We start from the raw sequence: 57,671 nt of genomic DNA, 5'->3' as shown, positions 1-57,671 counted from the left end.
CGCCATCGACGAGGCGTACGGCGGCTAGCCGATCAGCGGGATCTGGTGAAACGGGAGGGGCGGCGGAGACGAATCTCCGCCGCCCGTTCGCGTTGTCCCGCGGATCAGCGCGCGGCGTCTTTCCCGGACGCGGCCGGGGCCGGGTGCAGCGCCGCGGGCTCGGCGGGCTTCCCGGCGGGGCGGGGGAGCCGGGCGGGATCGTAGAGCAGCTCGGGGAACTCGAAGAGAAGCACGCCTTCGTCCGTCACCGTGGAGGTGATCCACCGGCTGTGCTCCATGGAGCGCAGCGTGGCGAGCGTGGCGTCCTCCGCCCATCCCAGCGGCCTGGCGACCTGCGCGGCGGTCAGGCGCCCGCCCTGCGCGAGCGCCAGCCGCAGCACCGCGATCTCGTGCTCGGCGGCCACGGCGCGGTCCATCCGCTCCATCTCCTTGCGCACACCCCACAGCAGCGACCATCCCACCACCGCGGACCACAGGCCGACGTAGGCCGCAAAGGGCCAGTCGCTGTGCTGGTTCACCAGCGGGATGATCGCCAGCGACGCGACGGCGAGCAGAACGCACGCGGCCACCGCCTTGATGACGCGGAGAACCGCCGCCAGCGGGCTCGTGACAGGATCCATGATCGATCAGCGAACGCGCGCGCGCCGGCCGGGGTCGTAGATCAGCTCGGGAAAGTCGTACACCATGATCCCGTCATCGGTGGTGGTGGTGGTGACGCGCACGCCGTCTTCCAGCGCGCGCAGCACGCCCTGCGCGGTCCTGAGCGTCCAGCCGAGCTTCGCGGCGACCTCCGTCACGGTCAACCGGCCGTCCTCCGCCTCCGCCAGCTTCAGCACGGCCAGCTGCCGCTGGACCCTTGCCGCCTCCGCGTTCTTTCGTGCGCCGCGCTTCACCAGCCACCGGATCGCCAGCCCCACGCCGCCCGACGCAATCCCGAAGAACGCCAGCCACCCGGCTTCGGAGCGCCCATTCAGCGAGGCGAGCCCGAAGAGGAACGCGATGAAGAACAGGATGCCGGCGACGGTTCGCAGGAGCGCTGCGTGGACGGGTGTCATCAAGAGGCGGATTACGGGGATGCGGCCGCGGCGGAAGCAAGTTGGTCGGAGCATGCGGTCCGCGCCAGAGGATCGTAGCGGGCGGCCTCAGGGCAGGCGCGTGCGGCGGCCGGGGTCGTGGATGAGCTCGGGAAAATCGTACAGCATGATCCCGTCGTCCGTGATGGTGGTGGTCACACGCTTTCCGTCTTCCAGCGACCGCATGGTCTCCTGCGCCACGTCCAGCGTCCAGCCCAGCCGGGCGGCGACCTCCGTCACCGTCAGCTGGCCGTCCTCCGCTTCGGCCAGCTTGAGGACCGCCAGCTGGCGGTGGACCTTTTCCGCCCCCTCGTTCTCCTCCGCGTCGCGCCGGGTCCCGCGCAGGATCGCCCACCCCACGCCGCCGAACACCAGGGCCGAGAACAGCCACATCCCGGCGTCGTATCCTCCGCCCATCCAGGCGAGCGTGAACAGAAAGGCAAAGAAGAAGAGGGTGTACGCGAATGCCTTTCGCATCGTGGCGCGCGGCTTTGCCATGAGATGATCCGGGTCGGAGACGCCGACGAACGACGGAGAAGTTGATCGCATTCCGTGAAAGACGCCAGAAGAATGTTTCTGGAGCCGGCCCCGTGCGCGTGAAGTTGAAGCCCCGCCGGGCGAGCTCCGCGAGCGCAGGGCGGGGCTTATGGCCTTTCCAGCCGCGGGCTTCAGCCCGTGGCGGCCCGGCGGCGTGAGGATGTTGCCCATACCGATGCCGCGGCCGCCGGAATGTGGCACGATTCCGGATTGGGCACGTGCCGCCCGCCGCGGAGCGAATGATGCCCGTTGCGATTCCAATCCCTAACGTGCCGTCCGCCCGCTGAGCGAATGAATTCGCCGCTGGAAGATCGCAAAGTCCGCCTTCGCGGACTCGGCGGCCCGGCCATCAGGGCGTCCCAAGCACCTGCCCGTCCGCAACCGGCGATCCCCTGCATTCAGATCCGTCGGCACTCCGCTCACACCGCTCATCCAGGCAGATGAAAGCCGCACCCTTGCCCCCGCATCCGACGTGCTTTATCTTTCCAGCCGGATGAACGGATAAATGAGCGCCTCCGCCCCCGCGATCTTCGACCGCATGTCGGCCCTGGCCGACGCGACCCGCAGCCGGCTGCTGCTTCTGCTGGAGCGGCACGAGCTGACGGTGGGCGAGCTGTGCCAGGTGCTGCAGCTTCCGCAATCCACCGTAAGCCGCCACCTGAAGCTGCTGGGCGACGAGGGGTGGGTGAGCGCGCGGGCCGAGGGCACCAGCCGCCGCTACCGGATGCCCGCCGACCGCATGGACGCCGGCGCGCGGCAGCTCTGGCAGCTGGTGCGCACCGAGGTGGCGGCGCTGCCGGGGACGGCGCAGGACGCCGAGCGGCTGCGGACGGTGCTGGCGCAGCGCTCCACGCGGTCCCGCGAGTTCTTCAGCAGCGCCGCGGGCGAGTGGGACCGGCTTCGCGCCGAGCTGTTTGGCCGCCGCGCGGACCTGGTCGGCCTGCTGGGGCTGATGGACGAAGCGTGGACCGTGGGCGACCTGGGGTGCGGCACGGGGCAGATCGCGCAGTCGCTGGCCCCGTTCGTCCGCCGCGTGATCGCCGTCGACAGCTCGCCGGCCATGCTGGAGGCGGCCCGCGCGCGGCTGGAGGGGTGCGACAACGTGGAGACGCGCGAGGGCGAGCTGGAAGCGCTCCCCATCGCCGACGGCGAGCTGGACGCGGCGGTGGCGTTCCTGGTGCTGCACTACGTGGCCGAGCCGGGCGAGGCGCTGGCCCAGGCCGCGCGGGCGCTGCGCCCCGGCGGTCGGCTGCTGATCGTCGACATGATGCCGCACGACCGCGAGGAGTACCGCCAGGCCATGGGCCACGTGTGGCAGGGCTTCGAGGCCGCGCGGATGGAGGGGTGGATGGCGGAGGCCGGGCTGGGCGCGTTTCGCTACGTCCCCCTGCCCCCTGACCCCGCCGCCAAGGGCCCCGGCCTGTTCGCCGCCAGCGCGCGGCGGATGTAGCGGAAGGCGGAGGCCCTCACCCGCGGCCTGAGAGCCGCACCCTCTCCCGCAACCGGGAGAGGGGATAAAGGGCACCGGACGCGGTGCGCTGCGGCGGGTGTGGCGCGGGATGGTGGGCGGCCCCCCACCCCAGCCCTCCCCCGCAAACTGCGCGGGGGAGGGTGACGCGAGACAACGCGTCTGGAGCGATCGAATTCTCCCCTCTCCGCGAGGAACGAGCGGGGAGGGGCCGGGGGAGGGGCCCACCTCCGAGGCGCGCACGGTCCGCCGGTTTGCGCACCGCATGCGGCCAGTCCGCGAAGGCGGACTTCGTGTGCTCGTTGCAGCGAATTCATTCGCCCGTACCGTGCCTGTCCACGGGCCGTGTTCGATCGACCGAGAGTCCACACGCGCCGGCGCCGGCGCCGGTGCCGGCTATTCCCTATTCCCTGTTCCCTATTCCCTGGAGTCGACATGTCCGCAGTCGCCGAGCTGACCCACCCGTTCGCCGCCGCCGCCGAGGCGGGCCGCGAGCCCTTCAAGGTGCGCGACCTTTCCCTGGCCGAGTTCGGCCGCAAGGAGATCCGCCTTGCCGAGCACGAGATGCCCGGCCTGATGGCCCTTCGTGACGAGTACAAGGGCCGGTATCCCCTTGCCGGCGCCAAGATCATGGGCTCGCTGCACATGACCGTGCAGACCGCCGTGCTCATCGAGACGCTGGTGGAGCTGGGCGCCGACGTGCGCTGGGTTTCGTGCAACATCTTCAGCACGCAGGACCACGCCGCCGCCGCCGTGGCCGTGGGCAAGCACGGCACCGTGGACGATCCGCAGGGCGTGCCGGTGTTCGCCTGGAAGGGCGAGACGCTGGAGGAGTACTGGTGGTGCACCGAGCAGGCGCTCATCTGGCCCGACGGCAGCGGCCCCAACCTGCTGCTGGACGACGGCGGCGACGCCACCCTGCTGGTGCACAAGGGCGTGGAGTACGAGAAGACGGGCGTCATCCCCGCCTTCGACGCCGAGAACGACGCCGAGGAGTGGGGGATCATCCTCGACACCCTGCGCAGCACCATCGCCCAGGCGCCGGGCCGCTGGACGCGCATCGCCGCCGACATCCGCGGCGTGAGCGAAGAGACGACGACCGGCGTGCACCGCCTGTACGAGATGATGAACGCCGGGACGCTGCTGTTCCCCGCGATCAACGTCAACGACAGCGTTACCAAGAGCAAGTTCGACAACCTGTACGGCTGCCGCCACTCCCTTACCGACGGCATCCTGCGCGCGAGCGACGTGATGCTGGCCGGCAAGGTGGCCGTCATCTGCGGCTACGGCGACGTGGGCAAGGGGTGCGCGCAGGCGCTCAAGGGCCAGGGCGCGCGCATCATCATCACCGAGATCGACCCCATCTGCGCCCTGCAGGCCGCGATGGAAGGGTACCAGGTGACCACGCTGGACGAGGTGGTGTCGACGGCGGACATCTTCATCACCGCCACCGGCAACAAGGACATCATCACCACCGACCACATGGCCCGGATGAAGGACAAGGCCATCGTGGGCAACATCGGCCACTTCGACAACGAGATCGACATGGCCGGTCTCAAGAAGCAGGGGATCGAGCGGATCAACATCAAGCCGCAGTACGACGAGTTCGTGTTCCCCGACGGCCACAGCGTGATGGTCCTGGCCGAGGGGCGCCTGCTGAACCTGGGCTGCGCCACGGGCCACCCGTCGTTCGTGATGTCGGCCTCGTTCACCAACCAGGTGATGGCCCAGATCGAGCTGCACACCAACAACGAGCAGTACGAGCGCAAGGTGTACGTGCTCCCCAAGAAGCTGGACGAGAAGGTGGCGCGCCTGCACCTGGACAAGCTGGGCGTCAAGCTCACCCAGCTGTCGCCCAAGCAGGCCGAGTACATCGGCGTGCCGGTGGAAGGCCCCTACAAGCCCGACCACTACCGGTACTAGTCGATACGGCGGTACGAGGGTACGAACGGAGGCGCGGGGATTGTCCCCGCGCCTCCGTGCGTTTCATCCCGAATCCAGTAAAACAACACCTTTTGGGGTACAGAGGAACAGAGTCAGACAGAGGAATCACGATGATGTTTCAGCTCGCTTTCTCTGTCTGACTCTGTTCCTCTGTACGATCATTCTTTTTCAGGATCCGGCTCAGCGGAGGTGGGCTTCGAAGAACCGCATGGTGTCTTCGAGCAGGTATTCGGCGTACGAGCGCTCGAGGTTGTGGCCCTGGCCGGGGAGCATGAGCATCTCGAAGTGGCGGTTGGCGCGGATCAGCGCGTCGGCCATGCGCATGGTGGCGGAGAGCGGGGCACTGACGTCGCTGGTGCCGTGGGCAATCCGCAGCGCGCCGCGCAGGTTGGCGGCCAGCGGCTCGTTCTCGGCCCGCGCGTACACCGTGGAGTCGGCGCCCGGAAGCCCCAGGTTGGGCTCGTTGATCACCGCTTCCTCCCAGGGCGAGCCGGGCGCGAACGCGTACCCGGCGCGGTAGAACTCGGGGGCGGTGAGCATTGCCCGCAGCGCGTAGTACCCGCCCCACGAGGCGCCGTAGATCCCCACCCGGCCCAGGTCCATCCAGGGGCGGGTCGCGGCCGCCTGGCGGATGGCGGCGGCCTGGTCGCGGATCTCCGTGGCGCCGATCCGCCCGTACGTCGCGTCGTGGAACGCCTTGCCCCGCCCCGGCGTGCCCCGCGCGTCGACCATCACCACCACGTAGCCCAGCTGCGCCATCGCGTTGGCCTCGTCATCCATCCCGCTTCCCGGGGTACAGAAGCACCCCGCGTATCCCCAGGGGACCACCGCCAGGAACGGCCCTCCGTAGATGAAGTTGATCACCGGGTAGCGCCGCGACGGGTCGAAGTCGTAGGGCTTGAAGACGACGCCGTGGATGCGGGTCGCCCCATCGTCCGCCAGGGCCGTGAACCCTTCCGGCGGCCGGTACCCGGTCCGGAGCAGCGCGCCCGCGTCCGCCTGCAGGTAGGTGAAGCGGCGTTCCCCGCCGGCCGCGGCCAGCTCGGACGCGGGCGCGCGCTCGCGGGAGGAATGCACGTCGGCGAACCAGGCGCCCGTGGGGGAGACGCTGGCGCCGTGGACACCCGGCGCTTCCGTCAGCCGCCGGGCCGCCCCGCCGGCCAGCGGCGCGCGGTACAGGTGCCGGTCGTAGGGCGAATCGCCGTCCTCGGAAGCCACGAAGAACACCTCCCGCGGCGTGGCGCGCGGCACCTCGTGCACCACCAGCCGTCCGCGGGTCACCTGCCGCACGAGCCGGCCATCCCACCCGTAGAGATAGAGGTTGCGCCAGCCGTCGCGCTCGGACGCCCAGAGAAAGCCGTCCGGAAGCGGCGTGAGCTGGCTGCGCCAGCCGGCGTCGTCGAAGTTCAGGTCCGCGACGAAGGTCGCGCGGTTCTCCTCCCGCAGCACCGTCCGCATCGCCCCGGTCGCGGGGCTGAACGCCCTCAGCTCCAGCACCTTGCCGTCGCGCGAGCGGTGGAGGAGGAGCGCCTCGCTCCCGTCCGGCCGCCACCCTACCGCGTTGGAGTACCCCTCCTCCAGCGCGGGAAGCTGCCTCACCTCTCCGGTGGCCGCCTCCACCAGGTACGCCTCGGTGCGGGCGAGCGGCATTCCCACCTTGCTGTAGGGCGCGGTCGTGACGGACTCGACGGGCGTGCGGTAGTCGACGATGGGGATGCGGTGCACGCCGCGCTGGTCCACGCGCAGCGCCAGGAGGAACCGGGAGTCGGGCGACCAGGCCTGCTCCGGAAGCATCCACTCGTAGTCCTTTTCCCCCGCGCGCTCGGCGATCGTCCCCTCCGGCCCGGAGACGACCCATCCTCCCCCCCGCGCGAACGCCACCCGCCGCCGATCGGGCGAAAGCCTGCCGAGCCTCAGGGCCATCACCGCCGGATCCGTGGAGTCGGCCGCGGCCACGCGGCGGTCGGCGAAGCCCAGCGAGAAGGGGCGCCCGCCCAGCCGGAAGTACACCCCCTCCTGGTCCGGCCGCAGCGCGAAGTTGATCCCCCCGCCCGGGCCGGGGAGCTCGATCTCACGCCCCAGCAGGCTCACCAGCTGCGCCCGGAGGTCGGCGCCCGGCAGCACCGGGTCCTGGGTGCGCGCGCGTGCGTCCACGATGACGAAGGTCCCCGCGTGGGGTCCGGAGGTGGACCAGCGGACGATGCGTGCTCCGTCGCGGAACCACTCGGGAGCGCCCAGCTCGCCCGGGGAGACGGCGTAGCCGGTGCGGGGGCGCTGCATGCCGCCATCCTGGATGAAGCGCCAGGGCGCGGCCACGGCCTGGGCGTACGCGAGCCGCGCCTCGAACCCCGCTCCGGGGGGCGGAGGCTCCACGGGAGCGGGAGAGGACGCCGGCTGCTGCGCCCAGGACCGGGTGCTCGCCGCCAGCAGCAGCGCGAGAAGAGCCTTCGCCCCTGGGCGGATCGTGGAGAGGAGTCGCATGGGGTCACCGGGTGCAAGAGGGAGGAGAGCGGATCGCGCGGCTACATCACCGGGCCGGCGCGCGTGATTCCGCTGCGCAGGATCTCCGTGACGACGGCAAGGCCGCGCTCCAGCTTTTCGCGGGACGGGGGCGCGGCCAGTGAAAGGCGGACCGCGTTGGGGACGTTTCCGGGACGCGCGGCGAACAGGTGCGCCGGGCCGATGAGCACGCCGCGCGAAGCGGCTTCGGCCACCACCTCCAGCGCCGGCAGGTGGTCGGGAAGGGGAAGCCAGGCGAAGTACGCCCCCTCCCGCGGCTGGTAGCCGTGCGGCCGGAGCACCTGCGCCGCCCGCGCCTCCCGCGCCCGCGCCTCCGCCAGGCGCCAGGCGAGGATCGATTCGGCCGTGCCCTGCTCGATCCACCGGGTCGCGACCTCGGCCATCAGCGGCGACACGGACCAGACCGTCGCGGCCACCCCGACGTCGAGCGGCGCGCAGACGGAGGGCGGGGTATGGACGTAGCCGATCCGGAGCGCCGGGACGGTAGCCTTGGAAAGGGTGCTGACGTAGCAGGTCCGCTCGGGCGCGAGCGCCGCCAGCGGAGGAGGCGCGCCGGGCACCAGCGGGGCCAGCGCGCCGTTCTCGATGATGGTGATGCCGTACTCGCGGCAGACCGCCGCAATGGCGTCGCGGCGGGCGAGCGGAGTTACCGTGGCCGTGGGGTTGTGGTGCGTGGGCGTGCAGTACAGGACGCGGGCGCCGGTCTCGTGCGCCGCCCGCGCGAGCGCCTCCGGCACCAGCCCTTGCGCGTCGAGGGAGACCGGGTGGACGGGGATGCGCAGCCATCGCGCCGCCGCGATCAATCCGGGGTAGGTGAGCTCCTCCACCAGCACCCCCTCCGGCCCGGCCAGCTGCGCAAGGAGGAGCGCGGTGCCGTGCTGTGCACCGCCGCAGAGCGTGACCTCCTCCGCGGGTACGTCCACGCCGTGGAGCGCGAGCCATCGCGCGCCGGCGCTGCGCTGGGGCAGGGTCCCGCCGGCGTGCTGGTACCCGCTGAGCGCGACCAGGTCGGCGCGCGATCCCAGGTCGGCGAGCGCGGCGCCCAGGGCACGGTGCCCGGGGTCGCCGGGATGCATGGGGACCGCGGTGGGGCCCAGGTCGATGCGGTCCCGGTCCACCATGGGCGAGTACGAGTCCAGGTCCGTAAGGTCGCGGACAAAGGTTCCGCGCCCCACCTGGCCCTCCACCAGGCCGCGCCGCTCCGCCTCGTCGTACGCCCGCGTCACGGTGCCGAGCGAAGCGCCGACCCGGCGCGCCAGCTCCCGCTGCGTCGGCAGCCGCTCGCCGGGCGAGAGCGCACCCGTGCTGATCGCGTTCGCCAGCTCGTCTACGATCGCCAGGTAGAGCGGCCCCTCACCGGCGGTCAGGACGGGGCTCCAGGGTGCGTGGCTCATGGGATGCAGGGATCACGACGTTTGTATCGATAGGCTTTCACAATTGTACTATGACAATTGTAGGTGCGCAAGTGAGTGCCTCTTCGCTGCACGCGGAAGGCGCAGTCCCTCGTTTGCGACCCCGTGAGACGATGCCTGGCGTAGCTACGGATAGCGGCGTAAATGGTTGTCATGATTTCACTTGAATGGCACGTTGGTTGCTCCTGCGCGGCGGCCCGCGCTCCGGGCGGCGGAGCGCTCCGGAAGCTCTATCTCCATGCAGGAGGCCATCATGCCGACCCGCCGTGCCTTCGCCCATGCGGTCCTCGCGGCCGCCCTGCTCGCGGCCTGCGACGACCGCGGCATCACCGACCCACAGATCGCCGCGCCGGTGCAGGAGCCCGGTGCCGGCCCGCGTTTTTCGGGGAGCGTGGCGCCGGACCCCGAGCCGCGGCTGTACGCCAACGGCTCACGCTCGCTGGGCTGGGCGCCGCGGCGCTCGTTTACCACGGCCGAGCGGGTGAACGCGGACTCCATCAAGGCGTACCTGCGCATCGACGACGACGAGTGGCCGATGTACAACGCGTTCTACGACGGCGTGGTCGACGACTCGCTCAAGGCGTGGGCGCTGGACACGCGGCTGAACCTGAACCCCAACTTCGTCGCGGCGCTGCTGGTGATCGAAAGCGGCCTGAACCCGCACACCTTCGAGCCCGGCGGGTTCACCTACGGCTACGCGCAGATGGGGCCCACCTCCGACCAGGGTCTCATCGAGCACATCGACAACCACCCTGCCTTCCAGTGGATGAAGCGGCAGGTGCACCCCGACTCCGCCGCCATCAACGGGTACTCCCGCTCCCCGGCCGCGCCCACGGACTCGGCGGGGCTGGCGCAGTGGTACTTCAGCGACCCGCTCAAGACCACGCGGGCCATGGTGTACCACCTGAAGCACCTGGAAAACCTGTGGAAGGGCACCCACAAGGTGCCGTGGGGCAACGGCAACCACTCGTGGTGGCGCGACTCGGGAAGCCGGAACGCGGCGTACCCGGCGGACACGTCGTACGCGGCGCTGGCGGCGCGCATCTACGGCCGCGCGCCCACCGACGGCGAGATGTTCGACCTGGTGGCCGCCAGCTACAACCGCGGCTACCCGTGGGTCGAGAAGCAGCTCATCCAGTACGGCAGCGGCTGGGCGCAGCGCCTGCGGACCCTGGCCACCACCGGCCCCTGCCTCTCGCCGCCCGAGGAGCGCGACGATGTGGCCAAGGAGCGCGAAGCCGCCTGCTACCTGGACCGCGCGCGCCACTACACCATCCTTTTCCAGAACGCCGTCGTCTCCGTCAGCAGCGGCCACGAGGTGCTGGACAACTTCGACCAGGACGCCACGCTGCGCTGGAGCACCTACCAGGGGACCGGCTCCACCCTTACGCGCTCCGTGCCCGCCGCGTCCCAGGCGTACCTGGGCACCGCCGTGGACGAAGGGCTGGGGCTGCAGGTGAACTACTCCATCGGCTCCGGAAGCTACGGCGGGGTGGGGCGCTGGTACTCCGCGGCGCAGAACTGGAAGACGCGCACGGGGATCGGCGCCACGGAGGGGATCGGCTTCTGGTACTACGGCAACGGCCGCGACCTGAACGGCGGGGCGGGCGTGGTGGTGAAGGTGGAGCTGCAGGACAACGCCAGCACCGATCCGGCGCTGCAGGGGATCGATACCGCGGAGCGCTGGGTGTACAACTTCCGCGACAACTTCGTGGGGTGGCGCTACATCGACGTGCCGTGGAGCGCGTTCGCGCGCGGAAGCTGGCAGCCGCACGCGGCCACGCCCAACGACGGGCTCACGCTGACCTCGGTGTGGGGGATCAGCATCTCCCCCCAGACCAGCACCCGCTGGTTCCGCCTGGACCAGTTCCGGCTCACGCAGGACCGGCCCTGGACGACGTGAGGGACCCGCACGCGGGCACATCGGCGTGAGGCGTGGAACGGCGCGGGATGATCTCTCGCGCCGTTCCCCCATCCTTTCATCTTCATACCGGGTCCCCAGAAGAACCGCGAAAGTACAGAGGGACAGAGAACAGCCAGAGGAGCAGAGGAAGATTGGTTGTCCTCTGTTCCTCTGGCTTTTGTCTGTTCCTCTGTACCCCCGCTTTTTGTGGAAAAGCCCGCGCTGACGGGAGCGCCGCGGAAACGCGAAGGGGCAGCCCGCGATGCAGGCTGCCCCTCCTCGTGCGTCACCCGGCGAACGGGATCAGTCGCGGTCCCACCACACCCGGTGGTTCAGCGACGCCCCGCCCTGCCGGGTCACGGCGGCCGTGAGGTTGGCGCCGTTCAGCGACTGCTCGCTGACGGGGTAGGGAAGCCGCACCGGGATGCGCCGCTCGTTCAGCGCGTCGCGGCCGGGCGTGAGCGCCGGGCCGTCCAGGCGGCGCCACTCGGCAAAGGCCTCGGGGCCGTTGCCGTACAGCGCGATCCACTTCTGCAGCGCAATGCTCTGCAGCCCCGCGTACTGCACCCGCGGCTGCGCCAGGTACGCGTTGATGGAGTCGGCCGCGATGTCGTTGAACGCGTCGCCGCCGATGTTGAACTGCGTCATGTGCGCCCGGATGGCCGCCCGGTACAGCGCCGCCGGGTCGCCGGTGATCCAGCCGCGCTCCGCCGCCTCGGCCTGCAGGAACAGCACCTCGGCGTAGGTCATCACGTACGACGGCGCGTCGGCCCGCGCAAACCACTCGCCGATGCGCGAGATGGAGTTGAGCGGCTGGTCGCGCGTGTCGCCCGGCAGCTCGCCCCGGTAGGTGCCCGCGCTGGTGGGCTTGGCGTAAAAGCGCAGCCGCGGGTCGTTCAGGCGCGACAGCGAGTCCACCATGGTGCTGCTGATGGCGTGGTCGATGCGCGGGATGTTCTCGTACTCGTAGATGGGGTGCCCGTTGGTGCCGTTGGCCAGGTACCACAGCACCGCGCTGTGCGCGTTGCTGGTGAACACCCCGTCCGCCAGCGCGTCGGCGAACTCGGCCGCCGCCGCGGCGGGCGACGCGTCCGAAAGGCGCATGGCCATCCGCAGCCGCAGCGAGTTGGCGAAGCGGCGCCACTTCTCCGGGTCGCCCCCGTACAGGATGTCGGCCGCGCCCATCCGCGCCCCCGTGGGGGTGAGCAGCGCCGCCGCGTCGCGCAGCTCCTGCTGCATGCCGGCGTAGATGGCCTGCTGCGGGTCGTACACCACGGCGTTGCCGGCGCCGGGCTGGCGAATGCGCAGCGCCTCGGAGTAGCCCACGTCGCCCCACAGGTCCGTCACCACCTGGAAGGTCCAGGCGCGCATGATCATCCCCATGGCCTGCACGTTGGGGCGGTTCTCGGCGCGCCCCTTCTCGACCACCTCGGTAAGGTCCTGCAGCGGCCCCGCATAAAAGCCCGTCCAGTGCGTCTGCGAGTTGCCGTCGCTGATCTCGTAGCGGTCCTGCTCGCTGAACCGGCTTTCGGCGTAGTGCTGCACGAACAGGCCGGTCAGGTCCATGTTCAGCGCCTCGCCCGTGGTGCGGCCCACCGCCGCCTCGACGGCGTTGGTGAACAGGTACTCGGCCGCGGCCACCTCGGGCTGGTTGGGGTTCTGGTTCAGCTCCGTAAGGCCGCTCTCGCACGCGGCGGCCCCCGACGCCAGCGCGGCGACCAGCGCCGCGCGGCCAACAATGCGAAGATGGTTCATCGGGTTGTCCTCCTCAGGGCGTTACGGAAATGTTGAACCCGATGCTTCGCGCCGAGGGCAGCTGCCCGTACTCGAAGCCCTGCACGTTGCTGGCGTTGAACGCGGTTTCGGGGTCGATGTGGGGAACGTCCGTCCACAGCCTGAGGTTGCGGCCCACCAGCGCCACGCTCAGCCCGCTGACGCCCATGCGGCGGGTGAACCCGGCGGGAACGTCGTAGCCCAGGCGCACCTCGCGCAGCTTCACGAAGGTGGCGTCGTACACCCACTGCTCGCTGATGTTGGTAAGGCTCTTGTGGTACGCCTGCGCCGTCACCCGGATGTCGTTGGGCACCGTGTCGCCGGCCACCACCTTCACCCCCTCCACGATCATCCCGCCGCCGTCGGCCAGGGCGTGCGCCGTCTCGCGCCCCTGCAGCGTCTCGTACAGCACGCCCGAGCGGCGGCCGTACACGTTGGTCAGCGAAAAGATGTTGCCGCCGAAGCGCCCGTCCAGCGACGCGCTCAGCGAGGCGCCGCGGTACGAAAGGCGGCTGCTCAGCCCGCCCGTCCAGTCGGGGTCGTACTTGCCCAGCCGCTCGATGGGGCCGTTGGCCAGCGGCAGGCCGCTGGTGGCGCTCACCACGATGCGCCCCTGGCTGTCGCGCACGTACTTGCGGCCGTACATCACGCCGTACGGGTCGCCCGGCCGCGCCTGCACGCTCACCGTGTAGTACGAGCCGATGGTCAGCGAGTTCAGCCCCTCGTACAGCTCGTCGACGTTGCTGCGGTTGCGGGTGTAGTTGGCGTTCACCTCCCACTCCAGCCCGTTGGCCAGCCGCAGGGGGGTGGTCGTCAGCAGCAGCTCCACGCCGCGGTTGCTGATCTGCCCCGCGTTCAGCATGCGCTCGGTCACGCCCGTCAGGGGTGTCACCTGCACCGGGACGATCTGGTTGCGGGTCACCTTGTCGTAGTAGGTGACCTCAAGCCCCAGCCGGTCCTCGGGCCCGCGCAGCTCCGCGCCCACCTCCCACGAGCGCGTGCGCTCGGGCTTCAGGAAGGGGTTGCGCAGCCGGTTGCTGCCGGTGAGGCGCGGGTTGTTGTTGAAGAACTCGTCCGTGACGTACGGGTCGATCAGGTTGTACGGATCGGTGTCGTTGCCCACCTCCGACCACGCCGCCCGCAGCTTGCCGTACGTAAGGAACGGCACGTCGGCCAGCTGGGTGAAGATCAGGTTGCCCGCGACCGACGGGTAGAAGTACGAGCGGTTCCCCGCCGGCAGGGTCGACGACCAGTCGTTGCGGCCGGTGGCCTCGATGAACAGGGTCTCGCGCCATCCCACCTGGGCCGAGCCGTACAGGCTGTTCACCCGCTGGCGGCTGCGGCGGTCGGAGAGGGTGGGGTCCACCGCCCGGTTGTCCATGTTGAACAGCCCCGGCACCACCAGCGAGTCCACGAACACGCCCTTCACCCGGCCGGTGTTGTCGCGGCGGTTGCCGCCGAAGTTGGCCCCGAAGTCGAAGTCGCCGCGGGCCGGCAGGTTGGCCGTGAACAGGAAGTCGCTGTTGGTCTCCTGCTCGAAGATCGTCGTCTCCCCGTACGCGCCCGACCCGCTGCGGCCAATGGTGCCCGCCTGGTAGGTGCGAACGCGGTTTTCCTCGTACCAGTCGCTGCCGGAGCGCACCTGGCCCGTCAGCCACGGGGTGAACTCGTAGCGCAGGCTGGCGCTGCCGATCACCCGGTCGCGGGTGTCGCCGTTGCCGTTGACCAGCGTGGTCCAGTACGGGTTGTTGTTCCAGGCGTTGTTCCAGTTGAACTGCGACCCGTCCTCGTTGCGGAGGCGGCTGCGCAGGACGTTGGTGTCCACCTGGCGGCCGAACCACATGAACTGCCACATCACGTTGTCTTCGCCGTACCCCTGGGCGGGGCGGTTCTCGGCGTCGCTGTTGATGTACTGCACCGACGCGTCGGCGTTCAGCCGCCGCCCCAGCCGGCTGGAGCCGTTGAGCCCCGCCGTGGTGCGCCGCAGCCCGAAGCCGGGGATCATCCCCTCCTGGTCCAGGTGCGCCAGCGACAGCCGCACGTTCATCCCGTCGCGGCTTCCGGCGAACGACGCGCTGGTGTTGGCCGTGCGCCCCGTCTCGAAGAAGTTGCGCACGTTGTCGGGGTGCGAGACCCACGGCGCCGGCTGGCCGTTGCTGTTGAACTGGGGGATCATGAGCCCCGCGTCCAGCCGCGGGCCCCAGCTCTCGTCCGTGTCGTCGAACGTCCCCTCGCCCCGGCCGTCCACGTACGAGTACTGGCCGTTGAAGCCCTGCCCGTACTTGTTCTGGTAGCGGGGCAGGCGCAGCGGCGTCTCGAAGGTCACCAGGCTGCTGGCGCTTACGCTGGCTTCCTGGCCGCGCCCGCTCTTGGTGGTGATGATGATGGCGCCGTTGGCCGCGCGCGAGCCGTACAGCGCCGCCGCGTTGGGCCCCTTGAGCACCGTGATGGACTCGATGTCGTTGGGGTTCAGGTCCTGGATGATGTTGCCGTAGTCGATGGCGTTGTAGCCCGTGCACCCGGCGCAGGTCCCCGGGTTGTATCCCGGCGCCGAGTTGCTGACCGGCACGCCGTCCAGCACGAACAGCGGCTGGTTGTTGCTGGTGAGCGAGTTGGCGCCGCGAATGACGATGCGCGAGCTGCCGCCCGGCACGTTGCTGTTGGTGATGGTGACGCCCGACACCTTGCCCGAAAGCGCCGTCACCAGGTTGGTCTCGCCGCCCTGGGCCAGCGCCGGGCCGCTCACCTCCTGCACCGAGGTGCTGATCTCGCGGCGCTCGCGGGTAATGCCCAGCGCCGTCACCACCAGCTCGTCCAGCATCACCCCGGCCGCGCCCAGCGAAAAGTTCGCCGTGGCCGTGCCGCCGGCCTGCACCGACACCTGCTCCTGCTGCGTGGTGTAGCCCAGCCGCTGCGCCCGCACGGTGCGGGTGCCGGCGGGTACGTTCCGCAGCTCGTACCGGCCGTCCGCGCCGGTCACGTCGCCCAGCGTGGTGCCGTCGACGCTCACCCGCACGCCCGCCAGCGGGCTCCGGTTCTGGGCATCGCTCACCGTGCCCTGGATGGTTCCCGACCCCTGCGCCGCCGCGGGCCGTGCGGCCGCGGTGAGCAGGGCCAGGAACGCGAGCAGCCAACCGAGTTTGCGCATCGCGTGCTCCTTGGGATGGGTTCGGGCCGGGACGACGAACGGCGGACGGTGGTCGCCGGACGGATGGGCGCCAAAGGCTTGCAGAGGGTTCTGCGCCCCGGTCCCGTGCCTACGGGGTGCCGCGCGGAACGGCTCGGACGTGTTCAGCAGGACAAAGAGAAGACGAAGGTGCCGCACCGCGCGGAAAAAAACTTGGAGTGGGCGCAGTTTACAGCGCTCCCGCGGCCCCGGCAAGAGCGATCGTCGCAATCCCCGCCCGCCGCTCGTCCCGCCTTGCCGCCGCGCCCGATATACCGAATTCTTTCCCCCGCGGCCCGGCGTGGGCGCCGTCCCGCTTTCTGCCGCGAGAGGAGGTGCGGAAGCAAACAATCTCCACCTCGAGGGAACCTCATACCGCATCCCGCGGTCCATTGCGCACTTGGACTTCTACCGCCGCCTCCGGGGAAAACAACACCTCGATGGGTACAGAGGAACAGAGTCAGACAGAGGAGCGAGGATGATCTTTCAGCTCGCTTCCTCTGTCTGACTCTGTTCCTCTGTACGATCATTCTTTTTCAGGATCCGGATCTACGCTCGCGAGGCGAGCGGTGTGCGCATGGGCGTGCGCTCCACCGCCCGGACCCGCGCCTCGCGCGCGGGGACGGGATCGGGGCGGCCGAAGAGGTAGCCCTGCAGCAGGTTCACGCCCAGCTCCGTCATCACCCGCCACTCCGCCTCCGTCTCCACCCCCTCAGCCAGCACCATCTGCCCGTTCTGCTGGCCCAGGCGCGCCAGCGATTCGCAGACGTCGCGGTGCAGGCCCCCCTCCACCGAGCGCGACACCAGCTCGCGGTCGATCTTGATGAGGTCCGGGTTCAGGTCCGCCAGCAGGGACAGCCCCGAGAATCCGCTTCCCACGTCGTCCAGGGCCACCTTGAAGCCGGTGTTGCGGTAGAACGCCAGCAGGTCGCGCAGGTGCTCGCGGCGGGGCACGTGCTCCGTCTCCACCACCTCGAACACCACGTGGTCCGGCTCGAGCCCGCTCTCGGCCACGGCGCGCACGGTGGTGCGCAGGCAGAACTCCGGGCGGTAGATGGCGGTGGGAAGAAAGTTGATCAGCAGGTGGTGCGGCGGCCCCAGCCCCGCGGCGCCCGCGTTGCGCAGGTGCATCTCGCGGACGTGCCGGTCCAGCAGAAAGGCCAGGTGCTCCTGGCGCGCCCACTCCAGCAGCGTGGCCGGGCTCACCAGCGACCCGTCCACGGCGCGGCCGCGCATCAGGCACTCGTATCCCCACAGCTCCAGCGTGCCGGCCCAGAAGATGGGCTGGTACCAGGTCTCCACCCGCCGCTCCGCCAGCATGGCCGTGAGCTGCGAGCTGTCCACCTGCACCATGTCCGCCAGCCGCTCGGCGTGCAGCAGCGTCACCAGCTGCTCCTCGAGCGGCGCGCCGCGCTGCGCCCACGCCGCCCGCAGCGCGCCGAAGCGCTCCGCGTCCAGCTCCGTGCGCAAAAAGGCCGCGACCTCGGCCACCCCCGACCAGCGCGACCCGCTTCCCACCTCCACGCGCACGGCGCCCAGCGCGGGGTGCACCACCCAGTCCTCGCCGGGGGTCAGCCCCCGCAGCTCGGGGTAGCGCTCCAGCCCCGGCGCCATGACCACCAGGCTGCGCGCGTCGGTCCTGCATTCACAGGGAAGCGAATGGTCCGTCGATGAAAGCGTCATCAGAAAAGCGTAAAGCCAGATGTAGTGCGGATTGCCGCCTTGTGGACGGCGTGACGTCCGAATCGATCCTCGTTTGAGCGGCCGGGAGCGGATGACCTGTGCCCGGAAACAATCGTGCCCAGCCCCCGTCGACTTCCGGGCACTGGGCACTCGGTACTGGGCACTCGGTACTCCGGCACTCGGTACTGCCGTCCTCTAGACCACGCGTCCGGGCTGCGTCCACACGCGCACCTTGTCCAGAAACGCGCGCACGTCCAGCGGCTTGGGCACCATGTCGTCGCAGCCGGCCTGCAGCACGCGCTCGCGGGCGCCCTCCATGGCGGTCAGCGCCACGATGGGCACGCCGCGCAGCCCTTCCGCCGCCCGGATCTCGCGGGTGGCCTGGAACCCGTCCACGTGCGGCATCATCATGTCCATCAGGATCAGGTCCGGCCGCTCGGCCAGCGCCCGCTCCACCGCCTGCCGCCCGTTCGACGCCTCCACCACCCGGTAGCCGAACGCGTCCAGCAGCGTGCGCAGGGCGTCGCGGCTGTCCTCGTGGTCCTCGGCAATCAGCACCAGCGGCGCGCGCACGGACTCTTCCCCGTCCTCCGTCGGCACCACCGGCGAGATGCGCGGAACCCGCGCCTGCCGGGGCCGGTCGGCGAACGAGAACTGCGCGGGTGCCTCTACGGGCAGGTGCGAAACGGACATGCGCTGGCGTGGTGGAGGAACCGCGGCGGGAATACTCGAATTCCGCGGGGCTCTAAAGCAATTCACATGCCCGTTCTGCCGCACCGCCCCTGACAACCCGCGCTCCTTTGGAATCCCGCCGTGTACGGACGGTTGGCGGCGCGGACGCGGCCGGCGTTATCATCCCCCGCCACGCCAACGATCCCGGACCAGGACGCCCCATGCCCCGGATGCAGCTTACCCGCCGCGTGCGGTTCAGCGCCGCGCACCGCTACCACAGCCCCGACTGGAGCGACGAGCACAACCGCCAGGTGTTCGGCCCCTGCGCCAACCCGCACGGCCACGGGCACGACTACCTGCTCGAGGCCACGGTCGAGGGCGAGGTGGACCCCGTCACCGGCTTTTCGGTGGACCTGGGACTGCTGGACGCCGTGCTGCGCGAAGAGGTGGTGCAGCCGCTGGACCACCAGCACCTCAACTACGTGGTCCCCGAGTTCGCCCCCGGCGGGCTGATCCCCACCACCGAGAACATCCTGCTGCTGCTGTGGCGCCGCATTCAGCCGCGGCTGGGCGGCGCCCGGCTGGTGCGGCTGCGGCTGCACGAGAATGCGGATTTCTACGTGGAGTACGAGGGGGAAGGGGATAGGTGACAGGGGACAGGGTACAGGGGACAGCGGGAACGTTCTTCCGCCGGTGACGTGTGTCGGCGGTCCATCTTTTCGCACGATCTCTCTTTTCGATGCCGCGACGCTCCTCATCCGCCAACTCCGCCGACATCCTCTCTCCGCGGGCGCTGAACCGGGCGCTGCTGGGGCGGCAGATGCTGCTGCGGCGCGCGGACGCGTCGGTGGACGAGGCGCTGGAGCGGCTGGTGGGGATGCAGGCACAGGCACCCAATCCGCCGTATCTTGGGCTGTGGACGCGGCTGGACGGGTTTCGCCTGGAGGATCTCGCGGAACGGATCCGCGACCGGCGGGCGGTGCGCATCGCGTTGATGCGCTCCACCATCTTTCTTGTAACGGCGCGAGACTGCCTGGCCCTGCGTCCGGTGCTGGCGGAGGCGCTCAAGGGCTGGGCGACGGGGGTCCACGGCAAGGGGCTGCCGGGGGTGGACCTGGACGCGCTCGCCGTCGCCGGGCGTGCGCTGGCGGAGGAGGCGCCGCGGACGTTCCACGAGCTGGGCGCGCTGCTGGCGGAGCGCTGGCCCAAGGCGGATCCCTCCGCGCTGGGCAACATGGTGCGCAACCTGGTGCCGCTGGTGCAGGTGCCGCCCCGCGGCCTCTGGGGCGAGAGCGGGCCCGCCGCGCACACCACGGCGGAGGCGTGGCTGGGCCGCCCGCTAAACGCGGAGCCCTCCGTGGAGGCGATGGTGCTGCGCTACCTGGCCGCCTTTGGGCCCGCCACGGCGCGCGACGCGCAGCACTGGTCCGGCCTCAAGCGGCTGGGCCCGGTGCTGGACCGGCTGCGGCCCCAGCTGCGCACCTTTCGCAACGAGGGCGGCGCGGAGCTGTTCGACCTTCCCGACGCGCCGCGGCCGGATGCGGACACGCCCGCGCCGGTGCGCTTTCTCCCCGAGTTCGACAACGTGCTGCTTTCCCACGCGGACCGCGCGCGCGTCATCACCGAGGAGCGGCGCAAGCGGGTGTTCACCGTCAACGGCATCATCCGTCCCACCCTCCTGGTCGGCGGCTTCGTGGTGGGGATGTGGAAGATGGAGCGCGAGCGCGGCGCCGCCACGCTCCTCATCCAGCCCTTCGAGCCGCTCTCCGCCCCCGACCGCGCCGCGCTGGAAGACGAGGGCGCCCGCCTGCTTGCCTTTGCCGCGGCGGATGCGGAGCGCCGGGACGTGCGCTTCGAGCGGCCGGCGTAGCGAGAGTCCGGCGCGTTGCGGATCGCGGCGCCATCCGCCACTTTTGCGCTCCGCGGAGCCGTCTCGTGAATCAACCGGAATCCACACGGACCATGATGCTTTCCCCGCACCGACGCTTTCTGCGCGGCATCGTCGTCTGCGCGATGGCGCTGGCCGGCGCCTGCGCGCCCGCCGCGTCCTCCGCCCGCCCCGCGCCGGCGGAGGCAGCCACGCGCCTGGAGCCGCGCGAGTGGACGCCGCAGTCGCCCGCGGCCGAGATCGCCGCCTGGGCGAGCCAGGGATGCCGGCGCGCGGCGGAGGGCAAGGCCGTCTGCATCGAGCGCGCGCTGGTTTCGCTGCTGGGCCAGGCCGGCGTCTCCAAGAGCATGGAAGTGCTCGACACGCTCGCGGTGATGGACGACGAGGTGCGCGGGGACGCCCACCCGCTGGCGCACGGCCTGGGCATCTCGGCTTACCGCGGACCGGCCACGCTGGCGGCCACCTTCGCCTCCTGCCCCGTGTCGCAGATGTCGGGGTGCTACCACGGCGTGGTCCAGGGCTACTTCCTGGACCTCAGCGGGCAGGGGCGCAGCATCGGCACGGCGGAGCTGGACGGGCTGTGCGAGCCGCACCGCGGCCAGCAGTTCATCTTTTTCCAGTGCGGGCACGGGATGGGGCACGGGCTGATGGCCGTGCACGGGAACCACCTGCCCAGCGCGCTGCAGGCGTGCGACCTGGCCAGCAACCAGTTCATCCGCGAAAGCTGCTACGGCGGCGCGTTCATGGAGAACGTGGTCAACTTCACGCACCCGCACCACACCGCCGGCGGCCACGCGCAGACGCAGGGCGGCGGGCACGCCCCGGCGGATGTCCACGCGGCGCACGGCGGCGCGGACGCCTCGGCGGATGCCCACGCGGCGCACGGGGGGGCGGACGCGCACGCGGGGCACGGCGGCGGGCAGGTGATGGCGCACGGCGAGTGGAAGCCGCTGGACCGGGACGATCCCCTGTACCCGTGCAACGTGGTGGACGCCAAATACGGGGACTCGTGCTACGCCATGCAGACGTCGGCGGTGATGTTCTTCAACGGCGGCGACGTGGCCGCCACGGCGCGGACGTGCGACGGCGCGCCCGAGGCGTTCCGCACCCGCTGCTTCATGAGCCTGGGCCGCGACGTCAACTCGTACTCCGGGCAGGACCACGCCCGCTCCATCGAGATGTGCGGGCGCGCCAGCGCCGCCGCCGAGGCGCAGGGCGTGCTGTGGTGCATGCGCGGGCTGGTGGAGACGTTCCTCAACCAGTCCGCCGACCCGCGCGACGGCATCCGCTTCTGCGGCGCGGTGCCGGGGGACGACGTCAAGCAGGACTGCTACCGCGTGGTGGGCGATTTCACCCATTCGCTGGGGCAGGGGCCGGAGGAGCGCGCCCGCCACTGCGCCGCCGCCGATCCGCGCTTTCTCGCCGCCTGCCGCCGCGGCGCCGGTCTGGACCCGCAGGCGAGCGGGAGCGAGTAGCCGCCCGTCCACGGCGGGGCAGGGGGATGAGAACGAGCCGGCGGAGAAATCCGCCGGCTCGCCGCGTTCCGGGTCCGCACGCCCTTCTGGATGGGAAAACACGGTTGTCATTCCGAAGCCCGGCCACCCTGCAATCGGACGATCACACCGCGGGTTGCAGGGCCGAGGAATCTAGCGTCGGCCCGCTGGAGGCCGGACGCGGCAGCCCGCGCAATCGCCGCGGCGGCGCAACAGCCAGACAGGGCCAGTCCGGGGCGCCGCAACGTGCCACGAGGAAGGGAAGCAGATACCTCGCTGAATGGGAAACACGAGTTGTCATTCCGAGGCCCGGCCACGCTGCAGTCCGACGATCACGCCGCAGGTTGCAGGGCCGAGGAATCTACCGTCGGCTTGCTGGAGGCCGGACGCGGCAGCTCGCGCAATCGCCGCGGCGGCGCAACAGCCAGACAGGGCCAGTGCGGGGCGTCGCAACGTGCCACGGGAAAACGGAAGACAGATTCTCGGTCGCGCGCCAGCACCGAGGTAGCAGAGAGGCCGGGGCGGCCCTCCCTCGGAGTGACAGTCCGGGGGGCCGGGGGGGGGCTGACTCCTGAACACCCACTCAGGCCCTCAGAGGGTGTTGCCCAACCTCAAATCCATAACGAAGCGGTGACTTCCTGAGAGGGTGTTGCTAAACCCCCAAAATCACAAAGAAGCGCTGACTTCCTGAGGGAGCGCACCACGTGTAACCTGATTCCACACAACCGCCTGCGCGCGACCGAAGGACCTGCTCTCCGGCGAGGCGGGGCCGGCTTCATCCCGTGGGACCCGCCCCGTCGTTCTGCTGGCGAGGTCCTTCGGCCGGCGCCAGGGTACAGTCTACAAGCGAGTCATGGGGTGGCGCCTTCCTCAGGAAGTCGATCACGCCGGGAGGTTTGGCAACACCCTCCCAGGCGCGTCCATCCACGTCCGCGCGGTTGCGGACGGCCGCGCCCGGAACCAGTTTTGCAGCCGGCCAGGGCCGCCCACGGCCCGGTCTCACCCGTTGCTGAAGTACCATGACGTTTTCTGTGCACCGACGCTCCCTTCGCGCGGCGCTGGCCGCCTGCGCGCTGCTGGTTTCCGCCTGCACGCCGTCCGGCCCGTCCACCGGCCCCGCGCCCGGCCTGTCCGCCGGCCCGGCGCCCGCGTGGACCGCGCAGTCGTCCGCGGGCGAGATCTCGCGCTGGGTGCGGCGCGAGTGCGGACGCGTGTTCACCTCCAGGCAGCCGTGCGTGGAGCGCAACCTGGTGGCGCTCATCGACCAGGCGGGCATCGGCCGCACCATGGAGGTGCTGGACACGCTGGTGGCCGTGGACAGCGACGTGCGCTTCAACGCCCACGCGCTGGCGCACGGGCTGGGCATCGCCGCGTACCGCACCCCCGAGACGCTGGCGGCCACCTTCTCCGCCTGCCCGCCCACCCAGATGTCCGGGTGCTACCACGGCGTGGTCCAGGGCTACTTCCTTGCCCTGGCGCGGCAGGGGATCACCCCCGGCACCGCCCACCTGGACGCCATGTGCGAGCCGCACCGCGCCAGCCCCTTCCTGTTCTTCCAGTGCGCGCACGGCGTGGGGCACGGGCTGATGGCCGTGCACGACAACCACGTCCCCATGTCGCTGGAGGGGTGCGACCTGGCGTCGGACGGGTTCATCCGCGAAAGCTGCTACGGCGGCGTGTTCATGGAGAACATCGTCCACGTCACCCACCCGCACCACACGGCCGAGGGCCACGCCGGCACGCAGGGCGGGCACGGCGCATCGGGGGATGCGGGACACGCCGCGCAGGCGGCCGCGGCGGATCCCCACGCCGTCCACGGCGGCAGCCAGCCCGCCACGGCAAATGCCGGCCACCCGCACGCCGGCCAGCCGGCGGATGCCGGGCACGACCACGCCGCGCCGGCGATGCGGCACGGCGAGTGGGTCGCGCTCAACCGCAACGATCCGCTCTACCCGTGCAACGTCGTCGCGTCGAAGTACCAGGAGTCGTGCTACACCATGCAGAGCTCGGCCATCCTGTTCTTCAACGGCGGCGACGTGCAGGCCACGGCCCGCGCCTGCGACACCGCCCCGGCGGGGATGGTGCAGACCTGCTTCCTCAGCCTGGGGCGCGACGTCACCGCGCTGGCGTCGCAGAACCACGCCCGCTCGCTGGAGCTGTGCGCCCGCGCCGAGGGGCTGGGCGGCGGCCGCGGCGACCTGTGGTGCATGCTGGGCGTGGTGCAGAACCTGGTGAACCTGGCCGCCGACCCGGGCGAGGGAATGCGCTTCTGCCGCGCTGTGGAGAGCGCCGCGCACAAGGGCGACTGCTACCGCGTCGTCGGCGAGGCCATCGCCACGCTGATGGCCGAAGCGGAGCGCCGCGGCCAGTCGTGCCAGGCCGCCGAGCCCGGCTATGCCCCCGCCTGCCTCCGCGGCGCCGGCGTCGAGCCCCGCGGCGGCTCCGACGACGAGTAGTCGGAGCCCCGTGCAGTAAAGAGAGCCGGCGGATGCCCATCCGCCGGCTCTCTTCCGTTATACCAGATCCTGAAAAAGAATAATCGTACAGAGGAACAGAGTCAGACAGAGGAAACGAGATCATGCTTCCACTCGCTTTCTCTGTTTGACTCTGTTCCTCTGTACTCTAAAGGTGTTGTTTTTCCAGATCTGGTTTTACAGCAGCAGGTCGGCGGGAATGCCGAGCAGGTCCCGCAGAGCGCGGATCTGTGTTCGCGAAAGCTCCCGCTTTCCCGCAAAGAACTCGGAGACCCGGCTCTTGCCGCCCATGATCTCCGCCAGGTCGCCGCGCTGCATCCCCTTCTGCCCCAGCACGAAGTCGACGACGTCCTGCGGCGTGGTGGAGAACATCTCGTCGGGGTAGTGCTCTGCCTCGTACGCCTCTACCAGAACGGAAAGAAACTCTAGCAGGTCGTGCTCTTCCGTTCCCGCCAGCGGATCGCTGTCGAGAAGCTCGTCCAGCATTCGAATGGCCTCGCTGTACTCCTCCTCAGTGCGGAGGACGTGCGGCTTCGTAAAATCCAGCACGGCAGTCATTGCCTCATCCTCGTGTTCCTGGATCGCAGTGCCAGCGGCTTCACTGCGCATGCCTACAGCCGCCCCGCTCGCGAGAGCCGGTCATACTCCGCGTGTGTCAGTACATGGCGCACGTACACCCGGCCCATTCCCAGGTCGTACCGCATGTCGACGACGAGCCGGTACTTGTTTCCGCCGACGTCGAACACCGTTGTGTGGCCGCCGAGGAAGTCCACCGAACCGAATGCCTGCTTCACCTGATGGGGGTTCTCGAAGCGCGTCTCTTTCATGATGCTGAACCACGCCCGAAGCGGCGGTTCGGCATCCGCGTGCACTTCCCAGAACTCCACCAGCTTTGCGCGTGAGATCACTCGCATGGGAAACCGGGCTGAAGAGAATATAGCGACGGGTTCCCAATGTGGGAACCCTCCCGTACGCAGGTCAATAGCTGGCGGGAAGTAGGTCCGTGTGTTGGCGCGACCGGATCTCCTTGCCGCGTCGAGGCTGGATAGGATGGAACGTCGCGATCCAGCAAAATTTTCCGACTCTGCACCTGTATCAGTGGTTTCTGGGATCGGTGGATCATGAAAAATGGCGCCGTTGCTGGAAATGTTCAGGATGGCGCATCCGGCACGGGATTGGCGGCGCAGCGCAGGGTATCCAACCGTTTTTCCGCGATTCGCCTTGCCATTCGCCGGGGCGCAGCTTACACTTGGGCGACGCCGGGCCGCCCGCGTTCCTGGATCGGGCGCGGCCCATCCCCCAGCGAAATTCCGGTGAATCCCACGCCCGCACGCAACCGCCTTCGGGGTCCCGTGAGAACAACCGCATCCGTCGTCGCCGCCGCGGCGCTGCTCGCGGCCGCGCCGCTCGCCGCGCAGGACACGCCCGCCCAGCCGGGCCAGGTCCACGTGGTGCGCCCCGGCGAGACGCTGTGGGACATTGCCCGCGCCTGCCTGTCGGACCCGTTCCTGTGGCCGGAGATCTTCCGGCTCAACACGGCCACCGTCGAGGACCCGGCGCGCATCTATCCCTCCGAGCGCCTGGTGCTTCCCGGCTGCGCCGGCCAGGCCGTCGACGAGGGGCCGGCGTTCGGCCCGCCGCAGCAGGGGCCGCGGGGGCCCACGCTGCGCATCGGCCAGATGCAGGAGCGCCCGGCCGTGCTGCAGGGCGACTTCTACCGCGCCTCGTTCGTGGCGCGCCCGCGCGAGGTGCCGCTGGTGGGCCGCATCGAGGAGGCGGAGTACCAGTCGGTGGTCGAGGCCCGCATGGCCCCGCAGTTCAACCTGTACGACCGCGTGTTCGTGCGGGTCGACCCGGCCCGCGTGGCCGTGGGCGACCGGCTGCACTTTCTGCGCGAGGGGCGCGAGATCCGCCGCACGGGCCGCGTGTACCAGCCCACCGGCATCGGCACGGTGGCGGCGATGGACGGGGCCACGGCCACGGTGGTGATCGTGGGGATGTTCGACCAGGTGCGCCCGGGCGACGCCGTCATCCCCGTGGAGGCGTTCCCCATCCTCACCAACGAGCGCCCGACCGCCGTGGACGCCGACCTGCAGGGGCGCGTGCTCGCCTTTCACGACACCAGCCCGCTGCAGCGCACGGAAAGCATCCTGTTCCTGGACATCGGCCGCAGCGCGGGGGTGGGGCTGGGCGACGAGTTCGAGATGTACGACCCGCCCACCGAGCGCCGCTGGGGCACGCGCCCCGAGGTGCCCGTGGCCCGGGTGCAGGTGGTCAAGGTGACGGAGGGGACGGCCTCGGTGCGGGTGACGCACCTGGAGGAGCCCCGCATTGCGGTGGGCCTGCCGGTGCGCCGCGTGGCGCGGATGCCGTGACGCACGGCATGGCGGCGGGCAGGCCCGGTGGTGCGTGCGGCGCCCTTCCCCCGGGAAGGGCGTCTCTGCGTCCGGGAGGTGCCGGGTGGACGTGACGGACGGGCTGCACGTGGCCGCCCTGGCGGCGTACGCCGTGGCCGCCGCGCTGCTGGGCGTGTCGCTGGCCCGCAGCGCGCGGCGGCTTCCCTACGCCGCCACGGCGTGCCTGGCGGTGGGCGTGGCGCTGCACGGCGGGGCGCTGGCGGCGTTCAGCGCCCGCTACGGCGAGCTGCCGCTGGTGGGGCTGGGGCCCTCGCTCTCCGTCCTGGCGCTGCTGGTGGCGCTGGGCTCGCTACTGCTGGCCACGCTGGGGCGCACGGGTCCGCTGGGGCTGGTCCTGGTTCCCGTGGCCGCGGCGCTGGCGGCGATCGCCGAGGTGGCGGGAATGCGGCCGGCGGCGCACGAGGTGGCGTTCCGCGGGCCCTGGTTCGTGCTGCACGTGGTGCTGGCGATGCTGGGATACGCGGGACTGACCGTCGCCTTTGCCGCGGGGTTGATGTACCTGCTGCAGTTCCGCGAGCTCAAGGGAAAGCACTTCGGGGCCGTGTTCCGCTTCTTTCCCCCGCTCGACACGCTGGACCGCATCGGGCGGCGGGCGCTGATGGCGGGGCTTCCGCTCCTGGCGCTGGCGCTGGTGCTGGGGTGGGCGTGGTCCGAGCGGTTCGGGCCGCGGATGCAGCCGGGAAACCCCAAAGTCGTGCTGGGGGTAATCACCCTGGTGGTCTTCGTTGCCGCGCTGGCGGCCCGCGCGGGGAACGGCGCGCCGCGGGCGCGGCGCGGGGCGCTGGTCTCGGTGGTCGGCTTCGCCATCGTGGTCGTGGCGTACGTGGTGATGCGGGCGGCGGAAAGCTCCGGGGCGGGTTTCCTGTGAGCGGCGCCGCGTATCCCCTGATGCTGGACCCCGCCCGGCTGCGCATCCTGGTCGTCGGCGGGGGCGAGGTGGCCACGCGCAAGGTGGCGGGGCTGGCGGAGGCCGGCGGGCGCCCGGAGATCGTCTCCCCGACCGTCACCGACGCGCTGCGGGCGAGCGTGGAGGCGCTGCGGCTGGTCTGGCGTCCGCGCCCGTACCAGCGGGGCGACGTGGCCCGCCACCACCTGGTCTTTGCGGCGACCGACAACGTGGCGGTCAACGCGCGGATCGCGGACGACGCGCGCGCGGCGGGCGCCCTGGTGAGCCGCGCGGACGAGGGTGGGGAGTCCGACTTTCACGTGCCGTCGCACCTGCGGCGGGAGGACGTGACCGTCGCCTTTTCGACGGGCGGCGCGTCGCCGCTGCTGGCGCGGCGGCTGCGCGAGCGGCTGGCGGATACGGTCGTTACGCCGGGGCTGGGGCGCGCGGCGCGCCGGCTGGCGGAGGTCCGCGACGAGGTGCAGGCGCGCTGGGCCGCGGACGAATCGCGGCGGCGCGCCTTCTGGTTCGAGCTGATCACCCCCGAGTTCCTGGACCTGGCGGTCGCGGGACGGGACGAGGACGTGGAGCAGGCCATCCGGCGATGCCTCTCGCAGTCGTAGGCGCAAGCCACCGCACGGCGCCCATCGAGCACCGGGAGCGGTTCGCCCTGGGGCGGGCCGAGGTTCCCGGCGCGCTCCTGGGGCTTGCCGAGGACGGTTCGGAGGCGGTGGTGCTTTCCACCTGCAACCGCACCGAGGTCTACCTGTCCCTGCCGGACGGGTCGGACGGGGTGGAGCACGCCCGCGCCCTGCTGGCCGCCCGCATCGGGCAGGACCCCGCCCAGGCCGCGCGCTACTTCTACGTGCACCGCGACCGGCAGGCCGCCGAGCACCTGTTCCGCGTCTCGTCGGGCCTGGACTCCATGATCCTGGGCGAGCCGCAGATCCAGGGGCAGGTCAAGGAGGCGTACGCCGCCGCGCGCGAGGTGGCGGGCGAAAACGGCCCCGTGGTGGGCCAGGCGCTGCACCGCCTCTTCCAGACCGCGTTCTCCATCGGCGGGCGGGTGCGCAGCGAGACGGGGCTGGGCGTGGGCGCCGCCTCCGTCTCGTCCGCCGCGGTCGACCTCGCCAAGAAGATCTTCGGCTCGCTCAAGGGCCGCCGCGCGCTGGTGCTGGGCGCGGGCGAGATGAGCGAGGTCACGCTGGAGTGCCTGCGCGCCGAGGGCGTGCGGACGGCGATCGTGGCCAACCGCACCTACGACCGCGCCCGCGAGCTGGCCGAGCGGTGGGGCGGCGAGGCCATCCACTGGGAAGATTTCGCCGGCGCGCTGCCGCAGGTGGACATCGTCATCTGCTCCACCGCCGCGCCGCACCCCGTGCTGACGGTGGAGCGGCTGCGCGGCGCGCTGCCGCACGGGCCGCGGCAGCCGCTGTGCATCATCGACATCGCCATTCCGCGCGACGTGGAGCCGGCGGTGGCCGACCAGCCCAACGTCTTCCTGTACAACATCGACGACCTGCAGCAGATGGTGGACGACAACCTGGGGCGCCGCCGCGCGCAGCTTCCCCAGGCCGAGTCCATCGTCGCGCGCGGCGTGGAAGACTTCTGGGCCTGGTACGCCAGCCTGGCCGTCGTCCCGACGATCCGCGCCCTGCGCGACCGCGGCGAGGAGCTGCGCCGCGCCGAGATGGAGCGGGCGCTGCGGCAGCTTTCGCACCTGTCCCCCGAAGACCAGCTGGCCATCGACGCGCTGACGCGCTCGCTGGTCAACAAGGTGCTGCACGCCCCCACCGCCCGCCTGCGCGACGCCGCCGGCAACGGCCGGGGCACGGGCGTGCTCGACACCGTGCGCTACCTGTTCGCGCTGGACCGCGAGCCTCGCGCCGATGGGTCGGGCGAAGGGGGCGACGGGTGATGCGGGTGCCGATGTTCATGCCGACCCTTATCCGGTACGTGCCGTCCGGCCGCGGGAGCGAACGAGGCCCATTGCGGATCTGATTCGGTAATCGCCGGTTGCGGACGCGCAGGTGCTTCGGACGCCGCATGCAGCCGGGCCGCCGAGTCCGCGAAGGCGGACTTTGCGATGTTCCAGCGGCGAATTCATTCGCTCAGCGGGCGGACGGCACGTTACCGGATCAGAATCGCAACGGGGAATTCACCGGGCAGATCCGTAACGACGGAGCGATCGATCCGCCGCGGCCGTCCGATCCGCAGCGGAACGCCTTGAACACCGGGGATGCGGACGGCAGCGTGCCGTCGCCCACTTTCGCACTCCCGCACTTTCGCACTTTCGCACTGCCCTGATGCAGCAGCACACCGGCAACGAGTTCGCCGCCGCCTGGGACATGATCGCCCAGGGCACGCCCTCCACCAAGATCATCATGGGCGTGCTGGCCCTGATGTCGGTGGCGTCGTGGACCCTCATCGCCCTCAAGTTCATCCAGTTCCGCCGGCTGCACCGCGAGGCCGACCAGTTCCTTGACCGCGTGCAGGCGGCGGCGAGCCTGGAAGAGGCGTACACCTGGGTGCGCGGCCTCAATGACTCGCCCTTCACCCGGCTGTTCAAGCGGGGGATGGGCTTCTTTACCGAGTTGCGCCCCGGCGCGGCGCGGCAGGGAAGCGACGTGCGCGGCCTGTCTCCCGCGCAGCTGGAGGTGATGCGGATGGTGCTGGAAAAGGAAGAGGCCGAGGAGCGCGAGGACGCGGCGCGGGGGCTGAGCTGGCTGGCCATCATCGCCACCGCGTCGCCGCTGCTGGGGCTGCTGGGCACGGTGCTGGGGGTGATGAACTCGTTCCTGGGCGTGGCGGCGTCCGGGTCCAGCAGCATCACCGTGGTGGCGCCCGGCGTGGCGGAGGCGCTGGTGGCCACGGGGGGCGGGCTGGTGGTGGCGATCCCCGCGGCCATGTCGTACAACTATCTCACGGCGCGGCTCAACCGGTTCACGGGCGAGCTGGAGGGAATCAGCACCGAGCTGATCGGCGCGCTGGCCCGCGAAGGACGCATCTAGTGCCGCGCCGCCGCAACCGCGCCGAGCTGGGCTACAGCGCCGAGATCAACGTCACCTCGCTGGTCGACGTGGTGCTGACGCTGCTCGTCATCTTCATGATCACCGCGCCGATGATGCAGGGCGGCGTGGAGGTCAAGGTGCCGCGCGCCCGCACCGAGTCCGTGCCTTCCGCCGAGGGGCTGGTGGTGTCCATCGACCGCACCGGGCAGATCTTCGTGGGCTCCGCGCGGGTGCAGTGGGAGCAGTTCGAGACCATGTTCCCGCAGCTGGTCAAGGAAAAGGGCGCGGGCAGCGTGTACCTGCGCGCGGACGAGGCGGTGCCGTACGGCAGCGTGGTGCGCGTGCTGGGGGCGATGAAGGCGGCCGACGTGGCCAGCGTGGGCCTGATCGCCGAACCCGAGCAGGCGGGGAACTGACGATGCACCGGGGAGCCGGGGGCGCGGGCGTTCGGAACGCTGTGGTGGCGTCGCTGCTGCTGCACGCCGCGATCGTCGGGCTCGCCCTCGTCGCCGAGGGCTCGGCGCCCAAGCCGGCGAAAGTGAAAGTCTATGCGGTCGACATCGTCTCCGCCCCGCCGAACATGGCGGGCGCGCCGCCGATGGAGGCGCTCTCCAACCAGGAGCCCGGCCCCGCCGCCGCGCAGCCCGAGCCGGCCGCGCCCTCGGAGCCCGCCGCCCCCGAGCCCGACCCGCCGACGCCGGACCCGGAGCCCGCGCCGCCCCGTGACGAGGCGCCGAAGGAACCTGCGAAGGCTCCCGAGCCTAGAAGGACCCCCGAACGGCCCGCGCAGCGTCCGGCAACGCCGCCGGTCGAGCGCCCGAAGGCCAACACGCCGCCGCGCCCGACGCCGCCGCGCCCGTCCACGCCGGCGGCGACGCCCCCGCGGACGACGCCGGAGAAGGGGACCACCCGCCCGCCGGCGAACCGTCCCGCGGGCGGATCGAGCACGACCAGCGGAACGGGGAGCGGAACCAACCGCACCCGCGGCGACGGGACGAGCACGGCGCCCGCCACGGGGAGCAACCCGCAGCCCAACAGCCCGGGCGGCGAGGGGATCAACATCCATGTGGAAGGCGATCCCTGTCCCGTGGCCGGCTACTGCGAGCGGGTGACGCTGCAGGTGCAGCGCTTCTTCCGCTCGCCGCCGGGCAACGCCGACGCGCGTGGCGAGGTGTGCTTCCGCATTCAGCGCGACGGCTCCGTCACGGACATTCAGCCGCGGCGGATACGCGGCGGCGGCGCGGTGTTCAACTTGGCGATGAGAGAGGCCGCCGAGGCGGCCGGCAGCCGCCGCGCCTTCGGCACGCTTCCGTCCGCCTTCGATCCCGGGCGGTGGAGATGGTGCGTAGAGCTGTCCCCCAGGTAGATCCAAAGAGCAGAGTGAGACGTATCACCCTTCGCGCCCCGCGCGCGCTCGCGTTCCTGCTGGCTGCGTCCGCCCTGGCCTCCGCGCCCGCCGCGGCCCAGGACAGCGTCGTCGTCCGTCTTCGCGCGCAGTACGAAACCCAGCGCTCCCCCGGCTTCGTGGTCCTGCCGATCGCCGGGGGCGCGGGGGCGGAGATTGCGGGCATCCTGCGCCGCGACCTGGAGTTCAGCAACCGCTTCGAGATGGCCGAGGCCACCGGCGCCCGCGCGGGCGCGGCGCTGGACCTGGAGGCGTGGAGCCAGCGCGGCGCCGAGTGGGTGCTGGAGGGCGCGCTCACCGGCACCACGCTGCGCCTTACCCTGCACGACGCCGCGTACGGTACGGTCAAGGGATCGGGCAATTTCACCGTACCGGCGGCGAACGCCCGCGGGTTCCGCATGGCCGTGCACGCCGCCGCCGACGCCGTGGTCCGCTGGGCCACCGGCGAGCCGGGGATGGCCGCGTCGCGCATCGCCTTCGTTACGCAGGGGCGCGGCAGCAAGGAGATCTACCTGGTGGACTCCGACGGCGAGAACGTCACCCGGGTGACCAGCGACGGGTCCATCTCGCTCTCCCCCTCCTGGTCGCCGGACGGCGGGCGGATCGCGTACACCTCGTTCCGCGGCGGCGCGCCCCTGCTGTACGAGCGCGACCTGGGCACCGGCGCGGACCGCGTGCTTTCGGACCGCGCGGGGATCAACATCACCCCCTCGTACGCGCCGGACGGGCGGACCGTGGCGTTCGCGACCACGGTGGGCGGGCACACGGAGATCGCCACCATCGGCCCCGAGGGATTGCGGCAGCAGACGCGGGGGCGCGGGTACGAGAACCTGTCGCCCACCTGGTCGCCGGACGGGCGCCGCTTCGCCTTCGTCAGCGACCGCTTGGGCGAGCCGCAGATCTACGTGATGAGCCCCGGCGGCGAGCCGCGGCTGGTGTCGGCGTACACGTATGGTGGACGCGGCTACAGCACCTCGCCCGACTGGTCGCCCGCCGGGCCGGCCATCGTGTACCACACGCGGGTCAACGGCCGCATGCAGATCGCCGCCGTGAGCGCCGACGGCGGAAGCCCGCGGATGCTCACCAACAGCGGCCACAACGAGGACCCCAGCTGGGCCCCGGACGGCCGCCACGTGGTGTTCGCCTCGGACCGCGACGGCGGCGGCCTGTTCGTGCTCGACACGGTGACGGGCACCATCCGCCCCCTGGTCCGCGGCCGCGGCTTCGGCCTGCCCGACTGGTCGCCCACGCTGGTGCGGGCGCGGTAGGATTAAGGGCCGAGCTCGGACGCTTCCGCGCGACCCGCGGGCGCCCCCTCCGGGCTCGCATTACTCGCCCACCTCCCCCAAAACTGCTGGGGGAGGTTGGGATAGGGCAGGAATCGAAGCTCGGCGAACGGGTCCACACTGCGTCCGCCGGCGCCCCCCACCCCGGCCCTCCCCCGCAAACAGCGCGGGGAGGGTGACGCGCCCGACAGTGTCCGGAGCGCGATCGAATTCTCCTCTCCCCCATGCAGTTTAGGGGGGAGAGGCCGGGAGAGGGGGCCACGTCGGGCGCAGCTCGGTGCCTGCTGCCGAGTCTCGATCCGTCGGCAACACCAACCTCCCCCAGCAGTTTCGGGGGAGGTGGCGAGCCTAAGCGAGCCGGAGGGGGCGCCTGCGGACGCAGCCCGAACCAGGCCGAAGCGCGATCGGATTTCTCCCCTCTCCGCGAGGAACGAGGGGGGAGGGGCCGGGGGAGGGGGCCCCCCGTCGGCGCCAGTTCAATGCATGTCGCCGAGCCGAGCCCGCAGCCCAGGCACGACCCCGTCCGCGCAGGCGGACATCGCGTTGTCCCAGCCGCGAATTCATTCGCCCGCGGGGATGGACGCACGAAGGCCGGAGTTCTGGATTCCCGGAGTTCTGGATGTACCGGAGTTCTGGATCAGCCGGAGTTCTGGATCAGCCGGATTCTGGATCTGCCGGAGTTCTGGATTCCCGGAGTTCTGGATCTGCCGGAGCTCTGGATTGCGGAGCTCTGGATGTACCGGAGTTTTTGAATCTCCAAACGCCACACACCGACTCCCGACCGCCAGGAGAACCGATGAAGCTGCGCCACGCCGTCGTCTGTGCCCTCGTCCCGCTGGCCGCCCTGGGCGCGTGCAAAAAGCGCCCGCAGACCGCGCCCACGCCCGAGGGCGACACGACGATCGTCACCGGCAACGACGGAGCGAACGCCGATAGCATTCGCCTGGCCAACGAGGCCGCCGACCGCGAGCGCGCCGAGCGGGAGCGGGCCGAGCGCGACCGCGCGGAACGCGAGCGGGTGGAGCGCGAAACCTCCGGCGCCCGCGAGGTGCTCACCGAGATCGTCTTCTTCGAGTACGACAGCGACGAGATCGGCGGCGAGGCCGAGGACAAGCTGCGCCTGAAGGCCGCCGTGCTGGCCGCCAACCCCAACGTGCGCCTGCGCATCGAGGGCCACGCCGACCAGCGCGGCAGCACCGAGTACAACCTGGCGCTGGGCCAGCGCCGCGCCGAGGCCGTGCGCGCCTTTTTGGCCAACTACGGCATCGACCCCGACCGCTTCACCACCGTCAGCATGGGCAAGGAGCGCCCGCTGGTGGAGGGCGACGACGAAGAGTCGTGGGCCCGCAACCGCCGCGCGGAGTTCGCCATCGCCGGCGGCCAGGTGACCGTGGTCCCCGAGGAGCTGCGATGATCCGCCGCCTGCTGATCGCCGCCGCGCTCCTGCCGCTGGCGGCCTGCGTGGCCACCAAGCAGGACGTCGAGGAGCTGCGCCTGGACATGGCCGCCCAGCGCGCGCACCAGGACTCCATCTTTCGCGTCCTGGTGGGCCGGACGGAGGCCATGCTGGACTCGCTGAGCGACCAGAACGTGCGCCTGCGCGGCGACTTCGCCAACCGGCTGGTGGCCATCGAGCGGCAGCTGGTGCAGATCCAGGAGCTCAGCGGGCAGAACCAGGCCCAGCTGGCCGGCCTGCGCCAGCAGATCGAGACCAGCGCCGCCGAGGCCCGCCGCGCCCAGGAGGCCGCCGCGGCCGCATCCCGCAACGACGACGCGGCGGGGGGCGGGGACGAGGAGGGCGGCGACCCGCAGGAGCTGTACGACGCCGCGCTGGCGGCGCTGCGGCGCGGCTCCGTGGGCACCGCCCGCTCCGGGTTCGAGGAGTTCCTGCGCGCCAACCCGCAGCACCGGCTGGCGGCGGACGCGCAGTACAACATCGGCCAGAGCTACGAGCAGGGGCGCGAGCCCGCCAGCGCCATCACCGCGTACGGGCGCGTGGTGGAGCTGTATCCCACCTCGTCCCGGGCCCCCGCGGCACTGCTTCGGCAGGGGCGGCTGGAGCTTGGGCGCGGGAATCGCACGGAGGCGCGGGCGCGCTTCAACGCCGTCGTGCAGCGGTACGCGCGCAGCCCCGAGGCGGGCGAGGCGCGCACCGAGCTGCAGCGCATGGGGACGCGGTGAACCGCCGCACCAGTACGGGGTTCTAGGCGCGTGCGCTGCCCCTTCTGCCACCACACCGACGACCGCGTGGTCGACTCGCGCAGCGTGCGCGACGGCCGCGCCGTGCGCCGCCGCCGCGAGTGCCTGCGGTGCGAGCGGCGCTTCACCACGTACGAGTACATCGAGGAGCGGCCGCTGCAGGTGCTCAAGCGCGACGGCGAGCGCGAGCCCTACGACCGGCGCAAGCTGCTGGCGAGCATCCGCACGGCCACGGCCAAGCGCCCCATCAGCCCCACGGAGATCGACGGCATCGTCGAGGACATCGAGCGCGAGCTGGACCGGCGCGAGAGCGGCGAGGCCGAAAGCCAGGACATCGGGCAGATGGTGATGGACCGGCTCAAGACGCGCGACCACATCGCCTACGTGCGCTTTGCGTCGGTGTACCGAAACTTCCAGGACCCCGAGGAGTTCTACCACGAGTTCCGGGACCTGGCCGACCGGCAGGCGCAGCGCGAGATGCGCCACGCGCACTACGAGCTGCCGCTGGACCCGCCCGCCGGCGCCGAAGGGCCGCCGGCCGGCACCGACGAACACGCTTGACGCGGACGGGGGCGGGGAAACCATTCCCCGGCGCCGTCCTTTGAGGGATTTGCAGTGGTGATGAAGAAGCTGGGGAGCAACCCGGGCGAGATGCCCTTTCTGGACCACCTCGAAGAGCTGCGCTGGCGGGCCCTGTGGAGCCTGCTGGCCGTCATCGCGGGCGCCATCGTGGGCTTCATCCTGGTGGACCGGATGGACGCGATGGAACTGCTCATCCGCCCCATCGAGCCGTTCCTGGAAGGGGGCAAGCTCAAGTACCTCAGCCCCACCGACCCCTTCTTCGTCACGCTGAAGCTGTCGCTGATCGCGGGGCTGGTGCTGGCGTCGCCCATCGTCATCTACCAGATCTGGGCGTTCCTGGCCCCGGCGCTCATGCCGTCCGAAAAGCGGGTGATCGTCCCCGCGCTGTACATGGGCGTGGTGCTGTTCATCGGCGGCGTGGTGATGAGCTACAAGATCGTGCTTCCCATGACGCTCAAGTTCACCATGGGGTTCCAGACGGAGTTCCTGGAGCAGTCCATCGTCATCGGGCCGTACATGGCCATGGTGACGCGGCTGCTGCTGGCGTTCGGCATCGTCTTCGAGCTGCCGGTGGTGATCCTGATCCTGTCGGCGCTGGGGCTGGTGACCCCCGAGTTCCTGGCCAGCAAGCGCCGCCATGCCGTCGCGGGCATCACCATCCTGGCCGCCGTGCTGACCCCCGGCGACGTCATCACGGTGACCATCATGATGATGGCGCCGCTGGTGCTGCTGTACGAGCTCAGCATCATCCTTTCCCGCGTCGTCACGCGCCGCCGCCGGGTGGCCGAAGCCGCGGCGGGGGCGCAGGCGTGAGGATGCGATCGATGAAGGACCTTTCACACACGGGCTCCACCGTGCAGTCCAGCGTTCGCGGCCGCGTGCGGGCCGCACTCGTGCTCGCCGCCCTGGCGGCGCTCTTCGCCGTTCCCGCCGCGGCGCAGGTGCGCCCCACGCGCGGCCGGCCGGTGGAGGAGCGCCCGGCGCCCACCCGCCCGCGCCCGCAGGGGACCACGCGCGACACCGTGCCGCGCGACAGCGGCGCGGCGGCGCGCCCCGAGGTGCAGGACAGCGTGTACGACCAGCTGCTGCGGCTCCCCGGCTACCAGCCGGTGGAGTACCAGGGCGACAGCGCGCAGTTCGACAACGCCGAGCGCACCCTGCGCCTGCGCGGCAGCCCCGTGGTCACCCGCGGCACCGACAAGATCGAGGCGGCCGACAGCATCGTGTACCGCGAGCGCAGCGAGTTCATCGAGGTGTACGGCGACCCGCGCGTCACGGGCGAGGGGCAGGACATCGAGGGCGACGTCATCTTCTACGACCTGGGGAACCGCCGGGCCAGCGTGCAGAACGCGCGGACGACGGTGACGGAGGGCGCCACCTGGTTCGTGCAGGGCAACGTCACCACCGAGGAGCAGGGCGAGCGGGTGTACGCCACCGGCGGCACCTTTACCTCCGACGACCGCCCCGAGCCGGCGTACTACTTTCGCGCCGACCGGCTGAAGGTGATCAAGAACCGGGTGCTGGTGGGGCGGCCGGCGTACCTGGTGTTCCGCGGCGTGCCGGTCTTCGTGCTTCCCTTCATCGTGCAGGACCTGGGGCGCGGGCGGCGCAGCGGATTCCTGATCCCCGAGTTCGAGATCAACGACCTGGTGCGCACCGACCAGCGCGGGCGGGGCACGCGCGGCACGGGGCGGCAGATCGGCAACGTGGGGTACTACTGGGCCATCAACGAGTACATGGGCGCGCAGGCGGCGCTCAACTGGCGCAGCCAGTCGTGGATCGGGCTGGACCTGGGGTACCAGTTCAACTGGGCGCGGCGCTTCCTCTCGGGCAGCGCGTCGCTGCAGCGCTTCTGGCGCGACGAGGACGCCGACCAGTTCAACCTGTTCGGCAACGGCAGCTGGAAGCCCAACGAGCGCACCGACATCACCACGGCGCTCAACTACACCAGCAGCACGCAGTTCGAGCGCGACCGCGCGGTGAACCCGTTCCGGCAGACGTCGGACGTGAGCTCCACGCTGTCGTTTACCCGGCGCACGGACTGGGGGAGCATCAGCTCCGGCGGCGAGCTGCGGCAGTCCATCGCCACGGGCGACAACAACCTGCGCACGCGGCTGGCCATCAACCCCGAGACCATCACCCTGTTCGCCACGCGCGAGGGGGCCGAGCCGCGCTGGTACAACGACGCGTCGCTCACCCTGAACCTGGACGGCAACGCCGACCGCGTGTCGCCGGGCGACGCGCTGCGGCGGCGCGAGCAGGGGCAGCAGAACGCGGACGCGGCGCTCACCGGCGGCCTGCGCTTCGGCCCCATCAGCATCGCGGGGAACACGCGCTACACCCGCCAGCGCCGCACGGAGCTGGCGGCCATCGACAGCGCCTCGGCGGCGGAGGGCGCGGCGCTGGACCGGCTGGGCCTGCTTCCCGGCTACGGCACCGAGCAGCTGGACTGGGCGGCGTCGACGGGGTACGAGTTCCGCTTCATCGGCGCCACGCGGCTCACGCCCAGCATCAGCGTGGGGCAGCAGGTGCTGCGGCGCGACACGGCGTTCGCGGGCGGCGCGGCGCCGGCCCCGGTCGACCTGCAGCGCTACGGCGGCTTCGTGGCCGCGCCCATGCGCGTGAACTTCGGCGCGGGGCTGCGCACGGAGCTGTTCGGCTTTTTTCCCGGCTTTGGGGCGTACGAGGCGTTGCGCCACCACGTGTCGCCCTCGCTGAGCTACGTCTACACGCCCCAGGTGCGGCAGACGGCGCTGCAGGCGGCGGTGTTCGGCGTCGCGGGCGGCCGGCAGGTGAACCAGCTCACCTTTGGGCTTGACCAGACCTTCGAGGCCAAGGTGCGCGCGCCGCGCAGCCGCACCGGCGCCGAGCGGGCCGAGGAGACGGCGGGCACCGGCAACCCGCAGTCGCCCGAGGCCGCCAACCCCGGCGCGCAGACCGACACGGCGCGCGCGGAGCAGATCCCCGGCCAGACCACGCTGCGCGACACCACCGCGGCCGACACGGTGGGCGGCGAGACGGGCGGACCGGGCGGGGCGGGGCCGGAGCAGTCGGAAAAGGTGACGCTGCTGGCCGTCAACACCTCGTCGCTGGTGTACAGCTTCGTCCCGGTGGAGGTGTCGGGGCGCCGGTTCACCACCGAAGACATCACCAACACCATTCGCTCGGACCTGCTGGGCGGGCTCAACTTCACGGTGTCCCACGACCTGTTCCGGGAGGAGCGGGGCGACACGCCCGGCCTGGTGGGAAGCGGGCCGCGGCGGTTCTCGCCCTTTCTGACGGGCGTGCAGACGTCGTTCAGCTTTGGCGCCAGCTCGGCGCTGTTCCGCTGGCTGGGCTTCAGCCGCGCGGACGAGGGCGAGCGGCGCACCGAGCGCGGGCAGACGCCGGCGGAAGAGGGGATGCCCACGGCCGAGCCGCCGGGCGCGCAGACGGCCACGGGGATCCCGATGAGCTCGGGCGGCGGCGGCGGGGCGACCGGCGCGTGGAACGTGTCGCTGAGCTATTCGCTGCGCCGCACGCGGTCGCAGGCGGCGGGGCTGCCGGCGGTGGCGGACGGGGGCAACCAGCAGGTGTCGGGGAACGTGTCCTTTTTTCCCACCCGCAACTGGGCGGTGAGCTGGTACACGGACTATTCCATCTCGCGCAACGAGTTCGGCACGCACGTGCTCAACTTCAAGCGCGACCTGTACCGCTGGCAGGCCAACTTCGACTTCATCCGCGCGCCCAACGGCAACACGTCGTTCTCCTTTTCCGTGCACCTGCAGGACCTGCCGGACCTGAAGGCCGACTACAGCCGGCAGAACCTGGGCGCGGACCGGCCGACGCCGACGGACAACAGCCCGTGAAGGGGTGAACGGGTGAAGGGGTGAACGGGTGAAGGGGTGAACGGGTGAAGGGGTGAACGGGTGAACGGGTGAACGGGTGAACGGGTGAACGGGTGAACGGGTGAACGGGTGAACGGGGGGGCGTCGCCCTCCGGATTCCGTCGCACATCGCCATACCCCGGGTTGAAACCCGGGGCTGGAAATGCCAGAAGCCCCGTCTCGGCTCGCTTGCGCTCGCCGAACGGGGCTTCGGCCGCTCGTGATCTTCCACCCTCCATCTTTCATCCACCCGCGCACCACCGTGGCTTCCTGAGGGAGCGCCGCACCGCGCCTTCCCGAACCCGGAACCCGGCGCGCGACCGAAGGACCTGCTCTCCGCCGCGACGACCCTGGCCATCGCGGCATGGAGCCGCGGCAACGAAGCCCCGCGCCGTTTGCGGGGCTTCCCGCATTTCCAGCCGCGGGTTCACCCGCCCGGGAGGATGCCCGCCGAAATCGCGACACATCATCCTCATCCCGAGAACCCGGCCGACGATCGCGACGCATTTCCCCATCAACCAAATGGTCTCCATCATCCCCAAATCATCTCCGCCCAATCCCCTGTGTCCCCTGCGGGTGACGGAGGTTCGCCGTACCTGCGAGACACCCGCGGAGGGGGCGGAACGGGGCACGAGCGGGCAAGTGATTGTGGTGAAATGAGTTGGATTTGTGCCCCGATGCGTCCCCGGCCGGAACGCGCATTGCCCTGGGGATGGCCGGAGCAGTTCGCATCCGCACCACTCGCGTTGAAAGACCCCTCCCATGAAGACCATCGCCAGAAAGTACCTTGCCGTGGCGGGCCTGCTGCTGGCCGCGGCCTGTGACAACGATCCCGACGTCATCGTGAACCCGGGCGAGGAGCCCGGCCAGCCCACGGACCTGTTCGCCAGCTACGCCTGGGTGCTGGAAGGGTTCGAGAACAACCAGCCCTTCGGCTACCCCAGCGTGCAGGTGACCTGGCTTCCGCCCAGCGACTGGGACAACGAGGTGTTCCGCGTGTACGGCAAGCAGGCCTCGGCGGCCAGCTTTACCCTGATCGCCACCGTCACCTCGTGCACCGACTTCGGCTGCGTGTACACCGACCGCAACGTGGCCTACGGCACCGACTACGAGTACTACGTCTCGGCGTACGACGAGACCTCGGACCAGGAGACGGAGTCGGACTTCCGCGACGTGGTGCGCGTGCCCGCCAACCAGCGCCCGGGCGCGCCCACGGCCCTGCAGAGCGTGGGGCTGGACGACGCCATGTACCTGCGCTGGAGCCCCAACAGCTCCAACGGCGACAACGTCTCGCGCTACGTCGTCTACCTGACGCGCGTGGACGACACGGACGCGGAGTACTCGGTGGGGCAGACGGACGGCACCGGGTTCCTGGACGAGCGGGCGGAGAACGGCTCCGAGTTCGCCTACCGCATCGCCACGGTCGACACCATGGGCCACTACAGCAACCTGAGCGCCGAGGTGGCCGGCATTCCGCGCCCCGACTTCGCGGGTGAGCTGGTGTACGCCTTTGCCGACAGCGCGGCGGGCAGCGGCTTCCGCTTCCAGGCCAACGAGTCGGACAACCCCATCGTGCCGGGGAACTCCACCAGCGCGCACTGGCGGCTGGAGAGCAGCGCGGCGGGGTGGCGCATCGTTCCGCTGAACGGCACGCAGGTAACGGAGTGGGGCGCCACCACGGCCCTGGCCTGCGGCCCCGGCGCCGACGCGGGGTGCGTGGCGGCCCGCGTGGCGCCCACGGCGGGGTACACCACGGCGTCCATCCCGGTGAAGGCGGAGTTCAGCTACGTCTTCCGCGTGACCGGCGCCGACGGCCAGCCGCACTTCGCGGTGCTGCGGGCCACCATGCTGGGCACGGACCAGAACGGCAAGGACCTGCTGATCTTCGACTGGGCCTACCAGACGGTCCCGAACGAGCCCCGGCTGAACATCAGCCGCCGCTGATTGCTGGCGGCTGGATCGGGGGGATGAAAAGCGGAGGCTGCTTCGGCGGCCTCCGCTTTTTCTCGCCCTCAGGGCGTTCAAGAATGCACCCGGAGCTCTGTCTTCCTGAGGGAGGCGCCGCTCTGAACGTGCTGCCGCGAAAGACTTGGCGCCGACCGAAGGATCTCGCTGGCATCACGAGTGGGCCGGATCGAAACTCGGAAGCCAGCCCCGGCGTGGCCGAGAGTAGATCCTTCGATCGCGCGCAAGTGATTACGTGGGTTAAGGTTCCCGGTGTGCGCTCTCTCAGGAAGTCAACGTGCTTCGATTAACAAGCCGATTGTTGAACACACTCCCAGGCTTCGGAAAAGATGGCCTCACACGGAGTCAACGGAGTTCGTGTGGTGCGAGGGGAAAGGACTAAGAGCGTGCTCAAGAATCCGACGCTGCGCATCCAGGCAGATCTGCTAGCGCTGTCATTCCGAGGCCCGGCCACGCCGTAGCCTGCCTTCACACCAGAGGTTGCAGGGCCGAGGAATCCCCTGTCGGATTGCTGGAGGGCAGACGCGGTAGCCCGTGCTTCCCTTGCGGCTGCGACACGGGCGGACAGGGCCAGTGCCGGAGCGGTGCGGCGGGGCACCAGCGGCAGACAGTAGATTTCTCAGTCGGCGCGCCGGATTTCGTGCGAGCCGATGGTGCGGTGTGGCGCCTCCTTCGAAATGACATACGGGCGCGAGCGCAGGAATTCTTAAACACATTCCAAAGCGATTCCGGTGGCTCCATGTGATCCGGAGCCGTTGCTGGTTGCGCGGAGGATGATGAGCACGTATCGCTGTCTGCTCACCTTGTGGATGGGAGGAGGGGCGGATGATCGTCTTCGTGACGGGCGCGACGGGGTACATCGGGACGGCGGTGGTGCAGGCGCTGCGGGGGGCGGGGCACGAGGTGCGCGGCCTTGCCCGGTCGCCCGGCGCGGCGGAGAAGCTGGCGTTCGGCGGGGCGGAGGCGGTGGACGGGTCGCTGACGGAGCTGACCGTTCTCGCCCGCGCGGCGCGGGCGGCGGACGCGGTCATCCACCTGGGCGCGACGGGAAAGGCGGACCAGGCGGAGGTGGACACCGCCGCCGTCCGCGCCATGCTGAACGCGGTGGAGGGCACCGGAAAGCCCTTCATCTACACCAGCGGTGTGTGGGTGCTGGGGAACACGGGGGACGCGGTGGCGGATGAGGATGCGCCGCTGGATCCTTCGCCCCTGGTCGCGTGGCGCGCGGAGGTGGAGGCGACGATGCGCGACGCGGCGGCGTGGGGGATCCGCTCGGTGGTGCTGCGCCCGGCGGTGGTCTACGGCCGCGGCCGCGGAACGCCGGGCACGTTCGTCTCGTCCGCGCGGCGGAAGGGCGTGGTGCGCTACGTGGGCGATGGAACGCAGCGCTGGCCCTTCGTGCACGTGGACGACCTGGCGGACCTGTACGTCCTCGCGCTGGACGCGCCCGCCGGGACGATCCTGAACGCCGCCGCCGGCCCCTCGCTCCCCGTCCGCGACGTCGCGGAGGCGGCGGCGCAGGCGAACGGCGCGACGGCGGAGGCGTGGCCGCTGGACGAGGCGCGCGAGGTGCTGGACGCGTACGCGGACGCGCTGGCGCTGGACCAGCAGGTGGCGGCGGAACGCGCGGCGGGACTGGGATGGAAGCCGTCGCGGCCTTCGGTGCTGGATGAGCTGCGCATGGGCTCGTACGTGGCAGGGGCGTCGGGAGGAAAGTAGATCCCGATCCGCCACGAGAGCGAGTGAACTCGCCGCAACGACAGCGGGAAGCCCCGCAAACTGCGCGGGGCTTTGTTGCCGCCGGATCACCGGCGCGTCGAACAGCGCCGGCGCGCCGGAGAGGAGGTCCTTCGGTCGCGCGCCGGCGTCTCGGTAGCAGAAAGTGCAGGGCGGTGCTCCCTCAAAGGGCGTTGCTAAACCTCGCCCCGAATTGACTTCCTGGGGGAGGCGCCGCTCCTCATCTCCGGGCACCCAACAGTCATGGCGCCGACCGAAGGATCTCGCCGGCACAACCGGGGGGCCGGCTTCCGCGCCCGGAGGCCAGCGCCTTCGTGAAGGCGGACGAGATCCTTCGGTCGCGCGCAGGCGGTCGTGTAGCTTCTGGTTACCCGTGGTGCGCTCCCTCAGGAAGTCACCGCTTCGTTGTGAGTGTGAGGGTTGAGCAACACCCCCTCAAGAAGTCACGGGTTGTGTGGGGGCGGATTCCATCCACCGTCCCCTCATCCGCCGATCCGGCCCGCTCACCCGCTCACCCGCTCACCCGCTCACCCGCTCACCCGCTCACCCGTTCACCCCATCACCCCTTCACCCGCCCGCCGGTTGTCCCCACCGCCGCGGGCTTCTATTTTTCGCTACTTCCACCCCCTCCCAACGCGCGCCCGAGGCCCATGTCCGACCGGATCCTGATCGACGGAGACAACCTTTCGCTGGAGGACGTGGAGCGCGTCGCCACCGATCCGGAAACGCAGGTGGCGTTCGCCGAGGGCGTGGAGGCGCGCATGCAGCGCTCGCGCGACGTGGTGGAGCGCGCGCTGGCGGAGGGCGCCACGGTCTACGGCGTCACCACGGGCTTCGGGCGCCTGGCCGAGACGCCGATTCCCGCGGACCGGCTGGAGGAGCTGCAGATCAACCTGATCCGCAGCCACGCCTGCGGCTTTGGCCCGCCGCTCAGCCGCGCGGAGACGCGCGCGATGATGCTGCTGCGCGCCAACGTGCTGGCCAAGGGCTTCTCGGGCATTCGCCCCGGCGTGGTGCAGCGGCTGCTGGACATGCTGAACCGCGGCGTGCATCCGGTGATCCCCGAGCAGGGCTCGGTGGGCGCGTCGGGCGACCTGGCGCCGCTGTCGCACCTGGCGCTGGTGCTCGTCGGCGAGGGGGAGGCGGAGGTGGGCGGGGAGGTGCTGCCGGGGGCGGAGGCGATGCGGCGCGCGGGGCTGGAGCCGGTGCGGCTGCAGGCCAAGGAGGGGCTGGCGCTCAACAACGGCACCCAGTTCATGGCCGGCATCGGCGCGCTGCTGCTGCGGGGCGCGGAGCGGGTGGTGGAGGCGGCCGACATCGCGGGGGCGATGTCGCTGGAGGGGCTGATGGGGACGCCGGACGCGTTCCATCCCGCCATCATGCGCGCCCGCCCGCACCCCGGCCAGGCCGCCAGCGCCCAGCGCCTGCGCGACCTGCTGGCCGACAGCGAGATCCGCGAGAGCCACCGCCACGGCGATCCGCGGGTGCAGGACGCGTACTCCATCCGCTGCATGCCGCAGGTGCACGGGGCCGCGCGCAACGCACTGGCGTACGTTCGCCAGGTGCTGGAGTGCGAGGCCAACAGCGCCACCGACAACCCGCTCATTTTTCCCGACGAGGGCGAGAACGGGCTGGTGATCAGCGGCGGCAACTTCCATGGGCAGCCGGTCGCGCAGGTGCTGGACCTGCTGGCCATCGCGCTGGCGGACCTGGCCTCCATCTCGGAGCGGCGTACGGAGCGGCTGGTGAACCCCGACCTGTCGGGCGACCTGCCGGCGTTCCTGACGCGCGACCCGGGCGTGTGCAGCGGCTTCATGATCGCGCAGATCACCGCGGCGGCGCTGGTGAGCGAGAACAAGGTGCTGTGCCACCCCGCCAGCGTGGACAGCATTCCCACGGGCGCCAACAAGGAAGACCACGTGTCGATGGGTGGGCACGGCGCTATCAAGGCGCGGCGCGTGCTGCGCAACACCGAGGCGGTGCTGGCCATCGAGCTGCTGTGCGCCGCGCAGGCGCTGGAGTTTCGCAAGCCGCTGCGCCCGGGGCGCGGCGTGGAGCGCGCCTACGACAAGTTTCGCGAGCGGATCGGCCACCTGGACGCCGACCGCGCCCTGGCGCCCGACATCGAAGCCGCCGCCGCGCTGGTGCGCGAGGGCGCTCTGGTTGATCTGTAGCGCTACGCCGGTTACCCGGCGAGCCGCTTGTAAGTGAACACGGATCTGGTGATCTTGAGTACGGGGCCCGCCCACAGCCCGGCAACTTCACGGAGGGAGAGACGATGAGCACACAGCCGGCAGTCCGCGAATGGACGTACGCGGAGTTCGCCCGTCTCCCCGATGATGGCAATCGCTACGAAGTCATCGCCGGAGAACTGTACGTGACGCCAGCACCCGGCCGTTTTCATCAGAAGGTATCCGCCCGCCTTGTCCACCTGCTCGAGGCCTTTTGCCAGGAGCACGAGGCCGGCGAAGTCTACGCCGCGCCCATCGACGTGATCTTCGCGAACGGCGACTACGTGGAGCCGGATCTGGTCTTCGTTCGCGCGGAGAACGCGGATGCAGTGCTCGACGAACGTGGAGTGGTGGGCACGCCCGATCTGATCGTGGAGATCCTGTCCGACAGCACGGAGCGCCGTGATCGCGGAATCAAGCGCGAGCGGTATGCCGGCTATGGAGTGCCCGAGTACTGGATTGTGGACGCGGACGAGAAGCAGGTGGAGGTGTACCGCCTGGTTGTCGGCGAACTGAGGCGGGCGGCGGTGGAGGATGACGCACTCCGCTACCGTCCCACACTCGGCGGTCCAGAACTCGTGATCGACGTGCGGCACCTGTTCCGGCCCGCGAACGATTACACAAAGCCGCGGTTCACGAACTGAATGAGCGTCGGATCCGTCGAACAGGCGCTGCAGGAGCCGGGCGATGAACAACGGGATGGCTGCGCAATCCGGGTGGAGCTACACGGATTCCGACTGGCTCCTGGACGAGCATGGAAAGTTCGAGATCATCAACGGTGGGCTGTACCTGACGCCTTGGCTCTCGCCGGCTCACCAGGATCTGAGCGCGTGCGTGTTCATCGAGTTGAGCGCATTCGCCAAACGGGAGCGTGTGGGAAGGGTGCTCTTTCGGCCGCCGCTGGTGTTCGCCGACGCCGATTATCTGGTACCCGATATCGCTGTCTTCCCGGGCCAGCGGGCGCCGTATGCCCGCACGGAGAGCCCCGGACCCCTCGCCCAGCTCGTTGTCGAGGTGCTGTCGAAGTTCACCGAAACCCGCGACCGCGGTATAAGCGCGAGTGCTATGCGCGCTATGGAGTGCCAGAGTACTGGATCGTTGATCCCTTCCGGGCTCGAATCGAAGTCTATCGGCTGCAGGAGGATGCGGATCAGCCAGAGATAGTCGCGGACCGCGTGCGTTGGCAGCCGGCCGAGGGTGGACCGGTGCTCGAATTTGCGATCAGCGAGTTGCTGGCCGATCTGGAGTAGCCCGAGAGGTGATCGACATCCGTACCTCCTGCACCTGCGAACGACCGCTCGCCGCGGCTGCGCCGGGCATTGTCATCACGGACGGACGAAATGTGACCCGACGTTATAGTTCATCCGTTTCCAATCTGAACGCACGCACATGACCACCGCCACTCTCGCCGAACCACGCACCGTGCGCGCGCCGCACGGGAACGAGCTTTCCTGCCGCGGCTGGCAGCAGGAGGCCGCGCTGCGCATGCTGATGAACAACCTGGACCCCGACGTGGCCGAGCGCCCCGAAGACCTGGTGGTCTACGGCGGCACGGGGCGCGCGGCGCGGTCGTGGGAGGCGTTCGACGCCATGGTGCGCACGCTGCGCACGCTGGCCGACGACGAGACGATGCTCGTCCAGTCCGGAAAGCCGGTGGGCGTGTTCCGCACGCACCGCCACGCGCCGCGCGTGCTGATCGCCAACAGCAACCTGGTCCCGCGCTGGGCGAACTGGGAGACGTTCCGCGAGCTGGAGCGGCAGGGGCTGACGATGTACGGCCAGATGACGGCCGGAAGCTGGATCTACATCGGCACGCAGGGGATTCTGCAGGGGACGTACGAGACGTTCGGTGCGGTGGCGCGGCAGCACTTTGGCGGCTCGCTGCGGGGAACGTGGACGCTGACGGGCGGGATGGGCGGGATGGGCGGCGCGCAGCCGCTGGCGGTGACGATGAACGAGGGCGCGGTGCTGTGCGTCGAGGTGGAGCCGTGGCGCATCGAGCGGCGCATCCAGACGCGCTACTGCGACCGGATGACGCACGACCTGGACGAGGCGCTGGGCTGGATGATGGACGCGCGCAACCGGGGCGAGGCGCTGTCCGTGGGCCTCGTCGGCAACTGCGCGGAGGTGCTGCCGGAGCTGGTGCGGCGCGGGGTGACGCCGGACGTGGTGACCGACCAGACCAGCGCGCACGACGCGCTGAACGGCTACGTCCCCGCCGGCCTCACGACGGAGGAGGCGGACGCGCTGCGGCAGTCCGACCCCGCGGAGTACCAGCGGCGGTCGATGGAGAGCATGCGCACGCACTGCGAGGCGATGGTCGAGATGCAGCGCCGCGGCGCTGTGACCTTCGACTACGGCAACAACCTGCGCGGGCAGGCGCAGGACGCGGGGTACGCGGACGCGTTCGCCTTTCCCGGCTTCGTGCCGGCGTACGTGCGTCCGCTGTTCTGCGAGGGGAAGGGGCCGTTCCGCTGGGTGGCGCTCAGCGGCGACCCGGCCGACATCCACCGCACGGACGCGCTGGCGCTGGAGCTGTTTCCGGAGGACGAGCACCTGCGGCGCTGGATTACCCAGGCGCAGGAGAAGGTGGCGTTCCAGGGGCTGCCGTCGCGCATCTGCTGGCTGGGGCAGGGGGCGCGGGCGCGCTTTGGCGTGGCGCTGAACGACTTGGTGGCGTCGGGCGAGCTGAAGGCGCCGATCGTGATCGGGCGCGACCACCTGGACACGGGGTCGGTGGCGTCGCCGTTCCGCGAGACGGAGGCGATGAAGGACGGCAGCGACGCCATCGCCGACTGGCCGATCCTGAACGCGCTGGTGAACGTGGCCAGCGGCGCGTCGTGGGTCAGCTTTCACCACGGCGGCGGGGTGGGGATCGGCAACTCGCTGCACGCGGGGCAGGTGATCGTGGCGGACGGAACGCCCGAGATGCGCGAGCGGCTGGAGCGCGTGCTGACCAACGACCCGGGGATGGGCGTCATTCGCCACGCGGACGCGGGGTACGACGAGGCCATCGAGACGGCGCGGCGGGAGGGGGTCCGGGTTCCGATGCTGGAGGGCCCCGCCGGCGGGTGAGCGGCGCGCGGCGGCCGTCGCGTCCATCCCCATCCAGCGCAACGCCCCGGTGAGCGACCGGCCGGCGGGCGGGTTCGTGTCGCGGGACGGCGTGCGGCTGCACGTGCTCCGCTGGGAATCGGCCGGCCCGGCGCTGGTGCTGGTTCCCGGGCTGGGGCAGAGCGCGCACGTCTTCCGCGAGCTGGCGCCGGCGCTGGCGGGCGACTTTCGCGTGATCGCCTTTACCCCGCGCGGCCACGGACAGTCCGCCACGCCCACCGGCGACTACACGCTGGAGGGCTTTGCGGACGACCTGCGGGCGGTGCTGGACGGGCTGCAGGTGGAGCGCGCGATCGTCGTCGCGCACTCGCTGGGGGGGACGGTGGCCACGCGGCTGGCGGTGCGCAGCCCGGGGCGGGTGCGGGGGATCGTGTACCTGGACGCGCTGCACGACTACGGGCGCTGGGGCGAGGTGATGATGCGGAACCCCTTTCCGCCCCCGCCGCGCCCGGACTTTGGCGACCGGGACGCGACGCGCGCGTGGATGACGCGCTACGTGCCGGGCTTCTGGTGCGACGCGCTGGAGGCGGACCTCAAGGCGCACGCCTGGACGGACATGGCGTCGTGGCGGTCGGAACTGGTCATGGGGCTGCTGGACGACGCCACGGTGCATCCCACGCCCTACGCGCAGCTGCGCTGCCCGGCGCTGGCGCTGGTGGCGGCGGAGTCGCTGCGGACGCAGTTCGGCTGGCTGCAGCCGATGGAGGGCGCGGACCGCGAGCGCGCGGAGGCGTACCTGCGCACGGTGCGCGAGCCGTGGCGGCGCGCTTCCGAGGCGCGCTTCGTTCGCGAGGCGCCGGGCGCGCGGGTGGTGCGCATCGACGGCGGGCACTACTTCTTTCTGACGGCGCGCGACCGGGTGGCGGCCGAGATCCGCGCCTTTGCGTCTTCCCTGACCCCCCTGGACACGTGACGCACGGCACCGGGTACGTGGACCCCGCCTACCTGGACGCGGCGGCGCGGCTGGCGGCGGACGGCAAGCAGCGCAGCTACGCGCGGCTGCACCTTTCGCCCGGCGCGCGTGTGCTGGACGTGGGGTGCGGCCCCGGCACCGACACGCTGCCGCTGGCGGCGCTGGTGGGGCCGTCGGGGCGGGTGGTGGGGATCGACCACGACGCGGAGATGGTGGCCGAGGCCGACCGGCGCGCGGCGGCCGCGGGGGTGGACGGGTACGTGGAGCACCACCGGGGCGACGCCACGGCGCTGCCGTTCGACGACGGGGTGTTCGACGGGGCGCGGAGCGAGCGGCTGTTCCTGCACCTGGCCGAGCCGGAGCGCGCGGCCGCCGAGATGGTGCGGGTGGTGCGGCCGGGGGGACGGGTGGCGCTGATGGACACGGACTGGGGGACGCGCTCGGTCGACACGCCGGAGGTGGAGCTGGAGCGGCGGATGGCGCGCGTGCTGACGGAGCTGTGCCTGGCCAACGGATACTCGGGGCGGCGGCTGTACGGGATGGCGATTCGCGCGGGGCTGGCGGAGGTGGCCGTGGACGTGCTGCCGCTGCACGTGACGGACTACGCGCTCTGGCGCCTGCTTTCGCGGATGGACGTGGCCGCGGAGCAGGCGGTGCGCGCGGGCGCGATGACGGCGGACGAGGTGCGCCGGCTGGACGAGAGCTGGCGTGCGCTGGGCGAGGCGGGGACCTTCTTTGCGACCACGACGATGGTGCTGGTGTCGGGACGGCGCGCGTAGCCGGGGATCCTCCGCGCAAAACCTGCCGCCCTCTTCCACCTCCACGCTGCCACAACCGCGTTGACACCCCACATCCAGCGCCTGTCGCCGCGCACCCTTCTCACGCTGCTGGCCGCCGCGTGCACCCCGGCGTGCGCCCCCATCGTCACCCACGGCCCGCGGGTGGAGGAGGGACTCACGTTCTACGGCACCGCGGGTGGCGGGAGGCAGCTCTGCGAGCGCCCGGACTGCGATACCAGCCTGACTCCGCAGCAGGGGGTCGGCGTTCGCTACGGCCACGCGGCGTCCGCTTCCGCGCCCGGCTGGAGCGTAGGGGTGACGGGATCTGCCGGGTGGGTGTTGTCGAAGGTGACGGAATCCACCGGGTGGGTGTCGTCGGATGTGGACCTGTACACGCAGGTGCCCACCGGCTTTACGCCGTTCGACGCAGGCACGGGCGTTCTGCTGAGCCCGGCGCACGTGATGCCGTACGTGCAGGCAGGGCGCATGAGACCGGACGGCGCCGGCTGGTACACCACGCAGGGATTCGCCCTCCTGTCGCCGCGGCCCTCCCGGTGGAGCGGGACGGGCATCACCTCGGAGCGGGTGACGCCCCGCTACTGGGCCCCCACCGTTGCCTATCGCACCCGCGGCCGGTATGGCGTGCACTTCTACGTGTCGGGCGCGTTCGGAACCGCCAGGGCAAAGGTTTCCCGCCTGGAAGAGCCGGGTCTTCAGACCATGCGCCAGCCGGTGAGGGTGGTGATGATGGGGATGGTCTTCGACGTGCAGCCGGTGCGCCGGTCGCGCCCCCTTCCGCCCGCGGCGGGGCCAGGCGTCCCCGCCCCCGCGGCGGTATCCTCTCCCGCGCCTGCTCCCGAGTGACATTCCGCCGCTGGCGGACGACGTTCCGACGCCACCGTCGGGCGAAGTCGTGCCTGCGCCGTCCGGCGCCGCATCCACGTTCCACCCATCCTCACCCTTTGCAACCACGCATCGGCGGCCCCTGGCCGCGCACCCTCCTTTCGCTGCTGGCCCTGGCGTGCGCGGCGTGCGCGCCGATGGTGACGCACGGGCCGGCCGTGCTGGGCGGCACCCACGTGGTGGTCACGGCGGGCGCCGGGGTTCCGCCGTGCGACTCGGCGTGCAGCCTGGACCTGCTGCCGCAGGGGGCGCTGGGCATCCACACCGGACGGCCGGCCACCGGCACCCGGCCCGGCTTTCAGCTGGGCGTGAACGCGTCCGTCAACCTGATCTCGTCGGAGCTGGACCTGTACGTGCAGGCGCCCACGCGCTACACGCCGCTGGACGTGGGCGCGGGCGTGCTGCTGGGCGGCGCGCACGTGATGCCGTACGTGCAGGCCGGGCGCATGCGCGCCAGCGACGGCTCCGGGTTCTACACCACCCAGGGCTTCGTGTGGATGGCGCGGCGGCAGACGGACTACGGCCTGTTCCCCGACGAGCCGCACGACGGCCCTGACGAATTGGAGCCGCGCTACTGGGCGCCGTCCATCGCCTACCGCACCGGCGGCAGCCACGGGCTTCACCTGTACGTTTCCGGCGCGTTCGGCACGGCCAACGCGTACGCGTATCCGCCGTACGGCGGCAGCCAGATGCTGCGGGTAAAAAGCCAGCCCGTGCGCACGCTGATGGCGGGCGTGGTGTTCGAGGGCGCGCCGCGGGACCTGCTGTACGGCCTCATCCCTTTTCTGATTCCCTGATCCTTTCGCAGACGCCGCCGTGGAACTGAAGATCGAACGCCTGTCCAAGACGTATCCCAACGGCGTGCACGCGCTGAAGGACGTATCGCTCGCCATCGCGCCGGGGATGTTCGGGCTGCTGGGGCCCAACGGGGCGGGAAAGAGCACGCTGATGCGCATCCTTGCCACGCTGCAGGAGGCGGACGCGGGGGAGGTGCGGCTGGGCGGCATCGACGTGCTGCGCGACAAGGAGGCGGTGCGCCGCACCCTGGGCTACCTGCCGCAGGAGTTCGGGCTGTACCCGCGCGCCACGGCGGAGGAGCTGCTGGACCACTTCGCGGTGCTCAAGGGGGTCACGGAGGGCGGCGAGCGGCGCGACACGGTGCACTCGCTGCTGCGGCAGACCAACCTGTGGGACGCGCGCAGCCGGAGGCTGGGCACCTTCAGCGGCGGAATGCGGCAGCGGTTCGGGATCGCGGTGGCGCTGATCGGCAACCCGCGGCTGATCATCGTGGACGAGCCCACGGCGGGGCTGGACCCGGCGGAGCGCGCGCGCTTTCTGAACCTGCTGAGCGAGCTGGGCGAGAACGCGGTGGTCATCCTGTCCACGCACATCGTGGAGGACGTGAGCGACCTGTGCCAGCGGATGGCCATCATCCGCAGCGGCGAGATTCTGCTGGAGGCGGAGCCGCAGGCGGCGGTGGATGCCCTGCGCGGCCAGGTGTGGCGCCGCGAGGTGCCGCGCGACGAGCTGAAGGCGTTCGAAGACGCGCACCGCGTCATCAGCACCACGCTGGTGGGCGGGCGCACGGTGGTGCACGTGCACGGCGACGCGCCGCCGGACGACAGCTTTCAGCCGGTGGAGCCGGACCTGAAGGACGTCTACTTCACGGTGATGCAGGGGATCGGCATCGGCGGGCGGGACGCTGTGGAGCCGCCCCCGCTGCCGTTCCACGCGGAGGCCGCGGACCCTGCCGAGGTTCCTCCGCCGCCGTCGACGGAGGATGACGCGGCGCCGCCGGCGGAGGATCCGTGGGCGCGGTTCCGCCGTCCGGAGGCGCGATGAAGACGCTGTGGAGCATCGCCCGGTTCGAGGTGCGCGGCGAGCTGCGGCGCATCAGCACCTGGGTGTACTTCGGGCTGCTGTTCGCCCTGACCTTCATCATGATGGCGGCCATGGCGGGGACGTGGCCGGAGTTCGACCTGGGGTCGCGGGTGCAGCTGGCCAACGCGCCCCGGCCGGTGGCCAACCTGATCGTGGTGATGTCCATCCTTTCCGTCCCCATCACCAGCGCGCTGGCGGGGCGGGCGGTGCACCGCGACTTCGAGGCGGGGATCCACCCGCTGTTCTTTACCACGCCGGTGGGCAAGGCGCCGTACCTGGGCGGGCGCTACCTGGGCGCGGTGCTCGTAAACCTGCTCGTCTTTCTCGCCATCCCGCTGGGCGCCATGGCGGGGGCGGCGATGCCCTTCGTGGACGCGGACCGCATTGGCCCCTTTCGCCTGGACGCGTACGCGGCGCCGTTCGCGCTGATCGTGATCCCCAACGTGCTGCTGACGGCGGCGCTGTTCCTGGCCCTGGCGGCGCTGACCCGGCGGGTGCTGGCCAACCAGGTGGGCGGGATGGTGCTGCTGCTGGCGTGGACGGTGTCGCGCCTGTTCACCAGCGCGCTGGACGCGGACTGGGCGACGCACCTGTCGGACCCCTTTGGGCAGGCGCCGCTCAACTGGTCCACCCGCTACTGGACGGTGGCCGAGCAGAACTCACTGGCGCTTCCGCTGACCACGGCGCTGCTGGCCAACCGCGCGCTCTGGCTGGCGGTGGGCGCGGCGATCCTGGCGTACGGCATTACCCGGTTCCGCTTTGCGCAGTTCGCGCGCGAGGACGCGGGGCGCCGGCCGCTGGACGCGGGCGAGGAGGCGCCGTCGCTGGCGGCGAGGCTCACGCTGCCGCAGCCGCGCCGCTCGTTCGGCGGGAACGCCCGATGGGCGCAGCTGGCGACGATGACGCGGGACGGGATGCGGCGCATCTTCCGGGGCGTGTGGTTCTGGATTCTGGCGGGGCTGTGCGTGGCGTTCATCCTGATCTTCGCCACGGAGCTGGGGACCATCTACGGGACGGAGACGTACCCGGTCACCTACCAGGTGCTGGAGATGCTGGCGGGATCGTTCGTGCTCTTCCTGCTCATCATCATCACCATCTACGCCGGCGAGCTGGTGTGGGAAGAGCGCGAGTCGGGCGCCTCGCAGATCCACGACTCGCTGCCGGTGCCGACGTGGATCCCGTTCGCCTCCAAGACGGTTGCGCTGATCGCCATGGTGGCGGTGCTGCTGGCGGTGTCGATGGCCACGGGGATGCTGATCCAGGCGGCGCGCGGCTACTTTCGCTTTCAGCCCTGGCTGTACGTGCGCGAGCTGTTTGGCCTGTACCTGCCGATGTTCGCGCTCCTCGTGGTCCTCGCCGTCGCCGTGCAGTCGCTGGTGAACCACAAGTACGTGGGGCACCTGATCGTCATCCTGTTCTACGTCTCCACGCCGCTCCTGTACCTGGCCGGGCTCACCCACAACCTGTTCCACTACTCGTCCACCCCCGAGACGTTCTACAGCGACATGAACGGCTACGGGCACACGGTGCGGCCGTGGGGCTGGTACATGCTGTTCTGGGCGGGCGTCGCCATCCTGCTGGCGGTGCTGAGCAACCTGTTCTGGATGCGGGGGATGGAAACGGGCGGCCGGTGGCGCATGCGGCTCGCCCGTGCGCGCTTCGGGCGTCCCGCGCTGGCGGCCACGGCGCTGGCGGTGGCGCTGGTGCTGGGGACGGGCGGCTTCATCGTGTACAACACGGTGGAGCTGAACGAGTGGAAGAGCGGGGACGAGGAGGAGCGGATCACGGCGGAGTACGAGAAGCGCTACAAGCGCTACGAGTCGCTGCCGCAGCCCCGCATCACCGCGGTCACGCTGGACGTGGACATCTACCCGGAGCGCCGCGACCTGCGCATCCGCGGCACCTACCGGCTGGTGAACCGCTCGGGGCGCCCCATCGACCAGGTGCACGTGGACCTGCTGAACACGCTGCGCATCCGGCGGATGGACTTCGGGGTGCCGGCGCGGCGCATCATCGCGGACCGGGAGAAGGGATACTACGCCTTTCGCCTGGCGCGCCCGCTGGCGCCAGGGGACAGCACGGAGATGCGCTTCGACGTGGCGCACGAGACGCGCGGGTTCGAGGACGAGCCGTCGTTCTTTCCGGTGGTGGAGAACGGCACCTTCTTCAACAACCAGTACCTGCCGGGGATCGGCTACAACGCCGAGGGCGAGCTGGAGGACGAGGGCGCGCGCGAGCGCCACGGCCTGGCGACGCGCCCGCGGGTGCGGCCGATCGACGACCCGGTGGGGCGCACCCGCAACTTCGTGGCGCGCGACGCGGACTGGATCCGCTTCCAGGCGACGGTGTCCACCTCCGCGGACCAGACGGCGATCGCGCCGGGGCGGCTGGACCGCGAGTGGCGGCGCGGGGACCGGCGCTTTTTCCGGTACGTGATGGACGTGCCGATGCTGAACTTCTACTCGTTCCTGAGCGCCCGGTACGCGGTAAAGCGCGACCGGTGGAACGGGGTGCAGATCGAGATCTTTCACCACCCCGGCCACGAGTACAACCTGGACCGGATGACCAGGGCGGTGAAGGAGTCGCTGGACTACTACACGCGCTGGTACGGCCCGTATCCCCACCGGCAGGTGCGCATCGTGGAGTTTCCGCGCTACGGCGACTTTGCCCAGTCGTTCGCGGGGACCATTCCGTACAGCGAGGGGATCGGCTTCATCGCGGACGTCGAGGCGGACGACATCGACTACCCGTTCTTCGTGACGGCGCACGAGGTGGCGCACCAGTGGTGGGGGCACCAGCTGGTGCCGGCCGACGTGCAGGGCGGCGCCATGCTGAGCGAGACGCTGTCGGAGTACGGGGCGCTGATGGTGATGGAAAAGGAGTACGGGCGCGGCAAGATCGGCCGGTTCCTGCGGCACGAGCTGGACGGCTATCTGGACGGCCGCACGACGGAGCGGCGGGCCGAGATGCCGCTGGCCCTGGTGGAGAACCAGCAGTACATCCACTACAACAAGGGCGCGCTGGCGATGTACGCGCTGCGCGACTGGGTGGGCGAGGAGCGGGTGAACGGCGCGCTGCGGGCCTTCCTGGACGAGGCGCGGGGGATGCGCGGGCGCTACCCCACGTCGCAGGACCTGCTGCGCCACCTGCGCGCGGCCACGCCCGATTCGCTGCGGCCGGTGATCGAGGACCTGTTCGAGACGGTGACGCTGTGGGACCTGCGCGCCACGCGCGCGGAGGGGACGGACCTGGGGAACGGGCGCTACCAGGTGGAGGTGACGGTGACGGGCCGCAAGGTGCGCGCGGGGCCGCTGGGCGACGAGACGCCGGTGGCGATGGACGACCTGGTGGAGATCGGGGTGTTCGGCGCGGACAAGGAGGAGCCGATCTGGCTTCAGAAGGTTCGCTACGACGGGCGGCAGCGCACCTTTCGCATCGTGGTGAACGAGTGGCCGCGCCGGGCGGGGATCGATCCGCTGCACAAGCTGATCGACCGCGAGCTGGACGACAACGTGGAAGACATCACGCGCCGCCCCGGCACCGCGCGCCGCTCCGCGGGTGACAGTGCGCGGCGGGACAGCGTGCGCCGGCCGCCGCGCGATTCCGGCGGATGACATCAGCATTCATCCGGCTGACGATGGGTTGGGGTACAGAGGAACAGAGTCAAACAGAGAAAGCGAGTGGAAGCATGATCTCGTTTCCTCTGTCTGACTCTGTCCCTCTGTACGATCAATCTTTTCCAGGTATGCGGCGGGTTGGCCGGGCTTCTTCCCTGACTCGCTTACATGTGAATGGGGAGCGGGGATATGGGGACGGAGAAAGCGAGCCTGCGGCCCGGGGAGCGGGTGACGCGCGTGATCCGGCAGCGGCTGCACCTGCGCGGCGAGCTGATGCTGGCGGCGCTCCCCACGGCGACGGTGCTGCTGGTGCTGTACCTGGTGGAGACGCTGAGCGAGCAGCGGCTGCTGTTCGCGTCGCTGGCCTCCAGCGCGTTCCTGATCTACATGGACCCGGAGCACGGCACCAACCGGGTGCGCACGCTGGTGATCTCGCAGATCTCCGCCGCGCTGATCGGGCTGGCGACGTTCACGGTGCTGGGCCCCGGCTACGACGCGGGCGCGCTGGCCATGGTGCTCACCATTCTGCTGATGATCGTGAGCGACGCGGTGCACCCGCCGGCCGTTTCCACGGCGCTCAGCTTCTCGCTGCGCGCGGGCGACGAGAGCAATGTGGCGCTGTTTGGCCTTGCGGTGGCGATCACGGCGGCCCTGGTGCTGATGCAGCGCGCCGCCCTGTGGATGCTGGCGCGGCATAACTCGGGCTAAATTTTGCCCGCACCGACGCACTTCTGGTAGCAGCCCCATTGTTCAGTGATAGACCGACAGGGTGAGGAATTCGGTCCACGACCAGACGTGGTCGCTCAACCCGATGGCCATCGCCGGCGAGCGCCGAACGTAGCGCCGCCCGCCCGGAAGACCTGTCCGCTCCTG

Annotated in this window: 44 protein-coding genes and 1 pseudogene (1 of these 45 running past the window's edge); 34 read left to right on the top strand and 11 right to left on the bottom strand. The window is 70.8% G+C overall.

The genetic code is table 11. From position 1 onward, the window contains the following. Positions 1-28 carry the end of a PCYCGC motif-containing (lipo)protein gene (locus VGC13_RS10245; RefSeq protein WP_331125153.1) on the top strand. The gene continues 425 nt to the left of window position 1, outside the view, so only the last 28 of its 453 coding nucleotides appear in the window; the start codon falls outside the window, past its left edge; its stop codon occupies positions 26-28. A 76-nt stretch (positions 29-104) separates the two neighbouring features. On the opposite strand, the gene VGC13_RS10240 is transcribed toward VGC13_RS10245, so the two are convergent. The 3 genes from VGC13_RS10240 to VGC13_RS10230 all read right to left on the bottom strand — a co-directional run bounded on the left by VGC13_RS10240 (position 105) and on the right by VGC13_RS10230 (position 1,550). Next, positions 105-620 carry a hypothetical protein gene (locus tag VGC13_RS10240; RefSeq protein ID WP_331125152.1) on the bottom strand — a complete coding sequence of 172 codons (516 nt, stop codon included), beginning with the start codon at positions 618-620 and terminating at the stop codon, positions 105-107. 6 nt (positions 621-626) lie between these two features. Further along, a complete protein-coding gene (locus VGC13_RS10235) occupies positions 627-1,058 on the bottom strand; it encodes a hypothetical protein (protein ID WP_331125151.1) in 432 nt (143 codons plus the stop codon). 84 nt (positions 1,059-1,142) lie between these two features. After that, positions 1,143-1,550, bottom strand: a complete 408-nt coding sequence (locus VGC13_RS10230; RefSeq protein ID WP_331125150.1) for a hypothetical protein — start codon at positions 1,548-1,550, stop codon at positions 1,143-1,145. A 565-nt stretch (positions 1,551-2,115) separates the two neighbouring features. Here VGC13_RS10230 and VGC13_RS10225 point away from each other — a divergent pair. Both VGC13_RS10225 and ahcY read left to right on the top strand, forming a co-directional pair. Then, a complete protein-coding gene (locus tag VGC13_RS10225; protein ID WP_331125149.1) occupies positions 2,116-3,060 on the top strand; it encodes a metalloregulator ArsR/SmtB family transcription factor in 945 nt (314 codons plus the stop codon). A gap of 453 nt (positions 3,061-3,513) precedes the next feature. Continuing rightward, complete coding sequence (ahcY, locus tag VGC13_RS10220) at positions 3,514-5,001, top strand: adenosylhomocysteinase (protein WP_331125148.1); 1,488 nt, start codon at positions 3,514-3,516, stop codon at positions 4,999-5,001. Between the two features lie 201 nt (positions 5,002-5,202). On the opposite strand, the gene VGC13_RS10215 is transcribed toward ahcY, so the two are convergent. Beyond that, positions 5,203-7,503 (bottom strand): S9 family peptidase, encoded by a 2,301-nt coding sequence (locus VGC13_RS10215; RefSeq protein ID WP_331125147.1) that lies wholly within the window; start codon positions 7,501-7,503, stop codon positions 5,203-5,205. A gap of 41 nt (positions 7,504-7,544) precedes the next feature. After that, complete coding sequence (locus VGC13_RS10210) at positions 7,545-8,936, bottom strand: PLP-dependent aminotransferase family protein (protein WP_331125146.1); 1,392 nt, start codon at positions 8,934-8,936, stop codon at positions 7,545-7,547. A 271-nt stretch (positions 8,937-9,207) separates the two neighbouring features. Here VGC13_RS10210 and VGC13_RS10205 point away from each other — a divergent pair, with 271 nt between their 5' ends. Continuing rightward, complete coding sequence (locus VGC13_RS10205; protein WP_331125145.1) at positions 9,208-10,857, top strand: carbohydrate binding domain-containing protein; 1,650 nt, start codon at positions 9,208-9,210, stop codon at positions 10,855-10,857. 303 nt (positions 10,858-11,160) lie between these two features. Here the strand turns inward: VGC13_RS10205 and VGC13_RS10200 are convergent, their stop codons facing one another. From VGC13_RS10200 to VGC13_RS10185, 4 genes are all read right to left on the bottom strand, one after another. Continuing rightward, positions 11,161-12,612, bottom strand: a complete 1,452-nt coding sequence (locus tag VGC13_RS10200; protein WP_331125144.1) for a SusD/RagB family nutrient-binding outer membrane lipoprotein — start codon at positions 12,610-12,612, stop codon at positions 11,161-11,163. A 13-nt stretch (positions 12,613-12,625) separates the two neighbouring features. Further along, positions 12,626-15,778 carry a SusC/RagA family TonB-linked outer membrane protein gene (locus VGC13_RS10195; protein ID WP_331125143.1) on the bottom strand — a complete coding sequence of 1,051 codons (3,153 nt, stop codon included), beginning with the start codon at positions 15,776-15,778 and terminating at the stop codon, positions 12,626-12,628. Positions 15,779-16,345: 567 nt separating this feature from the next. Beyond that, the gene (locus tag VGC13_RS10190; protein WP_331125142.1) at positions 16,346-17,479 is read right to left on the bottom strand and encodes an EAL domain-containing protein; all 1,134 of its coding nucleotides are present in this window, start codon (positions 17,477-17,479) and stop codon (positions 16,346-16,348) included. Positions 17,480-17,674: 195 nt separating this feature from the next. Then, entirely contained in the window at positions 17,675-18,172 is a 498-nt protein-coding gene (locus tag VGC13_RS10185) for a response regulator (RefSeq protein ID WP_331125141.1), read from the bottom strand. A 200-nt stretch (positions 18,173-18,372) separates the two neighbouring features. Here VGC13_RS10185 and VGC13_RS10180 point away from each other — a divergent pair, with 200 nt between their 5' ends. The 4 genes from VGC13_RS10180 to VGC13_RS10165 all read left to right on the top strand — a co-directional run bounded on the left by VGC13_RS10180 (position 18,373) and on the right by VGC13_RS10165 (position 23,988). Then, the gene (locus VGC13_RS10180) at positions 18,373-18,801 is read left to right on the top strand and encodes a 6-carboxytetrahydropterin synthase (protein WP_331125140.1); all 429 of its coding nucleotides are present in this window, start codon (positions 18,373-18,375) and stop codon (positions 18,799-18,801) included. Between the two features lie 89 nt (positions 18,802-18,890). Continuing rightward, positions 18,891-20,021 (top strand): winged helix DNA-binding domain-containing protein, encoded by a 1,131-nt coding sequence (locus tag VGC13_RS10175; RefSeq protein WP_331125139.1) that lies wholly within the window; start codon positions 18,891-18,893, stop codon positions 20,019-20,021. A gap of 92 nt (positions 20,022-20,113) precedes the next feature. Then, the gene (locus tag VGC13_RS10170; RefSeq protein ID WP_331125138.1) at positions 20,114-21,514 is read left to right on the top strand and encodes a hypothetical protein; all 1,401 of its coding nucleotides are present in this window, start codon (positions 20,114-20,116) and stop codon (positions 21,512-21,514) included. A 1,049-nt stretch (positions 21,515-22,563) separates the two neighbouring features. Then, positions 22,564-23,988, top strand: a complete 1,425-nt coding sequence (locus VGC13_RS10165; protein WP_331125137.1) for a hypothetical protein — start codon at positions 22,564-22,566, stop codon at positions 23,986-23,988. Between the two features lie 195 nt (positions 23,989-24,183). On the opposite strand, the gene VGC13_RS10160 is transcribed toward VGC13_RS10165, so the two are convergent. Beyond that, positions 24,184-24,564 (bottom strand): helix-turn-helix domain-containing protein, encoded by a 381-nt coding sequence (locus VGC13_RS10160; RefSeq protein ID WP_331125136.1) that lies wholly within the window; start codon positions 24,562-24,564, stop codon positions 24,184-24,186. Positions 24,565-24,617: 53 nt separating this feature from the next. After that, positions 24,618-24,920, bottom strand: a complete 303-nt coding sequence (locus VGC13_RS10155; RefSeq protein ID WP_331125135.1) for a type II toxin-antitoxin system HigB family toxin — start codon at positions 24,918-24,920, stop codon at positions 24,618-24,620. 438 nt (positions 24,921-25,358) lie between these two features. Between VGC13_RS10155 and VGC13_RS10150 the strand changes: the two genes are divergently transcribed. The 26 genes and pseudogenes from VGC13_RS10150 to VGC13_RS10025 all read left to right on the top strand — a co-directional run bounded on the left by VGC13_RS10150 (position 25,359) and on the right by VGC13_RS10025 (position 57,506). Beyond that, positions 25,359-26,381 (top strand): LysM peptidoglycan-binding domain-containing protein, encoded by a 1,023-nt coding sequence (locus VGC13_RS10150; protein ID WP_331125134.1) that lies wholly within the window; start codon positions 25,359-25,361, stop codon positions 26,379-26,381. Between the two features lie 85 nt (positions 26,382-26,466). Next, the gene (gene ccsA, locus VGC13_RS10145) at positions 26,467-27,291 is read left to right on the top strand and encodes a cytochrome c biogenesis protein CcsA (protein WP_331125133.1); all 825 of its coding nucleotides are present in this window, start codon (positions 26,467-26,469) and stop codon (positions 27,289-27,291) included. Continuing rightward, the gene (locus VGC13_RS10140) at positions 27,288-27,932 is read left to right on the top strand and encodes a bifunctional precorrin-2 dehydrogenase/sirohydrochlorin ferrochelatase (RefSeq protein WP_331125132.1); all 645 of its coding nucleotides are present in this window, start codon (positions 27,288-27,290) and stop codon (positions 27,930-27,932) included. Before ccsA ends, VGC13_RS10140 begins: the two co-directional genes overlap by 4 nt. Beyond that, positions 27,914-29,227, top strand: a complete 1,314-nt coding sequence (gene hemA, locus VGC13_RS10135; protein WP_331125131.1) for a glutamyl-tRNA reductase — start codon at positions 27,914-27,916, stop codon at positions 29,225-29,227. The genes VGC13_RS10140 and hemA overlap by 19 nt, the downstream gene beginning before the upstream one ends. Before the next feature lie 388 nt (positions 29,228-29,615). Further along, a complete protein-coding gene (locus tag VGC13_RS10130) occupies positions 29,616-30,320 on the top strand; it encodes a MotA/TolQ/ExbB proton channel family protein (RefSeq protein WP_331125130.1) in 705 nt (234 codons plus the stop codon). Further along, complete coding sequence (locus VGC13_RS10125; RefSeq protein ID WP_331125129.1) at positions 30,320-30,736, top strand: biopolymer transporter ExbD; 417 nt, start codon at positions 30,320-30,322, stop codon at positions 30,734-30,736. Before VGC13_RS10130 ends, VGC13_RS10125 begins: the two co-directional genes overlap by 1 nt. Positions 30,737-30,780: 44 nt before the next feature. After that, positions 30,781-31,686 carry a hypothetical protein gene (locus VGC13_RS10120; protein ID WP_331125128.1) on the top strand — a complete coding sequence of 302 codons (906 nt, stop codon included), beginning with the start codon at positions 30,781-30,783 and terminating at the stop codon, positions 31,684-31,686. Positions 31,687-31,700: 14 nt separating this feature from the next. Then, positions 31,701-32,993, top strand: coding sequence for a hypothetical protein (locus tag VGC13_RS10115; protein WP_331125127.1), 1,293 nt, complete (start codon positions 31,701-31,703; stop codon positions 32,991-32,993). Between the two features lie 814 nt (positions 32,994-33,807). Continuing rightward, positions 33,808-34,425 (top strand): OmpA family protein, encoded by a 618-nt coding sequence (locus VGC13_RS10110; protein ID WP_331125126.1) that lies wholly within the window; start codon positions 33,808-33,810, stop codon positions 34,423-34,425. Beyond that, positions 34,422-35,192: a tol-pal system protein YbgF gene (ybgF, locus tag VGC13_RS10105; protein ID WP_331125125.1), complete on the top strand. Its 771-nt coding sequence runs from the start codon at positions 34,422-34,424 to the stop codon at positions 35,190-35,192. Before VGC13_RS10110 ends, ybgF begins: the two co-directional genes overlap by 4 nt. 30 nt (positions 35,193-35,222) lie before the next feature. Continuing rightward, positions 35,223-35,771, top strand: a complete 549-nt coding sequence (nrdR, locus tag VGC13_RS10100) for a transcriptional regulator NrdR (protein WP_331125124.1) — start codon at positions 35,223-35,225, stop codon at positions 35,769-35,771. A 60-nt stretch (positions 35,772-35,831) separates the two neighbouring features. Continuing rightward, the gene (tatC, locus tag VGC13_RS10095; protein ID WP_331125123.1) at positions 35,832-36,605 is read left to right on the top strand and encodes a twin-arginine translocase subunit TatC; all 774 of its coding nucleotides are present in this window, start codon (positions 35,832-35,834) and stop codon (positions 36,603-36,605) included. Between the two features lie 11 nt (positions 36,606-36,616). Then, positions 36,617-39,640, top strand: coding sequence for a putative LPS assembly protein LptD (locus VGC13_RS10090; RefSeq protein ID WP_331125122.1), 3,024 nt, complete (start codon positions 36,617-36,619; stop codon positions 39,638-39,640). Positions 39,641-40,420: 780 nt separating this feature from the next. After that, positions 40,421-41,602 (top strand): hypothetical protein, encoded by a 1,182-nt coding sequence (locus VGC13_RS10085; RefSeq protein ID WP_331125121.1) that lies wholly within the window; start codon positions 40,421-40,423, stop codon positions 41,600-41,602. Between the two features lie 846 nt (positions 41,603-42,448). Then, the gene (locus VGC13_RS10080; protein ID WP_331125120.1) at positions 42,449-43,342 is read left to right on the top strand and encodes an NAD-dependent epimerase/dehydratase family protein; all 894 of its coding nucleotides are present in this window, start codon (positions 42,449-42,451) and stop codon (positions 43,340-43,342) included. A 668-nt stretch (positions 43,343-44,010) separates the two neighbouring features. After that, positions 44,011-45,534, top strand: a complete 1,524-nt coding sequence (gene hutH, locus VGC13_RS10075) for a histidine ammonia-lyase (protein ID WP_331125119.1) — start codon at positions 44,011-44,013, stop codon at positions 45,532-45,534. A 104-nt stretch (positions 45,535-45,638) separates the two neighbouring features. After that, positions 45,639-46,235: a Uma2 family endonuclease gene (locus VGC13_RS10070; protein ID WP_331125118.1), complete on the top strand. Its 597-nt coding sequence runs from the start codon at positions 45,639-45,641 to the stop codon at positions 46,233-46,235. Positions 46,236-46,278: 43 nt separating this feature from the next. After that, positions 46,279-46,841, top strand: a pseudogene (locus VGC13_RS10065) (Uma2 family endonuclease). Positions 46,842-46,980: 139 nt separating this feature from the next. Next, positions 46,981-48,666 (top strand): urocanate hydratase, encoded by a 1,686-nt coding sequence (gene hutU, locus VGC13_RS10060; RefSeq protein ID WP_331125116.1) that lies wholly within the window; start codon positions 46,981-46,983, stop codon positions 48,664-48,666. Positions 48,667-48,715: 49 nt separating this feature from the next. After that, positions 48,716-49,618 carry an alpha/beta hydrolase gene (locus VGC13_RS10055; protein WP_331125115.1) on the top strand — a complete coding sequence of 301 codons (903 nt, stop codon included), beginning with the start codon at positions 48,716-48,718 and terminating at the stop codon, positions 49,616-49,618. After that, positions 49,615-50,397, top strand: coding sequence for a methyltransferase domain-containing protein (locus VGC13_RS10050; RefSeq protein ID WP_331125114.1), 783 nt, complete (start codon positions 49,615-49,617; stop codon positions 50,395-50,397). Before VGC13_RS10055 ends, VGC13_RS10050 begins: the two co-directional genes overlap by 4 nt. Before the next feature lie 60 nt (positions 50,398-50,457). Further along, on the top strand, positions 50,458-51,261 hold the full coding sequence (locus VGC13_RS10045) for a hypothetical protein (protein ID WP_331125113.1): 804 nt from the start codon (positions 50,458-50,460) through the stop codon (positions 51,259-51,261). Between the two features lie 98 nt (positions 51,262-51,359). Continuing rightward, entirely contained in the window at positions 51,360-52,097 is a 738-nt protein-coding gene (locus VGC13_RS10040; protein WP_331125112.1) for a hypothetical protein, read from the top strand. A 19-nt stretch (positions 52,098-52,116) separates the two neighbouring features. Further along, a complete protein-coding gene (locus tag VGC13_RS10035; RefSeq protein WP_331125111.1) occupies positions 52,117-53,142 on the top strand; it encodes an ABC transporter ATP-binding protein in 1,026 nt (341 codons plus the stop codon). Further along, on the top strand, positions 53,139-56,795 hold the full coding sequence (locus VGC13_RS10030) for an ABC transporter permease/M1 family aminopeptidase (RefSeq protein ID WP_331125110.1): 3,657 nt from the start codon (positions 53,139-53,141) through the stop codon (positions 56,793-56,795). The genes VGC13_RS10035 and VGC13_RS10030 overlap by 4 nt, the downstream gene beginning before the upstream one ends. A gap of 192 nt (positions 56,796-56,987) precedes the next feature. Continuing rightward, positions 56,988-57,506, top strand: coding sequence for an HPP family protein (locus VGC13_RS10025; RefSeq protein ID WP_349264198.1), 519 nt, complete (start codon positions 56,988-56,990; stop codon positions 57,504-57,506). Positions 57,507-57,671 lie beyond the last annotated feature (165 nt).

The sequence above is a fragment of the Longimicrobium sp. genome (assembly GCF_036399255.1).
Taxonomy (GTDB): Bacteria; Gemmatimonadota; Gemmatimonadetes; order Longimicrobiales; family Longimicrobiaceae; genus Longimicrobium.
The sequence above is the reverse complement of the archived record's forward strand: the minus strand, read 5'-3'. Positions and strand labels throughout refer to the sequence as shown.

Bases quoted from the DNA above. Each gene is read 5' to 3' on its own strand.
- VGC13_RS10240 (WP_331125152.1), bottom strand. From the start codon at position 620: ATGGATCCTGTCACGAGCCCGCTGGCGGCGGTTCTCCGCGTCATCAAG.
- VGC13_RS10230 (WP_331125150.1), bottom strand. From the start codon at position 1,550: ATGCGAAAGGCATTCGCGTACACCCTCTTCTTCTTTGCCTTTCTGTTC.
- VGC13_RS10225 (WP_331125149.1), top strand. From the start codon at position 2,116: ATGAGCGCCTCCGCCCCCGCGATCTTCGACCGCATGTCGGCCCTGGCC.
- ahcY (WP_331125148.1), top strand. From the start codon at position 3,514: ATGTCCGCAGTCGCCGAGCTGACCCACCCGTTCGCCGCCGCCGCCGAG.
- VGC13_RS10215 (WP_331125147.1), bottom strand. From the start codon at position 7,503: ATGCGACTCCTCTCCACGATCCGCCCAGGGGCGAAGGCTCTTCTCGCG.
- VGC13_RS10210 (WP_331125146.1), bottom strand. From the start codon at position 8,936: ATGAGCCACGCACCCTGGAGCCCCGTCCTGACCGCCGGTGAGGGGCCG.
- VGC13_RS10205 (WP_331125145.1), top strand. From the start codon at position 9,208: ATGCCGACCCGCCGTGCCTTCGCCCATGCGGTCCTCGCGGCCGCCCTG.
- VGC13_RS10200 (WP_331125144.1), bottom strand. From the start codon at position 12,612: ATGAACCATCTTCGCATTGTTGGCCGCGCGGCGCTGGTCGCCGCGCTG.
- VGC13_RS10195 (WP_331125143.1), bottom strand. From the start codon at position 15,778: ATGCGCAAACTCGGTTGGCTGCTCGCGTTCCTGGCCCTGCTCACCGCG.
- VGC13_RS10190 (WP_331125142.1), bottom strand. From the start codon at position 17,479: ATGACGCTTTCATCGACGGACCATTCGCTTCCCTGTGAATGCAGGACC.
- VGC13_RS10185 (WP_331125141.1), bottom strand. From the start codon at position 18,172: ATGTCCGTTTCGCACCTGCCCGTAGAGGCACCCGCGCAGTTCTCGTTC.
- VGC13_RS10180 (WP_331125140.1), top strand. From the start codon at position 18,373: ATGCCCCGGATGCAGCTTACCCGCCGCGTGCGGTTCAGCGCCGCGCAC.
- VGC13_RS10175 (WP_331125139.1), top strand. From the start codon at position 18,891: ATGCCGCGACGCTCCTCATCCGCCAACTCCGCCGACATCCTCTCTCCG.
- VGC13_RS10170 (WP_331125138.1), top strand. From the start codon at position 20,114: ATGATGCTTTCCCCGCACCGACGCTTTCTGCGCGGCATCGTCGTCTGC.
- VGC13_RS10160 (WP_331125136.1), bottom strand. From the start codon at position 24,564: ATGACTGCCGTGCTGGATTTTACGAAGCCGCACGTCCTCCGCACTGAG.
- VGC13_RS10155 (WP_331125135.1), bottom strand. From the start codon at position 24,920: ATGCGAGTGATCTCACGCGCAAAGCTGGTGGAGTTCTGGGAAGTGCAC.
- hemA (WP_331125131.1), top strand. From the start codon at position 27,914: ATGCCTCTCGCAGTCGTAGGCGCAAGCCACCGCACGGCGCCCATCGAG.
- VGC13_RS10130 (WP_331125130.1), top strand. From the start codon at position 29,616: ATGCAGCAGCACACCGGCAACGAGTTCGCCGCCGCCTGGGACATGATC.
- VGC13_RS10110 (WP_331125126.1), top strand. From the start codon at position 33,808: ATGAAGCTGCGCCACGCCGTCGTCTGTGCCCTCGTCCCGCTGGCCGCC.
- ybgF (WP_331125125.1), top strand. From the start codon at position 34,422: ATGATCCGCCGCCTGCTGATCGCCGCCGCGCTCCTGCCGCTGGCGGCC.
- tatC (WP_331125123.1), top strand. From the start codon at position 35,832: ATGAAGAAGCTGGGGAGCAACCCGGGCGAGATGCCCTTTCTGGACCAC.
- VGC13_RS10090 (WP_331125122.1), top strand. From the start codon at position 36,617: ATGAAGGACCTTTCACACACGGGCTCCACCGTGCAGTCCAGCGTTCGC.
- VGC13_RS10085 (WP_331125121.1), top strand. From the start codon at position 40,421: ATGAAGACCATCGCCAGAAAGTACCTTGCCGTGGCGGGCCTGCTGCTG.
- VGC13_RS10080 (WP_331125120.1), top strand. From the start codon at position 42,449: ATGATCGTCTTCGTGACGGGCGCGACGGGGTACATCGGGACGGCGGTG.
- hutH (WP_331125119.1), top strand. From the start codon at position 44,011: ATGTCCGACCGGATCCTGATCGACGGAGACAACCTTTCGCTGGAGGAC.
- VGC13_RS10070 (WP_331125118.1), top strand. From the start codon at position 45,639: ATGAGCACACAGCCGGCAGTCCGCGAATGGACGTACGCGGAGTTCGCC.
- hutU (WP_331125116.1), top strand. From the start codon at position 46,981: ATGACCACCGCCACTCTCGCCGAACCACGCACCGTGCGCGCGCCGCAC.
- VGC13_RS10030 (WP_331125110.1), top strand. From the start codon at position 53,139: ATGAAGACGCTGTGGAGCATCGCCCGGTTCGAGGTGCGCGGCGAGCTG.
- VGC13_RS10025 (WP_349264198.1), top strand. From the start codon at position 56,988: ATGGGGACGGAGAAAGCGAGCCTGCGGCCCGGGGAGCGGGTGACGCGC.